Origin of the sequence: Pseudomonas sp. NPDC089534 (assembly GCF_044749305.1) — a bacterium.
Classification (GTDB): domain Bacteria; phylum Pseudomonadota; class Gammaproteobacteria; order Pseudomonadales; family Pseudomonadaceae; genus Aquipseudomonas; species Aquipseudomonas ekonensis.
In genome coordinates, this window is the sequence record NZ_JBIVHR010000008.1 from 1 (window position 1) to 57,671 (window position 57,671).

General features: G+C 65.6%; 43 protein-coding genes and 1 tRNA gene (1 of these 44 running past the window's edge). 26 read left to right on the forward strand and 18 right to left on the reverse strand.

The annotated features are described in order from the left end of the window. From rpoD to ACIP0B_RS03725, 3 genes are all read left to right on the forward strand, one after another. On the forward strand, positions 1-1,753 hold a 1,753-nt coding region (gene rpoD / locus ACIP0B_RS03715), incomplete at its 5' end, for an RNA polymerase sigma factor RpoD (RefSeq protein WP_400829888.1). 124 nt (positions 1,754-1,877) lie between these two features. Continuing rightward, the gene (locus ACIP0B_RS03720) at positions 1,878-5,624 is read left to right on the forward strand and encodes a bifunctional diguanylate cyclase/phosphodiesterase (RefSeq protein WP_400829889.1); all 3,747 of its coding nucleotides are present in this window, start codon (positions 1,878-1,880) and stop codon (positions 5,622-5,624) included. 15 nt (positions 5,625-5,639) lie between these two features. Further along, a tRNA-Ile gene (locus tag ACIP0B_RS03725) sits at positions 5,640-5,716 on the forward strand. A gap of 186 nt (positions 5,717-5,902) precedes the next feature. Here the strand turns inward: ACIP0B_RS03725 and prfH are convergent. The 3 genes from prfH to ACIP0B_RS03740 form a co-directional block, all read right to left on the reverse strand. Continuing rightward, complete coding sequence (gene prfH / locus ACIP0B_RS03730; protein WP_400829891.1) at positions 5,903-6,523, reverse strand: peptide chain release factor H; 621 nt, start codon at positions 6,521-6,523, stop codon at positions 5,903-5,905. Next, positions 6,523-7,659 (reverse strand): RNA ligase RtcB family protein, encoded by a 1,137-nt coding sequence (locus ACIP0B_RS03735; protein ID WP_011531823.1) that lies wholly within the window; start codon positions 7,657-7,659, stop codon positions 6,523-6,525. Before ACIP0B_RS03735 ends, prfH begins: the two co-directional genes overlap by 1 nt. Positions 7,660-8,584: 925 nt before the next feature. After that, entirely contained in the window at positions 8,585-10,942 is a 2,358-nt protein-coding gene (locus ACIP0B_RS03740; RefSeq protein ID WP_400829893.1) for a glucose/quinate/shikimate family membrane-bound PQQ-dependent dehydrogenase, read from the reverse strand. A gap of 183 nt (positions 10,943-11,125) precedes the next feature. Between ACIP0B_RS03740 and ACIP0B_RS03745 the strand changes: the two genes are divergently transcribed. From ACIP0B_RS03745 to ACIP0B_RS03790, 10 genes are all read left to right on the forward strand, one after another. Next, positions 11,126-11,587, forward strand: coding sequence for an Lrp/AsnC family transcriptional regulator (locus tag ACIP0B_RS03745; RefSeq protein WP_400829894.1), 462 nt, complete (start codon positions 11,126-11,128; stop codon positions 11,585-11,587). Positions 11,588-11,808: 221 nt separating this feature from the next. Then, the gene (locus ACIP0B_RS03750) at positions 11,809-13,491 is read left to right on the forward strand and encodes a flavin monoamine oxidase family protein (protein ID WP_400829896.1); all 1,683 of its coding nucleotides are present in this window, start codon (positions 11,809-11,811) and stop codon (positions 13,489-13,491) included. A 12-nt stretch (positions 13,492-13,503) separates the two neighbouring features. Continuing rightward, a complete protein-coding gene (locus ACIP0B_RS03755; RefSeq protein ID WP_400829897.1) occupies positions 13,504-14,298 on the forward strand; it encodes a carbon-nitrogen hydrolase family protein in 795 nt (264 codons plus the stop codon). 48 nt (positions 14,299-14,346) lie between these two features. Continuing rightward, the gene (gene pqqF / locus ACIP0B_RS03760) at positions 14,347-16,773 is read left to right on the forward strand and encodes a pyrroloquinoline quinone biosynthesis protein PqqF (protein ID WP_400829899.1); all 2,427 of its coding nucleotides are present in this window, start codon (positions 14,347-14,349) and stop codon (positions 16,771-16,773) included. Positions 16,774-16,938: 165 nt separating this feature from the next. Beyond that, on the forward strand, positions 16,939-17,013 hold the full coding sequence (pqqA, locus tag ACIP0B_RS03765) for a pyrroloquinoline quinone precursor peptide PqqA (protein ID WP_003422658.1): 75 nt from the start codon (positions 16,939-16,941) through the stop codon (positions 17,011-17,013). 84 nt (positions 17,014-17,097) lie between these two features. Beyond that, entirely contained in the window at positions 17,098-18,009 is a 912-nt protein-coding gene (pqqB, locus tag ACIP0B_RS03770; RefSeq protein WP_400829901.1) for a pyrroloquinoline quinone biosynthesis protein PqqB, read from the forward strand. Between the two features lie 134 nt (positions 18,010-18,143). Beyond that, positions 18,144-18,896 (forward strand): pyrroloquinoline-quinone synthase PqqC, encoded by a 753-nt coding sequence (gene pqqC, locus ACIP0B_RS03775; protein WP_400829902.1) that lies wholly within the window; start codon positions 18,144-18,146, stop codon positions 18,894-18,896. After that, on the forward strand, positions 18,893-19,168 hold the full coding sequence (gene pqqD, locus ACIP0B_RS03780) for a pyrroloquinoline quinone biosynthesis peptide chaperone PqqD (protein ID WP_400829904.1): 276 nt from the start codon (positions 18,893-18,895) through the stop codon (positions 19,166-19,168). Before pqqC ends, pqqD begins: the two co-directional genes overlap by 4 nt. Continuing rightward, entirely contained in the window at positions 19,140-20,312 is a 1,173-nt protein-coding gene (gene pqqE, locus ACIP0B_RS03785) for a pyrroloquinoline quinone biosynthesis protein PqqE (RefSeq protein WP_400829906.1), read from the forward strand. Before pqqD ends, pqqE begins: the two co-directional genes overlap by 29 nt. Continuing rightward, positions 20,278-22,086, forward strand: a complete 1,809-nt coding sequence (locus ACIP0B_RS03790) for a prolyl oligopeptidase family serine peptidase (protein ID WP_400829908.1) — start codon at positions 20,278-20,280, stop codon at positions 22,084-22,086. The genes pqqE and ACIP0B_RS03790 overlap by 35 nt, the downstream gene beginning before the upstream one ends. Positions 22,087-22,134: 48 nt before the next feature. Here ACIP0B_RS03790 and ACIP0B_RS03795 read toward each other — a convergent pair whose 3' ends face one another. Together ACIP0B_RS03795 and ACIP0B_RS03800 are read right to left on the reverse strand one after the other, a co-directional pair. Then, positions 22,135-22,293, reverse strand: coding sequence for a YqaE/Pmp3 family membrane protein (locus ACIP0B_RS03795; protein WP_065259115.1), 159 nt, complete (start codon positions 22,291-22,293; stop codon positions 22,135-22,137). A gap of 183 nt (positions 22,294-22,476) precedes the next feature. Next, the gene (locus ACIP0B_RS03800) at positions 22,477-23,760 is read right to left on the reverse strand and encodes an aspartate aminotransferase family protein (RefSeq protein ID WP_400829910.1); all 1,284 of its coding nucleotides are present in this window, start codon (positions 23,758-23,760) and stop codon (positions 22,477-22,479) included. Positions 23,761-23,929: 169 nt separating this feature from the next. Here ACIP0B_RS03800 and ACIP0B_RS03805 point away from each other — a divergent pair, with 169 nt between their 5' ends. Continuing rightward, a complete protein-coding gene (locus tag ACIP0B_RS03805; protein ID WP_400829912.1) occupies positions 23,930-24,829 on the forward strand; it encodes a LysR family transcriptional regulator in 900 nt (299 codons plus the stop codon). Between the two features lie 256 nt (positions 24,830-25,085). Here ACIP0B_RS03805 and ACIP0B_RS03810 read toward each other — a convergent pair whose 3' ends face one another. The 11 genes from ACIP0B_RS03810 to bioB all read right to left on the reverse strand — a co-directional run bounded on the left by ACIP0B_RS03810 (position 25,086) and on the right by bioB (position 39,909). After that, on the reverse strand, positions 25,086-26,864 hold the full coding sequence (locus ACIP0B_RS03810; RefSeq protein WP_400829913.1) for an acyl-CoA dehydrogenase C-terminal domain-containing protein: 1,779 nt from the start codon (positions 26,862-26,864) through the stop codon (positions 25,086-25,088). Positions 26,865-27,047: 183 nt separating this feature from the next. Beyond that, on the reverse strand, positions 27,048-28,844 hold the full coding sequence (locus tag ACIP0B_RS03815; protein ID WP_400829914.1) for an acyl-CoA dehydrogenase C-terminal domain-containing protein: 1,797 nt from the start codon (positions 28,842-28,844) through the stop codon (positions 27,048-27,050). Positions 28,845-28,935: 91 nt separating this feature from the next. Next, positions 28,936-30,225 (reverse strand): GGDEF domain-containing protein, encoded by a 1,290-nt coding sequence (locus tag ACIP0B_RS03820; protein ID WP_400829915.1) that lies wholly within the window; start codon positions 30,223-30,225, stop codon positions 28,936-28,938. 209 nt (positions 30,226-30,434) lie between these two features. After that, positions 30,435-32,549 (reverse strand): cytochrome-c peroxidase, encoded by a 2,115-nt coding sequence (locus ACIP0B_RS03825; RefSeq protein ID WP_400829917.1) that lies wholly within the window; start codon positions 32,547-32,549, stop codon positions 30,435-30,437. A gap of 263 nt (positions 32,550-32,812) precedes the next feature. Then, the gene (locus tag ACIP0B_RS03830; protein ID WP_085586330.1) at positions 32,813-34,618 is read right to left on the reverse strand and encodes a phenylacyl-CoA dehydrogenase; all 1,806 of its coding nucleotides are present in this window, start codon (positions 34,616-34,618) and stop codon (positions 32,813-32,815) included. Positions 34,619-34,894: 276 nt separating this feature from the next. Next, a complete protein-coding gene (locus tag ACIP0B_RS03835) occupies positions 34,895-35,191 on the reverse strand; it encodes a pyrroloquinoline quinone biosynthesis protein PqqE (protein WP_217894742.1) in 297 nt (98 codons plus the stop codon). A 121-nt stretch (positions 35,192-35,312) separates the two neighbouring features. Then, positions 35,313-35,993, reverse strand: a complete 681-nt coding sequence (gene bioD / locus ACIP0B_RS03840) for a dethiobiotin synthase (protein WP_400829919.1) — start codon at positions 35,991-35,993, stop codon at positions 35,313-35,315. Next, a complete protein-coding gene (gene bioC, locus ACIP0B_RS03845) occupies positions 35,990-36,799 on the reverse strand; it encodes a malonyl-ACP O-methyltransferase BioC (RefSeq protein ID WP_400829921.1) in 810 nt (269 codons plus the stop codon). Before bioC ends, bioD begins: the two co-directional genes overlap by 4 nt. Continuing rightward, the gene (locus tag ACIP0B_RS03850; RefSeq protein WP_400829922.1) at positions 36,792-37,523 is read right to left on the reverse strand and encodes an alpha/beta fold hydrolase; all 732 of its coding nucleotides are present in this window, start codon (positions 37,521-37,523) and stop codon (positions 36,792-36,794) included. Before ACIP0B_RS03850 ends, bioC begins: the two co-directional genes overlap by 8 nt. Next, entirely contained in the window at positions 37,516-38,694 is a 1,179-nt protein-coding gene (bioF, locus tag ACIP0B_RS03855; protein WP_400829924.1) for an 8-amino-7-oxononanoate synthase, read from the reverse strand. Before bioF ends, ACIP0B_RS03850 begins: the two co-directional genes overlap by 8 nt. A gap of 159 nt (positions 38,695-38,853) precedes the next feature. After that, positions 38,854-39,909: a biotin synthase BioB gene (gene bioB / locus ACIP0B_RS03860; protein ID WP_400829925.1), complete on the reverse strand. Its 1,056-nt coding sequence runs from the start codon at positions 39,907-39,909 to the stop codon at positions 38,854-38,856. A 91-nt stretch (positions 39,910-40,000) separates the two neighbouring features. Between bioB and ACIP0B_RS03865 the strand changes: the two genes are divergently transcribed. The 5 genes from ACIP0B_RS03865 (at position 40,001) to rarD (ending at position 45,722) form a co-directional block, all read left to right on the forward strand. Beyond that, entirely contained in the window at positions 40,001-40,756 is a 756-nt protein-coding gene (locus ACIP0B_RS03865) for a ComF family protein (RefSeq protein WP_400829927.1), read from the forward strand. A 58-nt stretch (positions 40,757-40,814) separates the two neighbouring features. Beyond that, the gene (locus tag ACIP0B_RS03870; protein WP_400829929.1) at positions 40,815-41,579 is read left to right on the forward strand and encodes a TOBE domain-containing protein; all 765 of its coding nucleotides are present in this window, start codon (positions 40,815-40,817) and stop codon (positions 41,577-41,579) included. A 70-nt stretch (positions 41,580-41,649) separates the two neighbouring features. After that, positions 41,650-43,551 carry a PhoX family protein gene (locus tag ACIP0B_RS03875; protein WP_400829931.1) on the forward strand — a complete coding sequence of 634 codons (1,902 nt, stop codon included), beginning with the start codon at positions 41,650-41,652 and terminating at the stop codon, positions 43,549-43,551. A 157-nt stretch (positions 43,552-43,708) separates the two neighbouring features. Next, positions 43,709-44,683, forward strand: a complete 975-nt coding sequence (locus ACIP0B_RS03880; protein ID WP_400829933.1) for a serine/threonine protein kinase — start codon at positions 43,709-43,711, stop codon at positions 44,681-44,683. A gap of 151 nt (positions 44,684-44,834) precedes the next feature. Then, positions 44,835-45,722: an EamA family transporter RarD gene (gene rarD, locus ACIP0B_RS03885; protein ID WP_400829934.1), complete on the forward strand. Its 888-nt coding sequence runs from the start codon at positions 44,835-44,837 to the stop codon at positions 45,720-45,722. 222 nt (positions 45,723-45,944) lie between these two features. On the opposite strand, the gene ACIP0B_RS03890 is transcribed toward rarD, so the two are convergent. Continuing rightward, entirely contained in the window at positions 45,945-46,463 is a 519-nt protein-coding gene (locus ACIP0B_RS03890) for a glycine cleavage system protein R (protein ID WP_085693851.1), read from the reverse strand. A 588-nt stretch (positions 46,464-47,051) separates the two neighbouring features. On the opposite strand from ACIP0B_RS03890, the gene ACIP0B_RS03895 reads away from it, so the two are divergent. Continuing rightward, positions 47,052-49,229: a malate synthase G gene (locus ACIP0B_RS03895; RefSeq protein WP_400829936.1), complete on the forward strand. Its 2,178-nt coding sequence runs from the start codon at positions 47,052-47,054 to the stop codon at positions 49,227-49,229. A gap of 306 nt (positions 49,230-49,535) precedes the next feature. Here ACIP0B_RS03895 and ACIP0B_RS03900 read toward each other — a convergent pair whose 3' ends face one another. Next, positions 49,536-49,994 (reverse strand): response regulator, encoded by a 459-nt coding sequence (locus ACIP0B_RS03900; protein ID WP_400829937.1) that lies wholly within the window; start codon positions 49,992-49,994, stop codon positions 49,536-49,538. A gap of 256 nt (positions 49,995-50,250) precedes the next feature. On the opposite strand from ACIP0B_RS03900, the gene ACIP0B_RS03905 reads away from it, so the two are divergent. From ACIP0B_RS03905 to ACIP0B_RS03930, 6 genes are all read left to right on the forward strand, one after another. Then, a complete protein-coding gene (locus tag ACIP0B_RS03905; protein WP_400829939.1) occupies positions 50,251-52,185 on the forward strand; it encodes a putative nucleotidyltransferase substrate binding domain-containing protein in 1,935 nt (644 codons plus the stop codon). Then, positions 52,182-52,889: a PolC-type DNA polymerase III gene (locus ACIP0B_RS03910; RefSeq protein ID WP_400829940.1), complete on the forward strand. Its 708-nt coding sequence runs from the start codon at positions 52,182-52,184 to the stop codon at positions 52,887-52,889. Before ACIP0B_RS03905 ends, ACIP0B_RS03910 begins: the two co-directional genes overlap by 4 nt. Before the next feature lie 119 nt (positions 52,890-53,008). After that, complete coding sequence (locus ACIP0B_RS03915; RefSeq protein ID WP_400829942.1) at positions 53,009-53,527, forward strand: RNA polymerase sigma factor; 519 nt, start codon at positions 53,009-53,011, stop codon at positions 53,525-53,527. Beyond that, positions 53,524-54,495 (forward strand): FecR domain-containing protein, encoded by a 972-nt coding sequence (locus tag ACIP0B_RS03920; protein ID WP_400829943.1) that lies wholly within the window; start codon positions 53,524-53,526, stop codon positions 54,493-54,495. The genes ACIP0B_RS03915 and ACIP0B_RS03920 overlap by 4 nt, the downstream gene beginning before the upstream one ends. A 228-nt stretch (positions 54,496-54,723) precedes the next feature. Then, a complete protein-coding gene (locus ACIP0B_RS03925) occupies positions 54,724-57,150 on the forward strand; it encodes a TonB-dependent siderophore receptor (RefSeq protein ID WP_400829944.1) in 2,427 nt (808 codons plus the stop codon). 74 nt (positions 57,151-57,224) lie between these two features. Continuing rightward, positions 57,225-57,671, forward strand: partial view of a PepSY-associated TM helix domain-containing protein gene (locus ACIP0B_RS03930; protein ID WP_400829946.1) — the start only. The gene runs 684 nt beyond the window's last position; 447 of the gene's 1,131 nt are visible here — the first part of the coding sequence; the start codon lies at positions 57,225-57,227; the stop codon falls past the right edge of the window.

Genomic DNA, 57,671 nt, shown 5'->3' on the forward strand with positions numbered 1-57,671 from the left:
ACCTGCTCCGGATCTGAAATATCCGGAGCAGGTGGAAGACATCATCCGCATGATTAACGACATGGGGATCCCCGTACACGAGAGTGCTCCGGATGCGGACGCCCTTATGCTGGCCGACGCCGATACCGACGAGGCCGCTGCGGAAGAAGCCGCTGCCGCGCTGGCGGCGGTGGAGACCGATATCGGCCGCACCACGGATCCCGTGCGCATGTACATGCGCGAAATGGGTACGGTCGAGCTTCTGACCCGTGAAGGCGAGATCGAAATCGCCAAGCGGATCGAAGAAGGCATCCGCGAAGTGATGAGCGCCATCGCCCACTTCCCGGGTACCGTCGAGCACATTCTCTCCGAATACGACCGCGTCACTTCCGAAGGCGGCCGCCTGTCCGACGTTCTGAGCGGCTACATCGACCCGGACGACGGCACTGCGCCGCCGGCCGCCGAAGTGCCGCCGCCGATCGACGCCAAGGCCGCGAAAGAGGAAGAGTCCGACGACGACGAAGACGCCGAATCTTCCGATGACGAAGAAGAAGCCGAAAGCGGTCCGGACCCGATCATCGCCGCCCAGCGTTTCGGCGCTGTCGCCGAGCAGATGGAAATCACCCGCAAGGCGCTGAAGAAGCACGGTCGCCACAACAAGGCGGCGATTGCCGAGCTGTTGATCCTGGCCGACCTGTTCATGCCGATCAAACTGGTGCCGAAGCAGTTCGAAGGCCTGGTCGAGCGCGTCCGCAGCGCCCTGGACCGTCTGCGCCAGCAAGAGCGCGCGATCATGCAGCTGTGCGTGCGTGACGCCCGCATGCCGCGTGCCGACTTCCTGCGCCAGTTCCCGGGCAACGAAGTCGACGAAAGCTGGTCCGACGCCCTGGCCAAAGGCAAGGGCAAGTACGCCGAAGCCATTGCCCGCCTGCAGCCGGACATCATCCGTTGCCAGCAGAAGCTGACCGCGCTGGAGACCGAAACCGGCCTGACCATCGCCGAGATCAAGGACATCAACCGTCGCATGTCGATCGGCGAGGCCAAGGCCCGCCGCGCGAAGAAAGAGATGGTCGAGGCGAACCTGCGTCTGGTGATCTCCATCGCCAAGAAGTACACCAACCGCGGCCTGCAGTTCCTCGACCTGATCCAGGAAGGCAACATCGGCCTGATGAAGGCGGTGGACAAGTTCGAATACCGTCGCGGCTACAAGTTCTCGACCTACGCGACCTGGTGGATCCGTCAGGCCATCACCCGTTCGATCGCCGACCAGGCGCGCACCATCCGTATCCCGGTGCACATGATCGAGACGATCAACAAGCTCAACCGCATTTCCCGCCAGATGCTGCAGGAAATGGGTCGCGAACCGACGCCGGAAGAGCTGGGCGAGCGCATGGAGATGCCTGAGGACAAGATCCGCAAGGTACTGAAGATCGCCAAAGAGCCGATCTCCATGGAAACCCCGATCGGTGATGACGAAGACTCCCATCTGGGTGACTTCATCGAAGACTCGACCATGCAGTCGCCAATCGATGTCGCCACCGTGGAGAGCCTCAAGGAAGCGACCCGCGAAGTGCTGTCCGGCCTCACCGCCCGTGAAGCCAAGGTACTGCGCATGCGTTTCGGCATCGACATGAACACCGACCACACGCTGGAAGAGGTCGGCAAGCAGTTCGACGTGACCCGTGAGCGGATCCGTCAGATCGAAGCCAAGGCGCTGCGCAAGCTGCGCCACCCGACGCGGAGCGAGCATCTGCGCTCCTTCCTCGACGAGTGACACCAGACCCCCCGGCCCAGGCCGGGGGTTTTGTTTTGCCGCAGATTAAATCCCCCCCGTTCCCCTCCCCCCGGCACAGCCCGTCTACACTCGAAACATTCCCCCGAGCCATAACGAGACCGTTATGCCCAGACTGCCGACCGTGCTGTTTTTGCTGTCGCTGATCACCTGGACCGCAACGGCTGGCGCGCTGACTCTGACCGACGAAGAACGTGCCTGGCTGGCGGCTCACCCGGACTTGCGCCTGGGTGTCGACGCCTCGTGGCCGCCCTTCGAGTTCCGTGACGACCAGAACCGCTACCAGGGCCTGGCGGCGGACTACATCGACGTGATCCGCCAGCGCCTGGCGATCAAGCTGACGCCCATAGAGCCGGTGAGCTGGACGGTGGTGCTGGAACAGGCCAAGAAGGGCAGCCTGGATCTGCTGCCGGGCATCATGTCCACCCCCGAACGCCAGACTTACCTGTCGTTCACCCGCCCCTACCTGGACTTCCCGATCGTCATCCTCGCCCACGTCGGCGGCCCGCAGCCGCGCAAGCTGGATGATCTCTACGGCCTGAAGATCGCCGTGGTGGAAAACTACGCGCCCCATGAATTGCTGCGCACCCACCATCCCGACCTGAACCTGGTGGCCATGCCCAACGTCAGCTCGGCGCTGCAGGCATTGGCGACCGACGAAGTGGACGCCGTGGTCGGCGACCTCGCCTCCAGCGTCTGGAGCCTGCGCCAGCTCAAGCTCGACGGCCTGTACGTCAGCGGCGAAACACCCTACCGCTATCAACTCGCGATGGCCGTACCCCGGGACAACAAGATGCTGGTGAGCATCCTGGACAAGGTGCTGGCCGACATGTCCCTGGAGGAAATCAGCAGCATCCAGGAGCATTGGGTCGGCAACGTCCTCGATCACCGGACTTTCTGGTCCGATCTTCTGGTTTACGGACTTCCTGGCCTGTTGCTGCTGGTCAGCGTGCTGGCGGTGGTGATCCGCATCAACCGCCGCTTGAGTTCGGAGATTGCCCGGCGCATCGACCTCGAACAGGAACTGCGCAGCAGCGAATACCACTACCGGGGCCTGGTGGAAAGCCTGTCGGCCATCGCCTGGGAAGCGCGGATCAGCGACTTCACCTACAGCTACGTTTCGCCGCACGCCGAGGATCTGCTCGGTTACCCGCTGTCCCACTGGCTGATTCCGGGCTTCTGGCGCAACATCATCCACCCGGCGGACCTGACCCGGGCCCAGACGTTCTGCGACCAGGAAGTGCAGGCCCGGCGCGACCACAGCCTCGACTACCGGGTGATCACCGCCGACGGCCGCTGCCTGTGGGTACGGGACATCGTCAGCCTGATCGAACACGGCCATGAGCCGGTGATGCGCGGACTGATGATCGACATCAGCGAAGCCAAGCACACCGAGGAAGCCTTGCGGCAGTCGGAACAGAAGTTCGCCTCGGTGTTCCAGCAGTGCCCGGACATCCTGGTCATCGCCCGGCTTTCCGACGGCTGCCTGCTGGAGGTCAACGAAGCCTTCGAGGAGCAGATCGGGCTGAAGGCCGAAGAGGTGATCGGCCAGACCGCCACCGAACTCAACATCTGGGGGATTCCCGGTGTCGGCCCGGGACTCTTGCAGCGCTTGCAGGCCGGCAGCATCCGCAACCTGGAGATGCCCTTTCGGCGCAGCAACGGCCAGTTGTTCACCGGCCTGATTTCCGCCGAACCGTTCGACCTGGACACCACCCCGGCCCTGGTGGTGGTGGTGCGCGACATCTCCCAGCTCAAGGAAACCCAGCAGCAGCTGCAGACTTCCGAGGAGAAGTTCGCCAAGGCCTTCCACGCCTCTCCGGACGGCCTGCTCCTGTCGCGCCAGAGCGACGGCCTGCTGCTGGAGGTCAACGAAGGCTTCAGCCGCATCACCGGCTACAACAGCGCCATGTCGGTGGACCGCTCGGCGCTGGACCTCGGGATCTGGGTCAACCTCAACGAACGCAAGCAGATGCTCGACCTGCTGCACCGCGACGGCTACGTGCGCGACTTCAGTTGCCACATCCGCCGCAGCGACGGGCAGATCCGCCTCTGCGAAGTCTCCAGCCGCCCCCTGCCGATCGGCGAGGACGACTGCATGCTGACCATCGCCCGGGACATCACCGAACGGCACCTGATGCAGGAGAAGCTGCAACAGGCGGCCACGGTGTTCGAAAGCACTGCCGAAGGGGTGCTGATCACCGACACCCAGCAGCACATCAGCGCCGTCAACCGCGCCTTCACCGAGATCACCGGCTACAGCGAAAGCGAGGCCCTGGGCCATACCCCTCGCCTGCTGGCGTCCGGCCTGCACGACAGCGCCTTCTATGCCGCCATGTGGCACCAGTTGACCGACGAAGGCCACTGGCAGGGCGAGATCTCCAACCGGCGCAAGAACGGCGAACTCTACCCCAGCTGGCTGACCATCAGCGCCGTGCGCAACCGCGACCGCTCCATCACCCACTTCGTCGCGGTGTTCGCCGACATCTCCAGCCTCAAGCACGCCCAGGCCAAGCTCGATTATCAAGCCCACCACGATCCCCTCACCGGCCTGCCGAACCGCACCCTGTTCGAAAACCGGCTGCTCATGGCACTGAACAGCCAACAGGAGGACGGCGGCCAGGGCGCGGTGCTGTTCCTGGACCTTGACCGCTTCAAGCACATCAACGACAGCCTCGGCCACCCGGTCGGCGACCTTTTGCTCAAGGGCATCGCCGTGCGCCTGAAGGAACAGCTGCGCGACATCGACACCGTCGCCCGCCTGGGCGGCGACGAATTCATCATCCTGCTGCCCGGCCTGCAGCAGGCCAGCGACGCCGACCACATCGCCAACAAGCTGCTGCACTGCTTCAGCGCGCCGTTCCAGGCCGGCGAGCACGAGTTCTTCATCAGCGCCAGCATCGGCACCAGCCTCTATCCCCGCGACGGCTGCGACGTGGCCACGCTGGTCAAGAACGCCGACGCGGCGATGTACCGCTCCAAGGCCAAGGGCCGCAACCGCGTCGAAAGCTATACCCGCGACCTCACGGCCCAGGCCAGCGAACGCGTGGCGCTGGAGCACGAACTGCGCCGGGCCATCGAACGCGATGAGCTGTACCTCTACTACCAGCCGAAAATCAGCCTCGACGACCACCGCCTGGTCGGCGCCGAAGCCCTGATCCGCTGGCGCCACCCCAACTTCGGCGAGGTGCCGCCGGAGCATTTCATTCCGCTGGCCGAAGAGAACGGCATGATCCTGCAGATCGGCGACTGGGTGCTGGAGACCGCCTGCCGACAGATGTTCGAATGGAGCCAGATCTACGAAAGCCTCGGCCCGCTGTCGGTCAACCTCGCCGGCGCCCAACTGCGCCAGCCGAACCTGCTGGGCCGCATCGAGCAACTGCTCAAGGACAACCGCCTCAGGCCGGACCTCTTGCAGTTGGAGATCACCGAAAACTTCATCATGAGCCAGGCCGAAGAAGCCCTCGCCGTGCTGCACCAGCTCAAACGCCTGGGCGTGCAGTTGGCCATCGACGATTTCGGCACCGGCTATTCCTCGCTCAGCTACCTCAAGCGCCTGCCGCTGGACATCCTCAAGATCGACCAGTCCTTCGTCCGCGGCCTGCCCGATGACCCGCACGACGCGGCCATCGTCCGCGCCATCATCGCCCTGGGCCGCAGCATGCAGTTCACCGTGATCGCCGAAGGCGTGGAGTCCCAGGCCCAGGAGCAGTTCCTCGCCGCCGAAGGGTGCGAACAGATCCAGGGCTACATCGTCAGCCTGCCCCTGCCGCCCGAAGAATTCGCCGCCACGTTTCTGCGCATCGCCGTATCGGATTTTTCGGATAGCACAGCCGCCAAACCGTCGCTATAATCCGCCGCCTACTGAGGGCCTATAGCTCAGTCGGTTAGAGCAGAGGACTCATAATCCTTTGGTCCACGGTTCGAGTCCGTGTGGGCCCACCAGACATCAAAAAGCCGCGCGAATGCGCGGCTTTTGCGTTTTTGGCGGGATCGCCTCAGATACGGAATGCTCATTTGCAACTCGTAAACCCGAGTGCGAGCCGGGTCCTTTCCTCATCCGTTTTTGTGGGGCCGGCATCGCCTACGCCGCCCGGCCTGACTTTTGCTCGACGACTATTCGCACGCAATCTACTCGTCAGCCGGCTCGAAGCGCTCGCCACGAAACACCCGACGTGGATTGCCACGCTCGATGCGGTGATGGAACAACCGCCGCTCCGCGCGCAGTTCGCTGTCGGCCTGCTCCGCCTGTTGCGCCAGGCGTTGACCGATGAGCAGCAGCGCCAAGCGCTTGTTGGCGTGCTGGCTACGCTCGCTCTGTACCTTGACGCTGACGCCGCTGGCCAGGTGCGTGGCGCGCACTGCCGAGTCGGTGGTGTTGACATGCTGACCACCCGGCCCGGACGAACGCAAGGCCTCGAAGTGGATCTCGCTCGCCAATTCCGGTGCCGGTGGCGCAAACCGTGCGCCCCCGAAGAACCAGTTCTTGCGCGCATGCCCCGGCCGGTACGGACTGCTGCACGTCCATTGCAGCGAGCCCGTCCAGTGATCCGCCAGGCGCTCGGCCTGCTCGCCATCCAGTGCCAACAACACCGAGCGCAAGGTACCGCGCCGCGGCCCCGGCTCTTCTTCGAGTATCCGTACCGCCACGGCCTGGGCATCCGCTTCGGCCTGCAGCCTGAGTAATGCCTTGGCCACTGCCAGGGCACATTCTTCCGGCCCCTGAGCCGCCGAGAGTTGCAGTAGGATCATCAGCAGCACCCTCCGCGCGTCTTGTAGGTGAGCACCGGTTTCAGCCGTGCCAGCACGCGAACCAACCCCGCTTCACGCAAGGCACCCACCACCGAGTCGATAGCCTTGTAGGCCTCCGGCGCTTCCTCGTAGATCAGCGCCCGGTCGGCGCAGATCACGCGGCTGCCCAGTGCCGTACGACTCAGTTGCTCGACGCTGTAGCGCGAGGCGAGGCGGTCCTTGCACTCGCTGCGCATCCATTTGCGTCCGGCGCCATGGGCCAGGGACAACAGGCTGCGCTCGTCGGCGATCGGCTGTACCAAGTAGCTGTAGTCGCCGCGCGAACCAGGGATCACCACCGCCCCCTGATCCGACGGTGTGGCGCCTTTGCGGTGCAGCCAACCATCGAGCCCGTCGACCTGCGCTGGCGACACCAGGTTGTGGTTGATGTCGAGCAGTACATCGCCATCGGCACGCAAGCGGTCGAGCATGCGCCGGGCAATCAGCTGACGGTTGGCTTCGGCAAAACGCAGCGCGCCGTCGTGCCGGCCCAGGTAATGAGTGCTGGCCTCGCTGCCCGCCTCCAGTCCGTGATGACCGAACAGGTCGACCTGCTCACGCAAGATCGCCTCGCCCAAACCACGCGAGCCGCTGTGCACCAGCAACAGCAGGTGTTTGCGCTCGATGCCCAAGGCTGCCAGGGCCGCATCGTCGTAGTTTTCATCGAGTTGCTGCAGCTCGGCGAAGTGGTTACCACCACCAATGGTGCCTAGAGAACGCTCGTGCCCCGTGGCAGGCAAACCGAAGCTGGCGACGGCCTCCTGCCACGTCTCGTCGAGCGGCAGGTCGAGGTTGCCAAGGCGTTTCTCCAGCTTGTCCAGATGCAGCTTGGCGGTCGGGATGTCCGTGCGCCACAGCGCCATGCCACAGCCGATGTCATTGCCGACCAGTGCCGGGTACAAACGCCCCACGGAAAAGAATGCCGCGCCGACCGGATAGCCACGCCCCGGATGCAGGTCCGGCATGCCGGCCACCCGATGCATGCCCCCTAGGCGAGCGGTGGTTTCGAGTTGTTGGATCGCTTTTCCTTCGATCCAGGTGTCGTCCGCGGCGACCAATACGGCGCCGTCGGACAAATTGCGAATGCAAGTGCCCATAGTCCAATCCTGATGGGTTGAAACAAAAAGATGTTCGGATTGGCAGGCCAGAGGCCGGGCGTTGCGGTACCGCTAACGAGTAGCGGCGAATGCGATCAAGCCAGGCGCGACCTGCAAAGGGTGATCAACTGTTGCATGATGTACCTCCTTTGCTGTCGGGTGAGAGAAGGCGGGCATCTTAGGTGTGCAATTGCCACCTTGCAACAACCTTGATCACGTTTTTACCAGGAGAACAACGTCATGGCCGAAAAACCTGACCGCTCCGCGGTACAAAAAACAATACACTGGCGGTACAGTGCCCAGCTCCCACCCATTTCGCCAAGTTACGCTAAACACCAGTAACCACGCTACTTCCAGCTAACTATGCCTGCGCTAAGCTACGCACGGTTTCACTGGGTTTGCAGCGTCTCCAGGCAACTCATAATCCTTTGATCCACGGTTCGAGTCCGTGTGGGCCCACCAGACACCAAAAAGCCGCGCGAATGCGCGGCTTTTTCTTGGGCGGCTGTTTGGCGAACCCGGTCTTCCCGAGTGCAATGCTCGGAAGATTACCGCGAAAGCTGTAGGCAATTTCTGAAGGTGTGATTGGCGATGGTTGGTTGCATTGATCGAGTGTATTCCCGCAGATAGCCTCTGACATTCAGCAACCTGGCTTGAGTGCCTGATCAACTGCCACCCGACGAAACCATCTATGCAAAAACTGGCATTCCCGCCGATCGCTCAGTCAGCAAAAGACTTGCAACGCAAGACGGTTGAACCTGGGCTTGCCCTTAACATACCCGCCATGCCTATGGTTGCGTCAGCAGCTATGCACAAATTGAGCGGGTTTTCTTTGCCCTGCATTTTGGGCACGCTCAATCCGCGAATCGAACCCCATGAAAATGCCGCGCCAATGCGCGGCATTTTCATGTCTGCGTCTCAGCCCTTACCGCGGCAACGCATACGCAATCACATAATCCCCGCGATCCGTCGACTGCCGGGCCCCGCCCGCCGTCAGCAGGATGTACTGCCTTCCGGTCTTGGGCGACACGTAGGTCATCGGCCCCGACTGGCTGCCCACCGGCAGGCGGGATTTCCAGATTTCGTCGCCGGTACCGGTGTCGAAGGCGCGCAGGTAGAAGTCCTGGGTGCCGGCGAAGAACAGCAGGCCGGACTGGGTGGCGAGCGAGGCGCCCAGGGTCGGCATGCCGATCGGGATCGGCAGGTGCATGCGGATGCCCAGCGGCCCGGTGTCCTGCACGGTGCCGACCGGCACCTGCCAGACCAGTTTCCGGGTCTTCAGGTCGATGGCGGACATGGTGCCGAACGGCGGCTTCTGGCACGGAATGCCCGCCGCCGACAGGAAGCGCTCGCGCATCGCGCCGAACGGTGTGCCCTCCTGCGGCACCACGCCCATCTCGATGCCGCTGGCGCCGGCGGCGATTCGGTTGCGCGGGATCATGTAGTTGGCCAGGCCCAGGCGCATGTCGTTGACGAACATGTAATGGGAGTTCGGATCCACCGACACGCTGCCCCAGTTCATGCCCCCGAGGGAGCCGGGGAACTGCAAGGCGCGATCCATGCCCGGCGGGGTGTAGACGCCTTCGTGGCGCATGCCCTTGAACTGGATGCGGCACATCAGTTGATCGAACGGCGTGGCGCCCCACATGTCGGATTCGGTCAGGGTCTGGTTGCCGATGGAGGGCATTTCCACCGAGAACGGCTGGGTCGGCGAATAGCGTTCGCCGGGCACGTTGCCTTGCGGCACCTTGCGTTCTTCGACGCGGGCGATCGGTTTGCCGGTCTCGCGGTTGAGCAGGAAGATCTCACCCTGCTTGGTCACCTGCGCCAGCGCCGGCTGCGTACCGCCCCGGTCGTCCGGCAGGTCGTACAGCAGCGGCTGCGCCGGCAGGTCGAAGTCCCACAGGTCGTGGTGGGTGGTCTGGAAGTGCCAGCGCACCTGGCCGGTCCTCACGTCGAGGGCGACGATGGAGGAACTCCACTTGTCGTCGAATTCGGTGCGCTGGCCGCCGAAGAAGTCCGGGGTGGCGTTGCCGGTCGGCAGGTAGACCAGCCCGAGTTTGGCGTCGTAGGACATGGCCGACCACACGTTCGGCGTGCCCCGGGTGTAGGTCTCACCGGGTGGCGGGCGTTTGGTGATGTTCGGGTTGCCCGGATCCCAGGCCCACACCAGCTCGCCGCTGCGCACGTCGTAGGCGCGGATGACGCCCGGGGGCTCGCCCGTGGAGTAGTTGTCGGCCACTCGGCCGCCGATGATCACCACGTCGCCGGCCACCAGCGGGGTCGAGGTCTGCTGGTAGTAGCCCGGTTTGACTTCGCCCATGTCGGTCTTCAGGTCGACGGTGCCTTTGTCGCCGAAATCGGCGCAGGGCTCGCCGGTTTCGGCGTTGATCGCAATCAGGCGCGCATCGCCGGTCGGCAGGAACAGACGTTTCGCACAGGCTGCCGGGGCAGCGGCCGACGCGCCCGAAGTCGTTTCGAAGTAGCCCAATCCCCGGCAGCGCTGCCAGTTCGGCGCGCTGCCCTGGGGATCGAATTTCCAGCGCTGGGTGCCGGTATCGGCATCGAGGGCGAAGACTTTGCCGTAGGCGGTGCAGGTGTAGACCGTGTCGCCGATCTGCAGCGGAGTGTTCTGGTCTTCTGCGCCGGCGCCGGTGCTCTGCGGGATGTCGCCGGTGTGAAAGGTCCAGGCCACCTGGAGCTTGTCGACGTTGGCCTTGTTGATCTGGTCCAGCGCGGCAAAGCGGTTGCCGGCGGTGGTGTTGCCCCAGTGGGCCCAGTCCTTCTGCTCCGTGCCCGGCACGACCGGGGTGACGGCCGGCACGCTGGAGGCTTCGACCACATGGGTCGGCACGAACATGTAGGCCAGGCTCGCGGCGATGCCGACGCCCAGCACGCCCGCCAGCCCGTAGGTGCCTCGCCCCACCTTGGTGCCGGAGACCCGCGCCAGCGTCGGGTAGACCAGCGCCACAACGAAGCCGATCACGGCGAAGGTCAGCACGCGGGAAACCAGAGGCCAGTACTCCAGGCCAGCGTCCCACACGGCCCAGATCACGGTGAGGATCAACGCGACGCCGTACAGCCATGCCCCTTGCCGTTGGCCACGGGCGATCATTGCCCCGGACACCAGCATCGCCAGGCCCATCAGCAAAAAGTACGCGCTGCCGCCCAAGATGACGAGCCAGCCACCGCCGCCGGCCAGGCCGAGCCCGATCAAGGCAATCAACACACCCAGACCGCGCAGCAGCCATTTGCTGCCGGCGGCAGCCCCAGAATTGTTCATGTCGGACACGTTTTCCCATTTGTGACAAGGGCGGAATAATGTACCGGACGGTTACTTATGGCAATTTGTCGCAATAGAAATGAACCGGATAGTCCAAAAAACCGTTCGATTATCGGACGTAAGCGCTCTCCCGCCTGAATCTGTAACATGCAGCCCATCAGTCCGCGCCCCTGGAGACGCCCTTTGCCTGACATCCGCCCGCCCGTGCTCGACGAAATCGACCGCCAACTGATCGCCGCCCTGCAAATCAACGCCCGCGAGAGCGTGGCGATGCTTGCGCGGCACTTGGGTATCGCCCGCACCACCGTGACGTCACGGCTGGCGCGGCTGGAAAAGGCCAAGGTCATCACCGGTTACGGCGTGCGCCTGGGTCAGCGGGTGGTGGACGGCGGATTGCAGGCGTATGTGGGCATCACCGTGCAGCCGCGCTCCGGTAAAGAGGTGCTGCGCCGGCTCAGCGCCATGGCGCAGGTGCAGCAACTGTGCGCGGTGAGTGGCGAATTTGATTATGTGGCGTGGCTGCGCACCGAATCGCCGGAGCAGCTGGATCAGTTGCTCGACCAGATCGGCAGCGTGGACGGGGTGGAGAAGACGACCACGTCGATCATCCTGAGCAGCAAGATTGACCGGGGGCAGCCGGTTTGACCGCCGGGCTTGGCATTTTGGCTGCGCGGTCGGGCCTCATCGCGAGCAGGCTCCCGTCCGCACTGGTCACTATGCACATTGAGTTCGTCATATCGACTTATAAAACAGCATAACGACGACACTTTGCGTCTTATTAACGTGTTCTGCGCTCCCTAGAATGGCCGGCATCTTTTCCTATACTCAGACGCTCATCCGGCGTCGGGTCGCCAGCAAGGTCAGCCATGAACAAGAACAATCGCCATCCTGCAGACGGTAAAAAACCGGTCACCATCTTCGGCCCGGACTTCCCATTCGCCTTCGACGACTGGATCGAACACCCGGCCGGCCTGGGCAGCATTCCCGAGCAGCACCACGGCGCGGAAGTGGCGATCGTCGGCGCCGGCATCGCCGGGCTGGTGGCCGCGTACGAACTGATGAAGCTGGGCCTCAAGCCGGTGGTCTACGAGGCCTCGAAGCTGGGCGGCCGCCTGCGCTCCCAGGCGTTCAACGGCACCGACGGCATCGTCGCGGAACTGGGCGGGATGCGTTTCCCGGTGTCGTCCACCGCGTTCTACCACTATGTCGACAAGCTCGGCCTGGAAACCAAGCCCTTCCCCAACCCGCTGACGCCGGCTTCCGGCAGCACCGTGATCGACCTGGAAGGCAAGACCCATTACGCACAGAAACTGGCGGATCTTCCTGCACTGTTCCAGGAAGTGGCCGACGCCTGGGCCGACGCCCTGGAAGACGGCGCGCGCTTCGGCGAGATCCAGCAGGCGATCCGCGACCGCGACGTGCCGCGCCTCAAGGAACTGTGGAACACCCTCGTGCCGCTGTGGGACGACCGCACGTTCTATGACTTCGTCGCCTCGTCCAAGGCGTTCGCCAAACTGTCGTTCCACCACCGCGAAGTGTTCGGCCAGGTCGGTTTCGGCACCGGCGGCTGGGACTCGGACTTCCCCAACTCGATGCTGGAAATCTTCCGCGTGGTGATGACCAACTGCGACGATCACCAGCACCTGGTGGTCGGCGGCGTGGAACAGGTGCCGCAAGGCATCTGGCGGCACGTGCCGGAGCGCTGCGTGCACTGGCCGCAAGGCACCAGCCTGAAATCGCTGCACCGCGGCGCGCCGCGCTCGGGCGTGAAGAAGATCGCCCACGCGCCGGGCGGCCGCTTCGCCGTCACCGACAACAACGGCGACACCCGCGAGTACGCCGCCGTGCTGACCACCTGCCAGAGCTGGCTGCTGACCACCCAGATCGAGTGCGAAGAATCCCTGTTCTCGCAAAAGATGTGGATGGCCCTCGACCGCACCCGCTACATGCAGTCGTCGAAGACCTTCGTGATGGTCGACCGGCCGTTCTGGAAGGACAAGGATCCGGAAACCGGCCGCGACCTGATGAGCATGACCCTCACCGACCGCCTCACCCGCGGCACGTACCTGTTCGACAACGGCGACGACAAGCCGGGCGTGATCTGCCTGTCGTACTCGTGGATGAGCGACGCGTTGAAGATGCTCCCGCACCCGGTGGAAAAGCGCGTGAAACTGGCGCTGGATGCGTTGAAGAAGATCTACCCGAAGGTCGACATCGCCTCGCGCATCATCGGCGATCCGATCACCGTGTCGTGGGAAGCCGACCCGCACTTCCTCGGCGCCTTCAAAGGCGCCCTGCCCGGCCACTACCGCTACAACCAGCGCATGTACGCGCATTTCATGCAGGACGAGATGCCGGCCGAGCAGCGCGGGATCTTCATCGCCGGGGACGACGTGTCTTGGACGCCGGCGTGGGTCGAAGGCGCGGTGCAGACTTCGCTCAACGCGGTGTGGGGAATCATGAAACACTTCGGCGGCGCCACCCATAAAGAGAACCCGGGCCCGGGTGACGTGTTCAAAGACATCGGCCCTGTCGCCTTGCCCGAGTAAGAGGAATCCCTGATGCGCGTAGCCCTTTACCAATGTCCGCCGCAGCCGCTGGAGCCGGCCGCCAACCTGCAGCGCCTCCAGCGAGTGGCGATGGAGGCCAAGGGCGCCGACCTGCTGGTGCTGCCGGAAATGTTCATGACCGGCTACAACATCGGCCAGGAAGCGGTCGGTACGCTGGCCGAGGTCTACAACGGCGAATGGGCGCAACAGATCGGACGGATCGCCAAGGCGGCCGGCCTGGCGATCCTGTACGGCTACCCGGAACGCACCGTCGACGGGCAGATCTACAACGCCGTGCAGTTGATCGACGCCCAGGGCGAGCGCCTGTGCAACTACCGCAAGACGCACCTGTTCGGCGATCTCGACCGGTCGATGTTCAGCCCCGGCGAAGATGATTTCCCCATCGTCGAGCTCAACGGCTGGAAGCTCGGTTTCCTGATCTGCTACGACGTGGAGTTCCCGGAGAACGCCCGGCGCCTGGCCCTGCAAGGCGCCGAGCTGATCCTGGTGCCGACGGCGAACATGGTGCCGTACGACTTCATCGCCGACGTCACCGTCCGTTCCCGCGCCTTCGAAAACCAGTGCTACGTGGCCTACGCCAATTACTGCGGCCACGAAGGCGACATCCACTACTGCGGCCAGAGCAGCATCGCCGCGCCCGACGGCAGCCGCATCGCCTTGGCCGGGCTGGACGAAGCCTTGATCGTCGGCGAGTTGGACCGGCGCCTGATGGCCGATTCCCGCGCCGCCAACCGCTACTTCACCGACCGTCGCCCCGAGCTGTACGACGCACTGAACAAACGCTGACCCCGCGTAATCCGCTAGCATGGGCACCTCACCGTTCTGGAAGTGCCCATGCCTGCGCCGACTCATCCCCGCCCCCACACCGAAACCCTGGCCAACGGCTTGCGCGTGACCCTGCGCCATGTGCCCGGCCTGACGCGCAGCGCCGCCGTGCTGCGGGTGGCCGCCGGCAGCCATGACGTGCCGTTAGCATGGCCGGGAATGGCGCATTTCCTGGAGCATCTGCTGTTTCTCGGCACCGAGCGCTTTCCTGCGCACGATGGGCTGATGGCCTACGTGCAGAGCCACGGCGGCCAGGTGAACGCCAGCACCCGCGAACGCACCACGGACTTTTTCGTTGAGCTGCCGACCGCGTCCTTCACCGGCGGGCTTGAGCGTCTGTCGGACATGCTCGCCCATCCCTGCATGAATCCGGACGATCAGTTGCGCGAACGGGAAGTGCTGCACGCGGAATTCGTCGCCTGGTCGCAGGATGCGGCGGCCCAGCAGCAACAGGCGCTGTACGCAGGTTTGGCGGCCGACCATCCGCTGCGCGGGTTCCATGCCGGCAACCGGGACAGCCTGGCGGTGACGCAGACAGAATTTCAGCAGGCGCTGAAGGCCTTCCATCAGCGCTGCTACCGCACCGGCCAGATGACCCTGAGCCTGGTCGGCCCGCAGAGCCTCGAAGCGTTGCAGGCACTGGCCCGGCAGTTCGCCGCGGCGCTGCCGGCTGGGGATAACATTGCCCAGACGGCTCCCGTGCCCTTGATGGCCGGCTCGGCGAAAAGTTATCAACAGGCCGGCGAAGGGCGACTGCACCAGTTGTTCGCTCTTGAGGGCCTGCCGGACGAATCCGCCGAAGCGCTGGCGTTCCTCTGCCATTGGCTGAACAACGCCAAGCCCGGCGGGCTGCTCGCCCACCTGCGCCATCAGGGATTGGCGCAAGGCCTGAAGGCCGAGCCGCTGTACCGCTTCGGCGGGCAAGCCTTGCTGCATGTGCAGTTCAGCGCGCCCGCCGCTGGCGCCGACACCCTCGTCGAAGCGCTGCACGACTGGTTGAGCTTCTTTGCCGCGCAGCGGGACTGGCCGGCGTTGCGCAAGGAATACGCGACGCTGCTGCAACGCCGGCAACAGGTCAGCGGTGCGCTGCAATCGGCTCGGGCGGACAGCGAGCAATTGGAAAGCGGCCTGTCCGATGCCGGCGCCGCAGCGCTGGAGCAAGTTCTCCGTCAGCTCGGCGTTGTGGATAACTTCAGCGACCGCTGGCATCTGCCCGCCGCCAATCCGTTCCTGCGCGAGGCGCCGCCCCTGGCCAACGCCAACCTGATCCGCGGCCAGACCAGCGCCCACCGCGGCCTGCGCACCTTTGCCCAGGACCGTTCGCGCAGCCGCCGGGAGCGCTCAGCGATGCAGTTCAGCCAGGCCTTGCCGGATACCGGCGAAGAAGGCGCGGTGTTTCTGCGCTGGGCGCTCGCATCGGCCCCGGCCGATGGGCTGCCGGCGAAGCTGCAACGGGCGCTGGAAGACGTGAGCGAGGACGCGCGTCAGGCCGGGGTCGAGCTGACCTTCGCGACAACGGGGAATCAATGGCTGCTGAAACTCACCGGCCTGCAGGAGCCGATGCCGGCGGTTCTCGAGTCTGCGCTGCAAACGCTGACGCAAACGGCCGGCGATGTCCTGCCGGCCGAACCGGACGGGCCGTTGATGCCGATCCGCCAGTTGCTCAAGGCGTTGCCGGAGCAAGGCCTGGCATCCGCCGGCAGCGCTGACGACGCCGCGCACCTGTGGACAACGGCGCGCTGGGACGGTCTGGCCCTCGGCCTCAACGCCAGGACGCAGTCGGCCATGGGCCTGGCCCTGAGCCGAATCCCGGGCACCGCGGACAATCAATTGCCGCCGCTGCCGGCGATCAACGGCGAACGGCTCTGGGCTCACCTCGACACCGCATCCAGCGAGCACGCGCTGCTGCTGTTCTGCCCGGCCGCCCGCCACGGACTCGACGACGAAGCGGCCTGGCGCCTGCTGGCCCACATCGGCCAGACGCCGTTCTACCAACGCCTGCGGGTCGAGCTGCAATTGGGTTATGCCGTGTTCAGCGGGATCCGCTCGGTGCACGGCCAGACCGGGCTGCTGTTCGGCGTGCAGTCGCCGAGCGTTGCGCCGGCCGGGTTGCTCGAACACATCCGGCAGTTCATGGACACGCTCGCGGCGCTCGTCGCAAACCTCGACGATCAAGCGTTCCTGCAACAGCGCCAGGCGCTGGCCGATCAGTTCGGCGCCGCAAGCCTCGCCCTGAAGGACGCCGCCGAGCTGCTGTGGCAGGCCAGGCTGGCCGGCCATCCGTCGGATTATCTGACGCAGTTGGCCGCCGCCCTCGAGCGCCTGGAGCGCCCGGCCCTGCTCGCCGCCGCGCAGCGCCTGATCCGGGCCGAAGGCGGCTGGCGCTGCCTGGCCAACAGCCCTTCGCCGGGCGAGCCGTGGCGAACGGCAGAATGATCATTACCTGAGCTGCAATGAGCTTTCTCGCAGATTCACGGGCAAAGCCTCTGAAATTTTGAGTAACATAGCCGCCTAACTATTTTGAACGTCATTGCGCTGCCGTGGACTATACCTATGGATAGCGCTGTCTCAACCACCCGAAACCCATTGAGGAGTCACCTTATGTCCTGGACCAAACCGGCCTACACCGACCTGCGCATCGGCTTCGAAGTCACCATGTACTTCGCCAGCCGCTGAGTCCTGCCCCAGGCAGAACACAGCAGTGCAACGCCTCGGCCCGCCGGGGCGTTTTGTTTTCCGCGTTGAAATGATGGAGCGCTCATGTTTGTCCAGATTCTGGGTTCGGCCGCCGGCGGCGGTTTTCCGCAGTGGAACTGCAACTGCGTCAACTGCGCCGGTTTTCGTGACGGCAGCCTGAATGCCCGGGCCCGCACCCAATCGTCCATCGCGATCTCCGACGACGGCGTGAACTGGGTGCTGTGCAACGCCTCGCCGGACATCCGCGCCCAGCTCCAGGGCTTCGCCCCGATGCAGCCGGGCCGGGCCCTGCGCGACACCGGCATCGGCGCGATCATCCTGATGGACAGCCAGATCGACCACACCACCGGCCTGCTCAGCCTGCGCGAAGGCTGCCCGCACCAGGTCTGGTGCACAGACATGGTCCACGAAGACCTGAGCACCGGTTTCCCGCTGTTCACCATGCTCAAGCACTGGAACGGCGGCCTGGACTGGAACCGCATCGAGCTCGACCAGAGCTTCACCATCGCCGCCTGCCCGAACCTGCGCTTCACCCCGCTGCCCCTGCGCAGCGCCGCGCCGCCGTACTCGCCGCACCGCTTCGACCCGCACCCGGGCGACAACATCGGCCTGATCGTCGAAGACCTGAACACCGGCGGCAAGCTGTTCTACGCCCCGGGGCTGGGCAAGGTCGATGCGCCCCTGCTGGAGATCATGGCCGGCAGCGACTGCGTGCTGGTGGACGGCACGCTGTGGGACGACGACGAGATGCAGCGCCGCGGCGTCGGCACCCGCACCGGCCGCGAGATGGGCCACCTGGCCCAGAACGGCCCCGGCGGCATGCTCGAAGTGCTGGAGCAATTGCCCCGGCAGCGCAAGGTGCTCATCCACATCAACAACACCAACCCGATCCTCGACGAGGATTCGCCGGAGCGGGCGGAGCTGGCGCGGCGCGAGGTCGAAGTGGCCTATGACGGCATGAGCCTGGTGCTGTAGTCGATGGCATCATCGCTGGCCAGCCAGCTCCCGCAAGGTTCCGTGGTGCACACAAAACCTGTGGGAGCAGGCTTGCCGGCGAAGGCGTCCTGACAGGCCCCCAAGAATCCAACGGTTGTTCCCGGAGAACCGACATGACCGACACCCCGATGTCCCCCGCCGAATTCGAGGCGGCGCTGCGCGCCAAGGGCGCCTATTACCACATCCATCACCCGTACCACGTGGCGATGTATGAAGGCCGCGCCACCCGCGAGCAGATACAGGGCTGGGTCGCCAACCGCTTCTACTATCAGGTGAACATTCCCCTGAAGGACGCGGCGATCCTGGCCAACTGCCCGGACCGCGAGATCCGCCGCGAGTGGATCCAGCGCCTGCTCGACCACGACGGCGCGCCCGGCGAGGACGGCGGCATCGAAGCCTGGCTGCGCCTGGGCCAAGCGGTCGGCCTCGACCCGGATCAGTTGCGTTCCCAGGAACTGGTGCTGCCCGGCGTGCGCTTCGCGGTCGACGCCTACGTCAACTTCGCCCGCCGCGCCAGTTGGCAGGAAGCCGCCAGCAGCTCGCTGACCGAGCTGTTCGCGCCGCAGATCCACCAGTCGCGCCTCGACAGCTGGCCCCAGCATTACCCGTGGATCGACCCGGCCGGCTACGAATACTTCCGCACCCGCCTGGGCCAGGCGCGTCGGGACGTGGAACACGGCCTGGCGATCACCCTGGAGCACTACAGGACCCGCGAGGGCCAGGAACGCATGCTGGAAATTCTCCAGTTCAAACTGGACATCCTTTGGAGCATGCTCGACGCCATGAGCATGGCCTACGAACTGAACCGCCCGCCGTATCACAGCGTGACCGGAGAACGGGTCTGGCATAAAGGAATCACCCTATGAGCTTCGACCGCAGCCTGACCCCGCACTGGCGCCCCGGCTACCGCTTCCAGTACGAGCCGGCGCAGAAAGGCCACGTGCTGCTGTACCCCGAAGGCATGATCAAGCTCAACGACAGCGCCGCGCTGATCGGCGGCCTGATCGATGGCGAGCGGAATGTCGCCGCGATCATCGACACCCTCGCGCAGCAGTTCCCCGGCGTGCCGGAGCTCGGTGACGACATCGAGCAATTCATGGAGGTTGCCCGTGCAGAGCACTGGATCACCCTTGCCTGAACCATCGGTGCAGGTGCCGCCCACACCCGAGGTCGGCCTGCCGCTGTGGCTGCTCGCCGAGCTGACCTACCGCTGCCCGCTGCAATGCCCGTACTGCTCCAACCCGCTGGACTTCGCGCAGCAGGGCCAGGAACTGAGCACCGAACAGTGGTTCAAGGTGTTCCGCGAGGCGCGGGAAATGGGCGCGGCGCAACTGGGCTTTTCCGGGGGCGAGCCGCTGGTGCGCCAGGACCTCGCCGAACTGATCGGCGAGGCGCGCAAGCTGGGCTTCTACACCAACCTGATCACCTCCGGCATCGGCCTCACCGAGCAGAAGATCAGCGACTTCAAGAAAGCCGGCCTCGACCACATCCAGATCAGCTTTCAGGCCAGCGACGAGCAGGTGAACAACCTGCTGGCCGGCTCGAAGAAGGCCTTCGCCCAGAAGCTGGAGATGGCCCGGGCGGTCAAGGCCCATGGCTATCCGATGGTGCTGAACTTCGTCACCCACCGGCACAACATCGACAAGATCGACCGCATCATCGAGCTGTGCCTGGCGCTGGAGGCGGACTTCGTCGAGCTCGCCACCTGCCAGTTCTACGGCTGGGCGCAGCTCAACCGCGTCGGCCTGCTGCCGACCCGCGAGCAACTGGTGCGCGCCGAACGCATCACCAACGAGTACCGCGCCAAACTGGAGGCCGAAGGGCACCCGTGCAAGTTGATCTTCGTCACCCCGGACTACTACGAAGAACGCCCCAAGGCCTGCATGAACGGCTGGGGCAGCCTGTTCCTGACGGTCACGCCGGACGGCACCGCCCTGCCCTGCCACGGCGCCCGGCAGTTGCCGGTGCAGTTCCCCAATGTGCGCGACCACAGCATGCAGCACATCTGGTACGACTCGTTCGGCTTCAACCGCTTTCGCGGCTACGACTGGATGCCCGAGCCGTGCCGCTCCTGCGACGAGAAGGAACAGGACTTCGGCGGCTGCCGCTGCCAGGCCTTCATGCTCACCGGCGATGCGAGCAACGCCGACCCGGTGTGCAGCAAGTCCACACACCACGGCGTGATCCTGGCCGCCCGCGAAGAGGCCGAGCACGCCACCCAGACCATCGACCAACTGGCCTTTCGCAATGAACGAAACTCGCGCCTCATCGCCAAGGGCTGAACCTTTCAGCGCCACCGCCGCCGTCACCGCCGGGGTGGATTTCGCCGAGCTGCAGCTGGGCGCCCTCGGCCTGTTCTGGAACGAATACCGCCCCCAGGACGCCGCGTGCCGGATCTGGCACTGGCGGGACGGGCAGGCCCGATGCCTGACCCCGCCCGGGTTCAGCGTGCGCAGCCGCGTGTACGAATACGGCGGCGGGGCGTTTTGCCTGACGGATGACGGAGTGGTGTTCGTCAACGAGGCGGATCAGCAGCTGTACCGCCAGACGCTGGAAGGGGCGCCCGAAGCGCTGACCTCCGGCGAGTGCCGCTATGGCGACCTGGGTTTCCATGACGGCCAGGTGCTGGCGGTCGAAGAGCAGCGCGATCGGCACCGTCTGGTGGCCGTCGGTCTGGCTGACGGCCATCGGCAGGTGCTGGCCAAAGGCGCGGACTTCTACGCCGCGCCGATCCTGAGCCCCGACGGCCGGCGCCTGGCCTGGATCGAGTGGAGCCGGCCGCATCAGCCGTGGACGTCGACCCGGTTGATGGTGGCCGAACGCACGGCGCAGGGCTTTGCCGCAGCACGCTGCATCGCCGGGGACGGGCCTGAAGAGTCGATCCAGCAACCGCGCTTCGATGCGGACGGACGGCTGGGGTGCCTGACCGACCGTGGCGGGCATTGGCAGCCATGGGTCGAGTCCGCGCAGGGCTTGCAGCCATTGGCCAGCGCCGAGGCCGACCACGCCCCGGCGCCCTGGCAGATGGGCGGCTGCACCTGGCTGCCGCAGGGCGAGGCGTTTCTGGCCAGTTGGAGCGAAGGCGGCTTCGGTCGTCTGGCACTCGATGGCGAAGACTTCACCGGCGATTACAGCCGCTTCCGTCATCTCGCGTTGGATGAGCGCCGTATCTACGCCATCGCCGCTTCCCCGGTCAGCCCCTCGGCGGTCATCGCCATCGACCGGGCCTCCCGCGCCGTGACCGTGCTGGCCGGCGGCGCTGCGCCGCTGCCCGCCGAACACATCAGCCAACCGCAGACCCTGCGCTACCCCAGCGCTGGCGGCGAGGCCCACGGCTTCTTCTACCCGGCCATGAACGGCGACGCCCGACCGCCGCTGGTGGTGTTCATCCACGGCGGCCCCACATCGGCCTGCTACCCGATCCTCGATCCGCGCATCCAGTACTGGACGCAACGCGGCTTCGCCGTCGCCGACCTCAACTACCGGGGCAGCAGCGGCTACGGCCGTGAGTATCGGCAGGCTCTGCACCTGAACTGGGGCGAGGTGGATGTCGAGGATGCCTGCGCGGTGGTGGCTTACTTGTCCGGACGCGGCATGATCGACGGCGAACGTGCGTTCATTCGCGGCGGCAGCGCCGGCGGCTACACCACCTTGTGCGCCCTGGCGTTCCACCGGGTGTTCCGCGCCGGGGCCAGCCTGTACGGGGTCAGCGACCCGGTGGCGCTGGGCCGGGCGACCCACAAGTTCGAGGGCGACTACCTCGACTGGCTGATCGGCGATCCGCAGCGGGACGCCGAACGCTACGCCGCCCGCACGCCCCTGCTGCATGCGGGCAACATCGGCGTGCCGGTGATTTTCTTTCAGGGTGAGCTGGATGCGGTCGTGGTGCCGCAGCAGACCCGCGACATGGTCGCGGCGCTGGAGCGCAACGGCATCCCGGTCGAGGCGCACTACTACGCCGATGAGCGCCACGGCTTCCGCCGCGCCGCCAACCAGGCCCATGCGCTGGAGCAGGAATGGGCGTTCTATCGGCGGTTGATGGATTCGACGGACTGACCCCACCGCGAGCAGGCTCGCGATGGGGTCAGTCAGGCGCCGAAGCGCTCAACGCTTGGCGATGATGTACACCGCGTGCACGATCCCCGGAATGTACCCGCACAACGTCAACAGAATGTTCAGCCAGAACGCGCCGCCGAACCCGACCTGAAGGAACACCCCCAGCGGCGGCAGGATGATGGCGATGATGATGCGGATGAAGTCCATGGGCAGCTCCTGATCGGGTTGGGGTCGGCGCAAGCCGTACAAGCCAATCGACCGGCGCCCCAGGTCCGGGGTTCAGTGCAATCGCCGCCCACGACGAAAAAAAACGCCCCACGCGAAAAGAATCAGGCGTGAGGCGTGCGTTATACCGCGAGACGGTTCTTGAATTCGGGTGGGACACTCAGCTCAGACGGCAATCCCTTTGCGGCATTGCACCTGCGCCGTGCGCACCCGGGAGAAGGCCCGGGCCAGGCGCACCAGCATCTCGTCGATGTTGGCCTGACTGACCGTCAGCGCCGGGGTGAAGCGCAGGCAGTCCGGTTGCGGCGCGTTGAGCAGCAGGCCTTCATGCAAAGCGGCTTTGACGACAGCATCCGCCGATTCGTCCGACAGGCTCAGCCCCCAGAACAGACCCTGACCGCGCAGCTCGCCGTGCCCGTAACGGTGCGCAAGCCGAGCCAGGCCTTCGCGCAGGTGCTGGCCGTTGTCGTTCACGTGCTGGAGAAAGGCGCGATCCTGCACGCAGTCGAGCACCACCAGCCCGGCAGCGGTCATCAGCGCATTGCCGTGATGGGTGCCGCCCAGTTCGCCGGCGTCGAAGCAGCACGCGGTGCCCCGCGCCAGCAGGGCCGCCAGCGGCACGCCGCCGCCGAGGCCCTTGCCGAGCACGACGATGTCGGCGCGCACCCCAAAGGCCTGCTCTGCGAGCAAGGTGCCGCAGCGGCCGATGCCGGTCTGCACCTCATCGAGGATCAGCAGGATGCCCAGCTCGCGGCACAGCCGCTCGACACCCTTGAGGTATTGCTCGCTGGCGGGAATCACTCCGGCATCGCTCTGGATCGGCTCAAGCATGATCGCCACGGTCTGCGCGTCCACCGCCGCGTGCAGCGCCGGCAGGTCATTGAACGGCACCAGGTCGAACCCCGGCAGCAGCGGTGCGAAACGGTTGGTCAGGTTGGCGCTGTCCGACGCCGAGATCGTCGCCAGGCTGCGCCCGTGGCAACCCTGGCGGGCCACGATGATCCGCGAGGCGCCGCCGCGGTGCCGTTGCCCCCATTTGCGCGCCAGTTTGATCGCCGCCTCGCAGGCTTCGCTGCCGCTGTTGAGCAGGTAGGCCTGATCGCTGGCGGTGCTGGCGCACAGCCGCTCGGCGAGGCTGAGCATGCCGCGGTTGAGCAGATTGAAGCCGGGGTTGATCAAGGCCTGGGCTTGCCCTGCGATGGCCTTGACCAGGGCCGAAGGGCTGTGGCCGAGGCTGTTGGCGCCGCCGGCCTGGGAAAAGTCCAGGTACGCGCGGTCGTTGCTGTCCCACAGCCACGAGCCTTGGCCGCGCACGAACACCTGCTGCGGACGTTCGACGCCGGACATCAGGCGTTCGGCGCTCAAGCCGTCGCCGGCTTCGGCCTGGCCGGCCTCGAAAGCCAGGTCATCGAGGCTCGGTGCCGGACGCCGCAAACCAAACAGTGTCATTGGAAAAAACCTCGCTCGAGGTTTTTTGAACTGCCTATGCAAACACGGTTGAAACAAACGCTGGTCATTGCCCTTTCCGGCCCTGCAAGCCCTGTGAATGCGGTTAGACTAGGCCGGTTCCCGACGTCGGGCCATTTCGATTTACCAGCATTTTCGATAAGTATTGCTTATGGATTTCAAACAACTGCGTTATTTCGTCGCGGTCTACGAGGAAGGGCACGTCGGGCGGGCAGCCGAGCGTCTGTCGATCTCCCAGCCGGCCCTGTCCCAGCAGATCCGTCAGCTCGAACAGCACCTCGACGTCACCCTGTTCGAGCGCAGCAGCAAACGCCTGCTGCCCACCCTCGCCGCCCACACCTTGTACAACCACGCCTTGCCGTTGCTCGACGGCCTGCAGCGGGCGCGGGAAGCCTTGGGCAACTTCAAGGGCCAGGCCCTGCGCACCCTGGCCATCGGCGTGCTGCAGACCGTGCACACCAGCCTGGTGCCGCAGATGCTCGAACGGGTGCGCAAGGCCCAGCCCCATCTGGTGGTGCAGATCTACGAACTGACGGGGCTGGAGATCGAACGGCGCCTGCTCAACGGCTCGCTGGACATCGGCATCAGCTACCTGCCGCCGCGTCAGCCGGGGCTGCATGGCGTGAAGCTGTACGAAGACGAACTGACGCTGGTCATCCCGGCGGATCATCCGTTGCGTGAATTCAAGAAAGTCTCGATGAGCCAGGCCGCCGAACTGCCGATGTTGCTGCTGGGGGAAGAGTTCCAGATCCGCCAGATCTGGCAGGCGCAGCTGACCCGCCTCGGGCGGCGCCCGCAGGTGCAGGCGGAGCTGAACAACATGGTGGGGATTCTCGACAGCCTGCACCACACGCGGCTGGCGACGGTGCTGCCTGGTCGCTCGCAACAGGAATACGACGATCAGGGCCTGCTGTGGAAACCGCTCAGCGAACCGCGGGTGCCGCTGACGGTGGGGCTGGTGTGCCGCGACGTGCAACGCCAGCAGGCTTCGATGACCTTGCTGCGAACATTGCTGGAAGAGGTGATGCAGCGGGAGGACCGCACGCTGTAGGCCGCAAGAGACCTCGATGCGGCATCAGGAAACTTTTCTGCGGGCATAAGAAAACCCCGCCGAAGCGGGGCTTTGCAGACTGTTTCCCTGACATCCATTTCACTCCGCCACCCTGGCAGAATCCTACGTGTCCGTGTTGTTGCTTTGCGCTTCCTGCGCGACGTCCATGGAAAGTAGATTAGCTCTGGATCCAATCTGCGGATAGGGGAGAAAAGCGGCACGTCATGTAAGCGAAAGCTTACATGACGCGAAAGGCTCAGAACTGCGCCGCGTCCAGCAGGTACAGCGACTCGCTGCCGGCCTTCACCGAGGCGCTCAGCGAGTGGATCCGCGGCAGCAGGCGGGCGAAGTAGAACCGCGCGGTGCCGAGCTTGCTCGCGTAGAAATCGTCCTGCGCCTCTTTGCCCAGCGAGGCCTTGGCCATCAACGCCCACATGTAGGCATAGGCGGTGTAACCGAACGCTTGCAGATATTCGACCGAGGCCGCACCGATTTCGTTCGGGTTGGTTTTCGAACGGTCCAGCAGCCACGACGTCAGTTCGTCGAGGGTATCGACCGCCGCGTTCAGCGGCTGGGTGAATTCGGCCAGGCCGGCGTCGGCGGTCGCGGTGAAGTGGCGGATCTCATCGGCAAACAGCTTGTAGAACGCACCGCCGCTGCCGACGATCTTGCGCCCCACCAGATCCAACGCCTGGATGCCGTTGGTGCCTTCGTAGATCTGGGTGATGCGCACGTCACGCACCAGTTGCTCCTGGCCCCACTCGCGGATGTAGCCGTGGCCGCCGAAGACCTGCTGGCCGTGGACGGTGGTCTCAAGGCCCAGGTCGGTGAGGAACGCCTTGGCCACCGGCGTCAGCAGCGCCACCAGGTCTTCCGCACGCTTGCGGGTCGTGGCGTCTTCGCTGAACTTGGCGGTGTCCAGTTGCATCGCCACATAGGTGGAGAACGCGCGGCCGCCTTCGTTCGAGGCTTTCATGGTCAGCAGCATCCGGCGCACGTCCGGGTGGACGATGATCGGGTCGGCGACCTTGTCCTTGTTCTGCGCGCCGGTCGGCGCACGGCTCTGCAGGCGGTCACGGGCGTATTCGAGGGCGTTCTGGTAGGAACGCTCGCCGGTGGCCAGGCCTTGGATGCCGACGCCCAGACGCTCGTAGTTCATCATGGTGAACATCGCGGCCAGGCCCTTGTTCGGCTCGCCGACCAGATAACCTTCGGCTTCGTCGAAGTTCATCACGCAGGTGGCGGAGGCCTGGATGCCCATCTTGTGCTCGATCGAGCCGCAATTGGCCGGGTTGCGCGCGCCCAGGCTGCCGTCGGCGTTGACCAGGAACTTCGGCACCAGGAACAGCGAAATGCCTTTCGGGCCCGCCGGCGCGTCCGGCAGCTTGGCCAGCACCAGGTGGATGATGTTCTCGGTCAGGTCGTGCTCGCCGCCGGTGATGAAGATCTTGGTGCCGCTGACCTTGTAGGTGCCGTCGGCCTGAGGCTCGGCCTTGGTGCGGATGATGCCCAGGTCCGTGCCGGCGTGCGGCTCGGTCAGGCACATGGAACCGGCCCAGACCCCGGCGTACATGTTCGGCAGGTACGCGGCCTTCAGCTCTTCGCTGGCGTGGGCGTTGATCGACAGGCAGGCGCCGGCGGTCAGCATCGGGTACAGGCCGAACGCGAGGCTGGCGGAGTTGACCATTTCCTCGACCTGGGCCGACACGGCCTTGGGCATGCCCATGCCGCCGTAGGCCGGATCGCCGCCGACGCCGACCCAGCCGCCTTCGGCGTAGGTCTGGTAAGCCTGCGGGAAACCGGCCGGCGTGGTGACGGCACCGTCGGCCCAATGGCAGCCTTCTTCGTCGGCGGCGCGGCTCAGGGGCGCGATGCATTTGCTGGTGACCTTGCCGGCCTCTTCGAGAATCGCTTCGACGGTCTCGGCGTCGACGGTCTCGGCCAGCGCCGGCAGTTCGGCCCAGAGCTTGGCGACCTCGAACACTTCATTGAGGACGAAGCGCATATCGCGCAGCGGCGCTTTGTAGTCAGCCATGGCAAACCTCGCAGGATCTAAACAGGTGATTCGTGGAGTGGTGGTTTCGTTGAGCCGGAGTGTACATCAACAACTTTTGCGACACATAGGGTCAACAGATGACCATTACGTAATTTTTGGTCACTGCATTCCGGATGTGAAGACCTTGCGGCGAGGGCGCTCGGTCCCTCGCCACAGGAGACGTCAGAGCGAGAACAGCTCCGCCGGCAGCTTCATCAGGCAGTCGCTGCCCGCCTCGACCGCGGCCCGATGCGCGGCGGTGCGCGGCAGCAGGCGCTTGAAATAAAACTCGCAGGTCGCCAGCTTGCCCCGGCAGAAATCGCCGTCGCCCTCGCCCGTGTCCAGTTGCGCCTGGGCCACCTGCGCCATGCGCAGCCATAGGTAAGCGAGCACGATGTAGCCGCTGTACATCAGATAGTCCACCGACGCGGCGCCCACCTCGTCCGGGTTCTTCATCGCCGCGCCGCCGACCAGAAGGGTCAGTTCGCCCCACTGCCGGTTGAGCAGATCGAGCTGCTCCACAAACCCGCCCAACTGCTCATGGCCTGCGTTGGCTTGACAGAACTTGTGCACGATCCGGGTGAACCCGCGCAACAGCTTGCCCTGGCTGCCGAGCACCTTGCGCCCGAGCAGGTCCAGGGCCTGGATGCCGTTGGTGCCTTCGTAGATCGGCGCGATCCGGCAGTCCCGCACCAACTGCTCCATGCCCCACTCGCGGATGAAGCCGTGGCCGCCGAACACCTGCATGCCGTGGTTGGTCACCTCCAGGCCGGTCTCGGTCATGAACGCCTTGCAGATCGGGGTGAGGAACGCCAACAGGTCTTCCGCTTCGCGGCGGGCGGCCTCGTCCCGGCTCAGGTGAGCGACGTCGAGCATCTGCGCGGTGAAGTAGGTCAGTGCGCGGTTGCCTTCGTTGAAGGCCTTCATGGTCAGCAGCATCCGCCGCACGTCCGGGTGGACGATGATCGGATCGGCCGGCCTGTCCGGTGCCTTGGCGCCGGTCAGCGAGCGCATCTGCAAGCGGTCGTTGGCGTAGCGGACCGCGCCCTGGAAGCTCGCCTCCCCCAGACACAGGCCTTGCATGCCGGTGCCGAGCCGCGCGTGGTTCATCATGGTGAACATGCAGTTCAGGCCCTTGTTCGGCTCGCCGATCAGAAAGCCTGTGGCCCCGTCGAAGTTCATCACGCAGGTGGCCGACGCCTTGATGCCCATCTTGTGCTCGATGGAGCCGCAAGTGACGCCGTTGCGCTCGCCCGCTTCACCTGCCGCATCCGGCAGGAACTTGGGCACGATGAACAGCGAAATGCCCTTGGTGCCGGCCGGCGCGTCCGGCAGCTTGGCCAGCACCAGGTGGATGATGTTGGCGCTCATGTCGTGCTCGCCGGCGGAGATGAAGATCTTGCTGCCGGTGACCGCGTAACTGCCGTCGGCCCGGGGCACGGCGCGGGTCTTGATCAGGCCCAGATCGGTGCCGCAATGGGCTTCGGTCAGGCACATGGTGCCGGTCCAGCGGCCGGCGGTGAGCGGGGTCAGGTACGTCCGCTTCTGCGCGTCGCTGCCGTGGGCGTGGATCGCCGACATGGCGCCGTGGGTCAAGCCCGGATACATGCCCCAGGAGGTGTTGCTGGAGGCGACCATCTCGCTGACCGCCAGCCCCAGCGAACTCGGCAGGCCCTGGCCGCCGTAGGCCGGATCCGCCGCCAGCCCGTGCCAGCCGCCTTCGACGTACTGTGCGAAGGCTTGCTTGAACCCTGTAGGCGTCGTCACCGTTCCGTTGTCGAAACGGCAGCCTTCTTCGTCGCCGCTGCGGTTGAGCGGCGCCAGAACGTTCTCACAGAATTTCGCGCCCTCTTCGAGGATCGCATGGACCATGTCCGGGCTGGCGTCTTGGGCGCCAAGGGCCGCGTAGTGGGCGTGGAAGTCGAAGACGTGGTCGATCAGAAAGCGCATGTCGCGCAAGGGGGCCTTGTACTCGGGCATGGTGCTTCTCCTTCAGCGGTTTTCCCCCAACCTACTGCCGGCCGCCCTGCCCCCACAATCAACGTACAGGCGCTGAATGCGCCGTCATCAGTCAGCCCGCTGCATTTTCCGTGCGCACCGCGCCGCGGCGGGTCTGCCCGAACGCCATCACGCAGTTGCGCCCTGCGCCCTTGGCGCTGTAGAGCGCCTGGTCGGCGGACTTGAGCACCTCTTCCGGCGTGCGCTGCTCCAGGCGCTCGGCCGCCCCGATGCTGATCGTGACCGACACGCTGGAGGCCCCGGAACCGCCTCGGCGCTGCCGGCCCTGATGGTCGTCCTGGGGACGGCTTTCCTGGTTGCGCAACTGAATGCTGTAGGACGCAATCGCCTCGCGGATGGCCTCCAGGTGCGGCATGCAGTCCTCCAGGCTCTTTCCGGCGAACACCACGGCGAACTCTTCGCCGCCGTAGCGGTAGGCCCTGCCGCCGCCGGTGACTTTCGACAGCTTGCTGGCCACCAGCCGCAGCACCTGGTCGCCCACGTCGTGGCCGTGGGTGTCGTTGAATTTCTTGAAGTGGTCGACGTCGGTCATCGCCAACACATAGTTGCGCCCCAGGCGCTGCATCCGCTCGTTCAGCGCCCGGCGCCCGGGCAGGCCGGTCAGCTCGTCGCGGAAGGCCATCTGGTAGGCCTCGTGGGCGACCGCGGCGGCGATCATCAGCATCACCTGGCTGCACATGATGTTCAGGGTGAACGGCAGGATGAAGGTCTTGGGCAGCATCCAGAACACCCCGAGCAGGCCCACCAGCTGCGCGGCGTGCAGCGGCCGCGGGTTGCGCCAGTATTGCCAGGCCAGCAGCAGGAAGGCCGAGAGGAACACCGGGTACGACAGCTGGATCAGGCTCATCCACGCGCCGTGCAGCGCCGGCCAGCGGATTTCCGACAGCCACATCAACAGCGCCTGGGGATAACTCTGCTCCAGGCCCAGCGCCACGCTGCCGAAGGCAAGCAGCACGGCGAACCGCGCCACCATGTCCTGGAACAGGTGCGTGCGCTCCTGCCAGGCGGCGAACAGGCCGAACAGCAGCGGCAGCAGCAGGCAGACCAGATGGAACACCACCGCCGCGTCCTCGCGCACCCGGCCGTTGTCGCGGTAATAGTCAGTCTGGGTGTCGAGCAGAAAGTAGGCGATGTACACGGTGACCATCAGGAACAGTTCGCGCTGGCGGCGGTAGACCGCGCAATACGAACCGCCCAGCAACAGCACCAAGGTCGGCAGCACGTTGAACAGCGAAGTGAAGAACACGTTGAGGTCTTTGACATACGCAGCCGCCAACCCCGCGAGCAACAACAGCAGTGAAGGTAGGAAATGACTGAAACGTACAGCAGAAGAACGCGGCAAGGGTAAAGCTCCGACCCGTCATAGCAAAGAGATATCATTGTGCCTGCAATGCGGCCTGTTAGGCACACAAATGTGATCCACATCACAGCCAGTCTCTTTAACGGCAGAAACCCTCGATTTCTGAGCGCCGGACTCAGGTTTTTTGCAACGGGCGGACGTGCGGGGCCAGCATGGCCACCATTCCTGGTGGCCATGCTGGCAAATCTCCCTTACAGATCGTTGTAGAACGGCAGCAACGGCCCCTCTTCCGGCCGCCGGCCTTCGGCGCCGTAAGGTTTGAGGCTGATCGTCGCGTCCGCCGCCTGGCGGGTCGTCACCTTCGGACTGGCGGGACGCTGGGTCACCGCGTTCACATCGCCGACGTGCCCCTGCGGGAGGACCAGCGACGGATGGTCGAACGGCGCCCGCTCCCAGGCGACGCGCGGATCGGTCAGGGCCACTTCCATGAATTTCACCAGCGCGTCGACCTCGTCCGGCGTCAGGTTGAGCGCGGTCATGTCCGGATCGAGGTTGGACGTGTTGTGCTGGTTCACCGCCGGGTGCTCGAAGCCGCTGGTGTTGTTGGCGTCTTCGCCGCGCCGGTCGCCGCCGCGGTTGTAGAACTCCATCACTTGCTTGAGCGTCGCGCGGCTGCCGTTGTGGAAGTACGGCCCGGTGAGCGCGATGTTGCGCAGGGTCGGGGTCTTGAACGCGCCGTCGACCGAATCGCGGAATCCGACGTTCGGCTTGAGCGTGGCGTCGCACGGAATCGCGGCGCTGAGCGGCGCCTCGAAGGTGCACACGTCGACATTCAGCGGATCGGGGATCTGGCCGCCCTGCAGCACGGTGTTGTACTGGCGGGTGAACGACCACGGATTGCCCCACGCATCCGAACCGCCCAAGGCCAGGTCTTCCGCCGTCGGCCGCACGCCGGTGTTGTAGAAGCCGTTGTCGTAGAGGGTGGTCAGGTTGTCCGCCATCACCATCCGCTCGATGCGCTCACGCGGGTGCATCAGCAGGCGGCTGGCGGCGTTGGTCAGCTCGGGGCCGCCGTGGCAGTTGACGCATTTGCCCTTGCCGAGGAACAGGTTCATGCCTTCGACCTGCTGAGCGTTCATCGCCGTCGTGTCGCCTTGCAGGTAGGCGTCGATCGGCGCCTGATCGGAGACCAGCGTGGCTTCGTACATCTGGATCGCCAGCCCGAAGAACAGCGGGAAGTTGGCTTCCATCTGCGTATACGGCGCACCGCCCACCAGCACGTTTTGCGTGGCGTTCCACAGGCGCGGCTGGAAGGCGTTCTTGATCAGTTCGCGATAGGTCGGGCGGCGGGCGCCGGACACCGGCGCCAGCACCGAGTCGGTGGACGAGATCCGCTGCTGCTTGAGCATCAGCGTGTCGAGCATCCGCCGGCCGATGTCGGCGAAGGTGCGGCCGCCGCAGGACATCTCCACCGCACTGCCGGGCGGGCCCACGGCCTGGGAGGCGGCGGACGCGTCGTTGAGCGCCAGCTTCACTTTCTGCGCCACGCCGCTGCTGCCGGCGGTGACGTAGATGCCCGCATCCGGGTCGCGGTTGCCGAACGGCGAGAAACCGTTGAACACGTTGTTGGCCCGGCCGTCCCAGAAGTTGCGCACGTTGAAGGCCGCGTTGATCACCGACGGCGCGTTGCGCCCGGTGCTGCGGCGGACGTTGACGCCGCCGACCTGGAAGATGCCGTCCGGCTGCTGGGTGCACTTGTCGAACCGTGCCTGGTTGGGCTTGACGAAGTTGGCGTCGAACACGCCCTGGGAGCCGACCACGTCGTCCGTCGAGTACACGATGGGGGAGTTGCGCTCCAGCGGATTGCTCAGCACATGGGTCGGAAAGTCGGTTTTCTTCAGGGTGTAGTTCGGGCCGCCCTTGCCGCCGGACAGCGTGGCGTAGGACGCCACATCACCCGGAATGTTGGAGGCCACGAACGGCTTGTTGAAGATCGACGCGACGTTGGGGTCGGTGTGCGCCTGGCCGGGGTTGAGCTGGTTGGTGATGCGGTGGTCGACGCCCGCGTGGTAATGGCAGGAGGCGCAGGCGGTGGCGCCGTCGCTGCCGATCTCCATGTCCCAGAACAGCGCCTTGCCCAGCAGGATCGCCGCCTGACGGTTGAGCACGTAGTCGGTCATCAGGTCGACCTTGCGTCCGCCTTCGGTGCCCGAAGGATCCGGCGGCAGCATGCCGCGCAGGGATTGCAGGCTGGGGACTTCCGGGACAGGCGGATCCACTTCCGCCGGATCGGCGGCCATGGCGCCGTGGGCGCACAGCGCGAACGGAATCCAGAAGGTCAAACGAGCGGGTCGACTGATGTTCATAGGCTTCACCCTGACGGTTGTGTTCAAGTGGCCGGGCGTGATGCTTCTATGAGCAGGCAGTTCTCGTCAGCGCCGGTTGACAGGCGCGGTGCAATTAATTTGCCACTCCTTTCTGAAACATTTGGAATCAATAAACACAAAGCTTCGGCACAGGCCTGCGCCACGGCCACTGGGGAATCTCCCCCGATATCGGGGAAAAACGAGCGCAAAAAAAACCGCCGCCCCAAACGGGGCGGCGGTTTTTCGCAGGACAGCGCTTAGGCTCAGTAGCCCAGGGCGAAGTCTTCTTCTTTCATGTCCATCAGGTTGTTCGCGCCCGACAGCATGGCCGCCACGTGAGTGCGGGTACGCGGCAGCAGGCGCTGGAAGTAGAAGCGCGCGGTCTGCAGCTTGGCGGTGTAGAACGCCTCGTCGGTGGTGCCGGCGGCCAGCTTCTCGGCGGCCAGGCGAGCCATGTCGGCCCAGAAGTAGGCCAGGCAGGCGTAACCGGAGTACATCAGGTAGTCCACCGAGGCCGCGCCGACTTCTTCGCGGTCTTTCATGGCGGCCATGCCGACCTTCATGGTCAGTTCGCCCCACTCTTTGTTCAGTGCGGCCAGCGGGCCGACGAACTCTTTGACCGCTTCGTTGCCTTCGTTGGCCTGGCAGAACTTGTGGACGATCTTGGTGAAGCCTTTAAGGGCCTCGCCTTGGGTCATCAGCACTTTACGGCCCAGCAGGTCCAGGGCCTGGATGCCGGTGGTGCCTTCGTACAGCATCGAAATGCGGCTGTCGCGAACGTTCTGCTCCATGCCCCACTCGGCGATGAAGCCGTGGCCGCCGTAGATCTGCACGCCGTGGTTGGCGGACTCGAAACCGACTTCGGTCATGAACGCCTTGGCGATCGGGGTCATGAAGGCCAGCAGTGCGTCGGCCTTCTTCTTCTCTTCTTCGTCCACGCCGTACTTGACGATGTCGACCTGCTTGGCGGTGAAGTACACCATCGCGCGGTTGCCTTCGGCGAACGCCTTCATGGTCAGCAGCATGCGACGCACGTCAGGGTGCACGATGATCGGGTCAGCGGCCTTGTCCGGTGCTTTCGGGCCGGTCAGGGAACGCATCTGCAGACGGTCGCGGGCGTATTTCAGGCCACCCTGGAAACCGATTTCGGCGTGGGCCAGGCCTTGCAGCGCAGTGCCCAGGCGTGCGGTGTTCATGAAGGTGAACATGCAGTTCAGGCCTTTGTTCGCCGGGCCGATCAGGAAACCGGTGGCGCCGTCGAAGTTCATCACGCAGGTGGCGTTGCCGTGGATGCCCATCTTGTGTTCGATCGAACCGCAGGCCACGGCGTTGCGCGCACCGACGGTGCCGTCGGCGTTCGGCAGGAACTTCGGCACGATGAACAGGGAAATGCCTTTGGTGCCGGCCGGAGCGTCCGGCAGGCGGGCCAGCACGATGTGGACGATGTTGTCGGCCATGTCGTGTTCGCCGGCCGAGATGAAGATCTTGGTGCCGGTGACCTTGTAGGAACCGTCGGCCTGAGGTTCGGCCTTGGTGCGCAGCATGCCGAGGTCGGTGCCGCAGTGCGGCTCGGTCAGGCACATGGTGCCGGTCCACTCGCCGGAGACCAGCTTGGTCAGGTAGGCCTCTTGCTGCTCGGGGGTGCCGTGCTCGGAGATGGTGTTCATCGCGCCGTGCGACAGGCCCGGGTACATGCCCCACGACCAGTTGGCTTCGCCGACCATTTCGCTGACCGCCAGGCCCAGCGATTCCGGCAGACCCTGGCCGCCGTGCTCGACGTCATGGGCCAGGCTCGGCCAGCCGCCTTCGACGAATTGCTTGTAGGCCTCTTTGAAGCCGGTCGGGGTTTTCACGCCGGACTCGCTCCAGGTGCAGCCTTCGGTGTCACCCACGCGGTTCAGCGGTGCCAGCACCTGCTCACAGAACTTGGCGCCCTCTTCGAGAATGGCGTCAACCATGTCCGGCGTTGCTTCGGCGCAGGCCGGAAGGCTCTGATAGTGCGCCTCGTAGCCGAGCAGTTCGTCACGTACGAAGCGAATATCACGCAAGGGGGCCTTGTAGTCAGGCATAGCGATAAACCTCTGCTGATGTAACCGGGAATGAACGACCGCGTAGATTTGTTGTGACGGTCAAACAGTTGTTTGAAACATACGTTTACGCCGAAATCTTGTCAAGCGTCGATCTCTGGCCGTTTGTCATCGTCATGGGCGAACGCCAGACGCAGCCGTACGCCGCGCACCAGGTGAATGCACGCAGGATGAAAAAAGATTAGTTGAGGAAGAAGGACTTACAACGAAAACGCCGCGAACGGGTCGCGGCGTTGGGCAAAGCGGGGCAACAAGAAATCAGGCGTAGGTGTCGATCAGCGTACCGAGCACTTCATCGGAAGCCTTGGCCACTTTCACGCCCAGTTCCGCCTGGAATTTGCCCTGGGCCATCTCGACCATGCTGCTGGCCAGATCCGATTGCTGGCTGCGGTCCACGCCACGCAGGCGCTCGACCTGCAGTTCCGACGACTGGCTGGTGGCGGCACGTTCAATGGTGTTGCCGGCGATCTGGCTGGCCGCCTGATCGACGCGGTTCTGACCGGTCTGAATGGTGCTCAGCCCGGCGTAAAAAGCTGTGTTTCCGGAAATTTCCATGGAGCGCTCGTCCCTGGGAAGGATCAATGGCGACCATTGAACCAGACGCGTCAGAAAAACACCCGTCAAAAACACTAATGGCACAGTGCCTTGTCATAGGCAAAAGCCACGTTTCGCACACTCAGTCGAGCAGATCCAGGTGCAGGTGCCCGGCCACCGCCTCGGCACTGGCAGGCTTGAGCTTCGGCACCCGGCCCAGGCACGGCGCCGGAATCCGCTCGGCCAGCGTCGCCAGGTTCTCCTCCAGCCGCGAGGTTTTCGGGTCGATGATGTTCGCCACCCAACCCGCCAGCTGCAGCCCGTCCCGGGCGATCGCCTCGGCGGTCAGCAGCGCGTGGCTGATGCAGCCCAGCCGAACGCCGACCACCAGGATCACCGGCAACTGCAAGGCGATCGCCAGATCCGACAGGTTGTCCTGATCCGCCAGCGGCACCCGCCAGCCGCCCGCGCCTTCGATCAGCGTGAAGTCGGCGTTCAGTGACAGGATCTCGCGCATGGGCGTCAGCAGCGACTGCACGGTCAACGCGACGCCCGCTTCCCGCGCCGCCAGATGCGGTGCGATGGCCGGCTCGAAAGCGACCGGGTTCACCTGCTGATACGACAGCGGCAACGAGCATTCGGCCTGCAACGCCAGCGCATCCGAATTGCGCAGGCCCTTGGGCGTCACCACGCAGCCGGACGCCACCGGCTTGCCCGCCGCCGTGCTCAGCCCCGCCGAGCGGGCGGCATGCAGCAACCCGGCGGCCACGGTGGTCTTGCCGACGTCGGTGTCGGTTCCGGTGATGAAATAGGCTGCGCTCATAAGGGTTTCTCCAACACGGCATAGACCACTTGATAAGTCGCCGGCAGTCCCTGCGCCTGCCGAAACCGTTCGTACGCCTCGACCAGCCCGAGAATCCGCGCCCGCCCGGTCAGCCCGCCCGGCCGGCCGGGGTTGAGGTTGTGCGCGCCCAAGGCCTTGAGTTCATGGGTCAGGCTGCGCACGTCCGGGTAGTGCAGCACGTGGGGCCGGTTTTCCAGGCTGACCGTGCGCAAGCCGCTGGCCGCGCACAATTGCCCGTACCGCTCGAACTCGCGGAACCGGTTGACGTGCACCAGGCCATCGACCTGACGCCAACTGTCGCGCAGTTCGTACAGCGTCCCAGTACAAAGACTAGCAAACGCAAAGATCCCGCCCGGTTTCAGCACCCTCAAGGCTTCGCCGAGCACCGCCCCGAAGTCGGCGCACCACTGCACCGCGAGGCTGGAGAACACCAGATCGCAGGTCGAATCCCGCAAGGGCATGCGCTCGGCATCGCCGGCGATGAAGTGGTCGGCACCGCCCAACGGCCGGGCGTGGCTGAGCATGCCTTCGGCGATGTCCAGCGCCAGCCCTTGGCTGGCGTCGAAACGCTCGGCCAGCAGGCGCGAGAAATGCCCGGTGCCGCAGCCCAGGTCGAGCCAGCGCGACGGCGCAAAGCCCTCGGGCAGGCGCTGCATCAGTTGGTTGCCGACATCGCGCTGCAACTCGGCGACGCTGTCGTAGCTGCCCGCCGCCCGGGAAAAGGAAGCCGCCACCTGGCGCTTGTCTGGCAAGCCACCGGGGGCAGCGAAGAACAATTCAGTCATCACCGCACTCATGTAGAAAAGCCTGGATCGCGCCCGCCACACCCTCGGGGTTCTCCAGCGGGAACGCATGGCTGGCCTGCTCGACCAGGCCGACCTCGACATCCGCGATCAACGCGAACAGTTCGCCCGCCGCCTCGGCCGGCACCAACCCGTCGAGGCCGGCGAACAGGTGCAACTGCGGCCCGTGAAAGGCCTGCAACGCCGCGCGGGTGTCGAGGCGGGAAAGCACATGCAGCCCGGCCGTCAGCACGTCCGGCGATGTAGCTGGCGCACCGGCGAGCAATTGCCGCGACACGCCGCGCGGGTCTTGCGCGCCCTGGGCGCACAACAGCGAGAAGCGCTTGAGGGTCGCCTGCGGATCGGCGCGGCACCCGGCCAGGAACGCCTCGAAGGTGTCCTGCGCCATCGCGCTCGGCCATTGGTCGCGCACGACAAAGGACGGGTTGCTCGCCAGCGTCAGCAGACCGCAGCAATGCTCGCCGCGGCGCGCCGCCAGTTCGCTGGCGAGCATGCCGCCCAGCGACCAGCCGCCGAGCCAGGTGTCCTGGGGAATGCGCCGGTCAAGTTCATCCAGCCAGTCTTGCGGGTCGCCGGAGTCCAGCGCCGGCAACGGTTCGATCTCGACCTTCAGGTGTTCGTCGAGCCCGCGCAGTGCGGCGGCCATCGGCTCCAGCGGCGATGCGCCCAGTCCCCAGCCGGGCAACAGGATCAGGCGGTCACGCATGGTTCGGCTCCAAGGCAAGTCGGGCATGGCAGTCAGCCAGGCCGTCCAGCAGCTGCTGCACCTGGGCTTCACTGTGGGCGGCGGTGAGGGTCACCCGCAGCCTCGCGCTGCCGGCGGGCACGGTCGGCGGGCGGATCGCGGAGACCATCAACCCGCGCTCGCGCAGCATCTGCGACAGGCGCACCGCGCGCCCGGCGTCGCCGATCAGGATCGGCTGGATCGGCGTGAAGCTGTCCATCAGTTCCAGGCCGATCTGCTCAGCGCCCTGGCGGAAGCGGCGGATCAGCGTCTGCAGATGCTCGCGCCGCCAATGCTCGGTCCGCAGCAGCTCCAGGCTTTTCAGGGTCGCGCAGGCCAGCGCCGGCGGCTGGCTGGTGGTGTAGATGTACGGGCGGGCGAACTGGATCAGGCTTTCGATCAGCTCTTCGCTGCCGGCGACGAACGCACCGGCGGTGCCGAACGCCTTGCCCAGGGTGCCGACCAGCACCGGCACGTCGTCCGGGCTCAGGCCGAAATGCTCGACGATCCCGCCGCCGTTGGCGCCCAGCGGGCCAAAGCCATGGGCGTCATCGACCATCAGCCACGCGCCTTTGGCCTTCGCTTCACGGGCCAGCGCGGGCAGGTCGGCGAGGTCGCCGTCCATGCTGAACACGCCGTCGGTGACCACCAGCGTGTTGCCGGTGGCTTTCTCCAGGCGCTTGGCCAGGCTCTCGGCGTCGTTGTGCAGGTAACGGCTGAACCGTGCGCCGGACAGCAGTCCGGCGTCCAGCAGCGAGGCGTGGTTGAGGCGGTCCTCCAGCACCGTGTCGCCCTGGCCGAGCAGCGCCGTCACCGCACCGAGATTGGCCATGTAACCGGTGGTGAACAGCAACGCCCGCGGCCGGCCGGTGAATTCGGCCAAGGCTTCTTCGAGGGCATGGTGCGGGCCGCTGTGGCCGATCACCAGATGCGAGGCGCCGCCGCCCACGCCCCAGCGTTCGGCGCCGGCGCGCCAGGCTTCGATCACCTGCGGGTGATTGGCCAGGCCCAGGTAGTCGTTGTTGCAGAACGCCAGCAACGGCTGGCCGTCGACCACCACCTGCGGCCCTTGCGGGCTTTCGAGCAGGGGGCGCTGGCGATAGAGGTGTTCGGCACGGCGGGCGGCAAGGCGTGCGGCGAGATCGAAAGACATGCAGGCCTCGGCTTTCAATTGACACGGATCCCCTGCGGGCGGGGGCTGCCCGCGAAAGCGTCGGCGCATCCGGCATCGGTGCTGCCTGACGCTCCGCTTTCACGGGCAAGCCCGCTCCCGCAGGTCTTTTGCATTCCGCCAGGGGAATGCGCGCGAACTTCAGACGGCGGCGTTGTAGAACTGCTCGCTGTTCTTCTGCTCCACCAGGGCCTGCTCGATGGCGGCCTGATGCACCTCATCGGAATGCTCTTCGCGGGCCTCAGGCTGGATGCCCAGGCGCGCGAACAGGCGCATGTCCTTGTCGGCCTGCGGGTTGGCGGTGGTCAGCAGTTTCTCGCCGTAGAAAATCGAGTTGGCGCCGGCGAAGAACGCCAGGGCCTGCATCTGCTCGTTCATCGCCTCGCGGCCGGCGGACAGGCGCACATGGGACTTGGGCATCAGGATCCGGGCCACGGCCAGCATGCGGATGAAGTCGAACGGATCGACGTCTTCGGCGTTCTCCAAAGGCGTGCCGGCGACCTTCACCAGCATGTTGATCGGCACCGACTCCGGGTGCTCCGGCAGATTGGCGAGCTGGATCAGCAGGTTGGCGCGGTCATCGAGGGACTCGCCCATGCCGAGGATGCCGCCGGAACAGATCTTCATGCCCGCATCGCGCACGTAGGCCAGGGTCTGCAGGCGCTCGCTGTAGGTGCGGGTGGTGATGATGCTGCCGTAGAACTCGGGCGAGGTGTCGAGGTTGTGGTTGTAGTAGTCGAGGCCGGCCTTGGCCAGCGCCTGGGTCTGCTCCTGGTCGAGGCGGCCCAGGGTCATGCAGGTTTCCAGGCCCAGGGCCTTCACGCCTTCGACCATCTTCAGCACGTAAGGCATGTCCTTGGCCGACGGGTGCTTCCACGCCGCGCCCATGCAGAAACGGGTCGAGCCGATGGCCTTGGCCCGGGCGGCCTCTTCCAGCACCTTCTGCACTTCCATCAGCTTCTCTTTTTCCAGCCCGGTGTTGTAGTGGCCGGACTGCGGGCAGTACTTGCAGTCTTCCGGGCAGGCGCCGGTCTTGATCGACAGCAGGGTCGACACCTGGACGCGGTTGGCGTCGAAGTGCGCGCGGTGCACGGTCTGCGCCTGGAACAGCAGATCGTTGAACGGCTGGACGAACAGCGCTTTGACTTCGGCCAAAGACCAGTCGTGACGCAGGGTGGCAGTGGTGCTCGCGCTCATGGGCGTTTCCTTGGTTATGCTTGGCTGGCGCCGCAGGCAATGGAATACCCACAGGCGCGACACGGATGTTCGGCATATTTAAGGAAGAGCGATGCACTGTCAACCACATGACAAAAATCAGGTTTACATCTGGTTAAAAAACAAACAAACCTGTTTGCTCTGCGATGAGCCGGCCGAGGCCGACATCCCTCTCTGTACCGCCTGTGAAACCGAGCTGCCGTGGCTGGGCGACCAATGCCGCACCTGCGCCCTGCCCTTGCCCGCGGCAGGCCTGACCTGCGGCGGTTGCCTGAAGGATCCGCCGGCGTTCGAACAGGTCGCGGTTCCCTGGGGCTACGGCTTTCCGGTGGACAGCCTGATCACCCGTTTCAAGCACAACGCCAAATGGCCGTTTGGCCACCTGCTCGCCGACGTTCTCGGACAATTCCTCCACTATCGCTTCGACGAAGGCTTGCCGCGCCCGGAGGCCCTGCTGCCTGTGCCCCTGGCGGACAGGCGCTTGCGCCGAAGAGGGTTCAACCAGGCGCAGATGCTGGCCCGCTGGCTCGGCAAACGACTTGAGCTGCCTTGCGAGGAAGGTACGCTGCGGCGAATCCTCGACACCGACGCCCAGCAGGAGCTGAACGCGAAAGCGCGCAGACGCAATCTGCGCAATGCGTTTGCCCTGGCACCGGGAGCGGCGGTCGAGGGCCGGCATCTGGCGCTGGTCGATGATGTGCTGACCACCGGCGCCACCGCCCATGCCCTCGCCCGCCTGCTGCGCGACGCCGGTGCCGCACGCGTGGACGTCTACTGCCTGGCCCGCACGCCGAAGCCCGATCCCCTGCAGGCGCTGCGCGTGGCTTGACTCTCGCCGCGCAAGCCGCCAACTTCACACCCCACCGCCCGAGCCCAAAGCCACCGCCATGTCCCTGCCCACCCTGTTGTCCCAGCACATCGCCCGTCGCCCGCAGCGCATCGCCCTGCTGCAGCACATCGCCGAACAGGGCTCGATCACCCGCGCCGCCAAGAGCGCCGGCCTGAGCTACAAGGCCGCGTGGGACGCCATCGACGAACTGAACAACCTGGCGCAGAAGCCGCTGGTGGAAAGGGCCGTGGGCGGCAAGGGCGGCGGCGGAGCGAAGCTGTCCGAAGAGGGCGAACGGGTGCTTCGCCTGTACCAGAAGCTGCAGGCCTTGCAGGCCCAGGTGCTGGAGGCCGCCGAGGACGCCAGCGACCTGGACCTGCTCGGCCGGCTGATGCTGCGCACCAGCGCCCGCAACCAGTTGCACGGCAAGGTCGTGGCCATCGAAGGCCAGGGCCGCAACGACCTGATCCGCCTGCAACTGGCCGAAGGCCTGAACATCGCGGCCCAGATCACCCACGACAGCACCGTGCACCTGGAGCTTGAGCCGGGCACCGGCGTGGTGGCGCTGATCAAGGCGGGCTGGCTCGAACTGCTGGGCGATGAACAGGCGGCAACACCCGGTCACAATCTTCTGGACGGCACCCTCGAAGCGATCCTCGACGCCGAGGACGGCCCCAGCGAGGTGCGCATCGCCCTGCCCAACGGCCAGACCCTCTGCGCCCTGGCCGAGCCGCTGGAACTGCGCACCCGCGGCCTGGGCCAAGGCCGGCCGGTGCGCGTGCAGTTCTCGCCCTCCAACGTGCTGATCGGCACGCCGCTCTGACAGGCGCCTGCAACGAAAGCGTCATCGACCCGCATTAAGGTGGCTGCCAAAACCATGCAGGGAGCCTGATGTGAGCCTATTAGAAGAAAACCAATCCACCGACCTCGAAAAAATGGTCGGCCTCAGCCGCCGCGGCTTCATCAGCGCCGGCGCGCTGTGCGGCGCGGCGATGTTCCTCGGCGGCAACCTGCTGAGCCGCAGCGTCCTGGCCGCCGGCGTCAGCGCCGGCAACGGCCGTCTGCTGGGCTTCGACAGCATTCCCGCCGCCACCGCCGACACCATCAGCCTGCCCAAGGGCTACAAGTCGTCGGTGCTGATCAGCTGGGGCCAGCCCCTGCACAAGAACGGCCCGGCCTTCGACCCGAGCGGCAACGGCACCGCCGCCGCGCAGGAAGTGCAGTTCGGCGACAACAACGACGGCATGAGCCTGTTCGAGTTCCCCGGCGACAAGAACCGTGCGCTGATGGCGATCAACAACGAATACACCAACTACCGCTACCTCTACCCCCACGGCGGTACGCCGCAGTCGGCCGAAGACGTGCGCAAGGCCCTGGCCTGCGAAGGCGTGTCGGTGATCGAAGTGCAGCGCAGGAACGGCCAGTGGCAGTTCGTCCAGGGCTCGCGCTACAACCGGCGGATCCACGGCAACTCGCCGCTGCGCATCAGCGGCCCGGCCGCCGGCCACGAGCTGATGAAGACCAGCGCCGACAAGCACGGCAAGAAAGTCCTCGGCACCTTCCAGAACTGCGCCAACGGCAAGACCCCGTGGGGCACCTACCTGACCTGCGAAGAGAACTTCACCGACTGCTTCGGCAGCAGCAACGCCCAGCAACAGTTCGATCCGGCGCAGAAGCGCTACGGCGTGTCCGCCGCCAGCCGCGAGATCAACTGGCACCCGCACGACCCGCGCTTCGACATGGCCAAGAACCCCAACGAACTCAACCGTCATGGCTGGGTGGTGGAGATCGACCCGTTCGATCCGCAGTCGACCCCGGTCAAGCGCACCGCCCTGGGCCGCTTCAAGCATGAGAACGCCGCCCTGGCCGAAACCGACGACGGCCGCGCCGTGGTGTACATGGGCGACGACGAACGCGGCGAATTCATCTACAAGTTCGTCAGCCGCGACCGCATCAACCACCGCAACCCGAAAGCCAACCGCGACCTGCTCGACCACGGCACCCTGTACGTGGCGAAGTTCGACGCCGGCGACGGCAACCCCGACCACCCCAAAGGCCAGGGCCAGTGGATCGAACTGACCCACGGCAAGAACGGCATCGACGCCAGCAGCGGCTTCGCCGATCAGGCCGAAGTCCTGATCCATGCGCGGATGGCCGCCACCGTGGTCGGCGCCACGCGCATGGACCGCCCGGAGTGGATCGTAGTCAGCCCCAAGGACGGCCAGGTCTACTGCACCCTGACCAACAACGCCAAGCGCGGCGAAGACGGCCAACCGGTGGGCGGGCCGAACCCGCGGGCGAAGAACGTCTACGGGCAGATCCTGCGCTGGCGCACCGACCGCGACGACCACGCGTCCAAGACCTTTGCCTGGGACCTGTTCGTGGTCGCCGGCAACCCGGGTGTGCACGCCGGCACGCCAAAGGGCGGGTCGTCCAACATCACCCCGCAGAACATGTTCAACAGCCCCGACGGGCTGGGCTTCGACAAGGCCGGACGCCTGTGGATCCTCACCGACGGCGACACGAGCAACGCCGGCGACTTCGCCGGGATGGGCAACAACCAGATGCTTTGCGCCGACCCCGCCACCGGTGAAATCCGCCGGTTCATGGTCGGCCCGATCGGCTGCGAAGTGACCGGGATCAGCTTCTCGCCGGACCAGAAGACCCTGTTCGTGGGGATTCAGCATCCGGGCGAGAACGGCGGCTCGACCTTCCCCGAGCACCTGCCCAACGGCAAGCCGCGCTCGTCGGTGATGGCGATCACCCGGGAAGACGGCGGGATCGTCGGCGCCTGACCGGCCCTCATCGCCAGCAGGCTGGCTCCCACAGGAAATGGGGGCGCCAGCCTGCTCCGGGCGGCGATCCGACGATGGCGCCGGCACAGACACCCACCGCCCTCCTGCGTTACCATGCCGGGCCGGACGCGGCCGCCTGCCGCGCGCAGGAGTCAGCATGGCCCACCCGTTTGAAACCCTCACCCCAGACCTCGTGCTCGATGCCGTCGAAAGCATCGGCTTCCTCAGCGACGCGCGCATCCTGGCGCTCAACAGCTACGAAAACCGCGTGTACCAGGTCGGCATCGAAGGCAGCGAGCCGCTGATCGCCAAGTTCTACCGCCCGCAGCGCTGGAGCGATGCGGCGATCCTGGAAGAGCACCGCTTCACCCTCGAACTGACCGAATGCGAGATCCCGGTGGTGGCGCCGTTGATCCACAACGACGAAACCCTGCATGCGCACCAGGGCTTCCGCTTCACCCTGTTTCCGCGTCGCGGCGGCCGGGCGCCGGAGCCGGGCAACCTCGATCAGCTGTACCGCCTCGGCCAACTGCTCGGACGCCTGCACGCCGTGGGCTCGACCCGGCCGTTCGAGCACCGCGAGGCCTTGGGCGTGAACAACTTCGGCCATGACTCGCTGGACACGCTGCTGCAAGGCGACTTCATCCCCAAGAGCCTGCTGCCGGCGTACGAGTCCGTCGCCCGCGACCTGCTCAAGCGCGTCGAAGACCTCTACGCCGCCACCCCGCACCGCAACATCCGCCTGCACGGCGACTGCCACCCCGGCAACCTGCTGTGCCGCGACGACGTCTTCCACATCGTCGACCTCGACGACTGCCGCATGGGGCCGGCAGTGCAGGACATCTGGATGATGCTGGCCGGCGACCGTCACGATCGCCTGGGGCAACTGGCCGAACTGATGGACGGCTACAACGAATTCCACGACTTCGACCCGCGCGAGCTGGCGCTGATCGAACCGCTGCGGGCCCTGCGCCTGATGCACTACAGCGCCTGGCTGGCCCGGCGCTGGGACGACCCGGCGTTCCCCCGCAGCTTCCCGTGGTTCGGCAGCGAGCGGTACTGGGGCGATCAGGTGCTGGCCTTGCGCGAGCAAACGGCGGCGCTGAACGAAGAGCCGCTGAAACTGTTCTGATCCCGCGCCTTCAGCCTGCAAGTGCCCCCTGTGGGAGCGAGCCTGCTCCCACAGTTCTTTGCCCGCGAATCCCTGAGCGATCGACTGCGACATTCCCGGGCGAAACTCCTTACAATCCCCCCTTTGTTAGCTGCCTAAGCAAGGACTCTGCATGCAAGCCGCCAACCCGCGCCGCGGGTACATCCTGGGACTGAGCGCCTACATCATCTGGGGCCTGTTCCCGCTCTACTTCAAGGCCATCGCCGCCGTGCCGGCCGTCGAGATCATCATCCACCGGGTGCTCTGGTCGGCGCTGTTCGGCGCGCTCCTGCTGCTGGTGTGGAAACACCCGGGCTGGTGGCGCGAGCTGCGCGAGAACCCCAAGCGCCTGGCCATCCTTGCGCTGAGCGGCACCCTGATCGCGGCCAACTGGCTGACCTACGTGTGGTCGGTGAACAACGGCCGCATGCTCGAAGCCAGCCTGGGCTACTACATCAACCCCTTGGTGAACGTGCTGCTGGGCATGCTGATCCTCGGCGAACGCCTGCGGCGCATGCAGTGGCTGGCGGTGGCGCTGGCGGCCATCGGGGTGGCGCAGCAGGTGTGGCAGGTCGGCAGCCTGCCGTGGGTGTCCCTGGCGCTGGCGTTGTCCTTCGGCTTCTACGGACTGATCCGCAAGCAGGCGCCGGTCAAGGCCTTGCCGGGGCTGGTGGTGGAGACCTGGATGCTGGTGCCGATCGCGCTCGCCTGGCTGCTGCTCAACCCGACCGCGACCAGCGCCCAGGCCGAGTTCTGGAGCACGTCCCAGGCCTGGTGGCTGGTGGCGGCCGGCCCCGTGACGCTGGTGCCGCTGGTCTGCTTCAACGCCGCCGCGCGGCACCTGCCCTACACCACCCTGGGCTTTCTCCAGTACCTGGCGCCGACCCTGGTGCTGCTGCAGGCGGTGCTGCTGTTCGGCGAGCACCTGTCGTCGAGCACGCTGGTGGCGTTCATGTTCATCTGGGCGGGTCTGGCGGTTTACAGCGTCGACGCCTGGCTGAGCCTGCGCCGGCGCAGCTGATCAAAAAACGAACACCCCTTCGCAGGCCACGGTTCTCGTGGCCTGCACCGTTCCTTCCCAAGGTTATCCACAGCGTGATCCCCGCCGATTGTGCGCAAGTCGCTGATTGGCGGTGATTTTTTGATCAATCTTCGCCAAGCCACGGAAGACGTGGCCTGGCGGGCGGTCTCTACAGGTTATCCACAGCCAGGTTCAGTTTTTCACGGGATAACCTGTCCGGCGCTATGGATCGGTGCGCAGCACCAGTTCCACCATCAGGTCGTCGGCCAGGGTCTCCAGGCGCGATTGCAGCACATCCAGCGACAGGGTCAGCGGCACGGCCAGGATCGCCTCGGCGTGGAACAGCGGCTCGCTGCTCATCGGCGCCGGACGCACTTCGGTCACCAGCCGCTCCAGGTTCACGCCCTGTTCGCTCAGCAGGCGGGTGATGTCCCGCACGATGCCCGGGCGGTCGTTGCCCACCAGTTCCATGGCGATCGGTTTCCAGGTGCAGGCCTGCTCGATGCCGCTCTCGGCGATCTGCACGCGGATACCTTGAGCCGACAGTGCCTGTAGGGAATCGACTAAAGCTTCGTAAGCCTCCGCCGGCACGCCCACCCGCAGGATCCCGGCGAACTGCCCGGCCATCCGCGACATGCGGCTCTCCAGCCAGTTGCCGCCGTGCTCGGCGATGCATTGGGCGATGCGCTCGACCTGGCCCGGCTTGTCCGGCGCGAAGACGGTGAGTACGAGGTGATCCATGGCGCAGCCCTCAGTCATGATTTTTGTTATGGAAAGGCAAGTATAGGCAAGCGGGCCGACTGTGCGGCGGGGCCGCCGACGCCGACAGACCTGTGGGAGCCAGCCTGCTGGCGATGGCGCCTGCATGGGCGCCGCAGGAGGTGGCCGGTCTATGTGTGCGCAGGAGCGGGCGCGGGCCCGATCACGGGCAAGGGCGCCGACGACCCCCGGCCACAGAACAAATCGTGTACAACTTTTTATATTTAACTGGAACAATCCAGCACTTTTTTGAGAACATCCCGTTCCGCGCCGTGACCGCAATGCGTCATGGGGTCGCAGAACGACGTAATTAGTCTGATTTTCACAACCGCAAGTCATCATGTAGTATGCCGCAGCGCGCACTACATAATGTTGGACCGATGTCTGCCCAAGGCACGTCCGCAGCCCCGAAAGCCCCGTCAGCAAGGCCCCAAGCCGTTGATTGGATGCCAACCCAGCCGCCCGCGAAGGCATGTACTGGTAGAGGGGTTTGTGGTTTAAATGGCCAGAGGCTTCATTGTCAATTTGAAGAGCTGAAAAGCGAAATAGCTGAGCAGAGTGAGGCAAGCAATGACTGAACACGTTCAAGTCGGTGGCCTTCAGGTCGCCAAAGTCCTGTTCGACTTCGTGAACAACGAAGCCATTCCCGGTTCCGGCCTCACCGCCGAAAAGTTCTGGGAAGGCGCCGACAAGGTCATCCACGACCTGGCGCCGAAGAACAAAGCCCTACTCGCCAAACGCGATGATTTCCAGGCCCGTATCGACGGCTGGCACCAATCCCGTGCCGGCCAGCCTCACGACGCCGCGGCCTACAAAGCCTTCCTGCAAGAGATCGGTTACCTGCTGCCCGAAGCGGCCGACTTCCAGGCAACGACGCAAAACGTCGACGACGAGATCGCCCGTACCGCCGGCCCGCAACTGGTCGTGCCGGTGATGAACGCCCGCTTCGCCCTCAACGCTTCGAACGCCCGCTGGGGTTCGCTGTATGACGCCCTGTACGGCACCGACGCCATCAGCGAAGCCGGCGGCGCGGAAAAGGGCAAGGGCTACAACAAGGTGCGCGGCGACAAGGTCATCGCCTTCGCCCGCGCCTTCCTCGACGAAGCGGCGCCGCTGGCGTCCGGCTCCCACGTCGACTCCACCGGCTACAGGATCGTCGACGGCAAGCTGGCTGTCTCGCTCAAGAACGGCAGCGAGACCGGCCTGCGCAACCCGGCGCAGCTGATCGGCTTCCAGGGCGACACCCAGGCCCCGTTCGCCATCCTGCTGAAGAACAACGGCCTGCACTTCGAGATCCAGGTCGACGCCAGCACCCCGGTCGGCCAGACCGACGCCGCCGGCGTCAAAGACATCCTGATGGAAGCGGCGCTGACCACCATCATGGACTGCGAAGACTCCGTGGCCGCCGTCGACGCCGACGACAAAGTGGTGATCTACCGCAACTGGCTCGGCCTGATGAAGGGCGACCTGGCCGAAGAGGTGGCCAAGGGCGGCCAGACCTTCACCCGCACCATGAACCCCGACCGCACCTACACGAAGGCGGACGGCAGCGAACTGACCCTGCACGGCCGCTCGCTGCTGTTCGTGCGCAACGTCGGCCACCTGATGACCATCGACGCGATCCTCGACCAGCACGGCAACGAAGTGCCGGAAGGCATCCTCGACGGTCTGGTGACTTGCCTGGCGGCGATGCACAACCTCAACGGCAACACGTCGCGCAAGAACACCCGCACCGGATCGATCTACATCGTCAAGCCGAAGATGCACGGCCCTGAAGAAGCGGCGTTCACCAACGAACTGTTCGGCCGCATCGAAGACGTGCTGGGCCTTGCGCGCAACACCCTGAAGGTCGGGATCATGGACGAGGAGCGCCGCACCACGGTCAACCTCAAGGCCTGCATCCAGGCGGCCAGCGAGCGCGTGGTGTTCATCAACACCGGCTTCCTCGACCGCACCGGCGACGAGATCCACACCTCCATGGAGGCCGGCCCCGTGGTGCGCAAGGCCGACATGAAGGCCGAGAAATGGATCGGCGCCTACGAGAACTGGAACGTCGACATCGGCCTGCGCGCCGGCCTGCAAGGCCGTGCGCAGATCGGCAAAGGCATGTGGGCAATGCCCGACCTGATGGCGGCGATGCTCGAACAGAAGATCGCCCACCCGCTGGCCGGCGCCAACACCGCCTGGGTGCCGTCGCCGACCGCCGCCGCGCTGCACGCGCTGCACTACCACAAGGTCGACGTGTTCGCCCGCCAGGCCGAGCTGGCCAAGCGCGAGCGCGCGTCGGTGGACGACATCCTGACCATCCCGCTGGCGGTCAACCCGACCTGGACGCCGGAGCAGATCAAGCACGAACTGGACAACAACGCCCAGGGCATCCTCGGTTACGTGGTGCGCTGGATCGACCAGGGCGTGGGCTGCTCGAAGGTGCCGGACATCAATGACGTCGGCCTGATGGAAGACCGCGCGACGCTGCGCATCTCCAGCCAGCACATCGCCAACTGGCTGCGCCACGGCGTCGTCACCGAGGCCCAGGTGATGGAAAGCCTCAAGCGCATGGCGCCGGTGGTGGACCGTCAGAACGCCGGCGACCCGCTGTACCGTCCGCTGGCGCCGGACTTCGACCGCAACATCGCCTTCCAGGCGGCGGTCGAACTGGTGATCGAAGGCACCAAACAGCCTAACGGCTACACCGAGCCGGTGCTGCACCGTCGCCGCCGCGAGTTCAAGAAGGCCAACGGCCTGTAACCCGCGCCGACGCCGGACACGAAAAAGCCCTGGCCTTGCGGTCAGGGCTTTTTTTTGTGTGCCGGTCCGGTGCCTTGCCCCTGCCCGGCGGCGCCTTGACTGACGCCATCGCCAGCAGGCTGGCTCCCACACGGGATCTTGGGTGAATGCAGTACCTGCGAACGCTGCAAGGCCAGGTGGGAGCCAGCCTGCTGGCGATGGCGTCAGCGGGACCACCGCGGATCAAGACTGTTTCTCCCGCAACGGACAGGGAGCCGGGATCAAAAGAGGGGGCAGATACCGGCCTCGCAAACCTTCACGACAAGGTCAGGGCCCCATCCCCAATTCACGCCTCACCAACTGCAGCAGGTTGGCCGTGTCGATGGGCTTGAGCAGGAAGTCCACCACGCTCAGGTGCATGGCGGCGATGGCGTCCTTCACGGAGGCATCCCCGGAGACGATGATGATCGGAAGGGCTGCGCGCTGCGATTCGCGCACCCGGCGAATCAGCTCCAATCCCCCCACATGCTCCATGCGCAGGTCGGTGATCACCAGCCCGATCCGCCGCTTGTTGTCCGTATCGGGCATCAGCATCCTCAGCGCTTCCTCGCCGCTGGAGGCCGTCATGCAACCGATGCCGTCCAGGGCGAGGATCTCGGCCAACAGTTCACGGGCGTCCTTGTCGTCATCGACGATCAATACCCGTTGAGGCGGCAGCTCGGGCTCAAGCATGACGTCCCGCAGCGCCTCCTGTTCGGCGTCGCTCAAAATATCGTGATCGGACATGGCGTTCTCTACGTATACAAGTCGTTCCCCTGGCACAGTGGTCAGACATCGCTGGGCAGAGCTTCAATGTGCACTTCGTCGGATTGTTTTCCAAGGGGCCGGAAAAAGAAAATCCGACTGATAACGTAGGGCATTTCCGAAATTACCCGAACGGCAATGCCTACCTAGACTTACGTCCAATGGGCACCCCGGCCGCAGGGGCCGACCATGGCGACAACGCTCCAACAACAATTCGAAAAAAACTGCGGTCATGGTCATGAGTAAAGCGGACGCCTTCACCCAGGCAGGGAAAACCGCCGTATTGCAGAACATCCAGGGCACCCTGCAATTCCTTCAGCGCTTCCCGCCCTTCAATCAGATGGAACACGCCCACCTGGCCTTTCTGGTGGAGCAATGCCAGCTGCGCTTCTTCGGCCAGGGCGAGAGCATCATCAAACCCGCCGACGGGCCGGTCGAACACTTCTACATCGTCAAACAGGGCCGGGTGGTCGGCGAACGGCCCCACACCGCCAGGGGCGGCACCGAGACCACCTTCGAAATCGCCGCCGGCGAGTGCTTTCCCCTCGCGGCGCTGCTCGGCGAACGGGCGACCCGCACCGAACACCTGGCCGGCGAAGACACCTTCTGCCTGCAACTGAACAAAGCGGCGTTCATCAAGCTGTTCGCCCTCTCCGGCCCGTTCCGCGACTTCGCCCTGCGCGGCGTCAGCAGCCTGCTGGACCAGGTCAACCAGCAGGTGCAGCAGAAAGCCGTGGAAACCCTGGGCACCCAATACTCGCTGAACACCCGCCTCGGCGAATTGGCGATGCGCCACCCGGTGACCTGCGCACCGGACACGCCGCTGCGCGAGGCGGTGAAGCTGATGCACGAGCAGCAGGTCGGCAGCATCGTCGCCGTGGACGGGCACAAGGCGCCGCTGGGGATCTTCACCCTGCGCGACCTGCGCCACGTGGTGGCCGAAGGCGTCGGCGACCTTAGCGAACCCATCGAGCGCCACATGACCCCGTCGCCCTTTTGCCTGTCGCCGGACCACAGCGCGTTCGACGCGGCCATCGCCATGACCGAACGGCACATCGCCCACGTCTGCCTGGTCAAGGAGCAGCGCCTGTGCGGCGTGGTGTCCGAACGCGATCTGTTTTCCCTGCAGCGGGTCGACCTGGTGCACCTGGCGCGCACGATCCGCAGCGCGCAGCGGGTCGAGCAACTGGTGGCCCTGCGCGGCGAGATCGGCCAACTGGTGGAACGGATGCTGGCCCACGGCGCGTCCTCCACCCAGATCACCCACATCGTCACCCTGCTCAACGACCACACCGTGTGCCGGGTGATCGAACTGACCCTGGCCGACAAGGGCGACCCCGGCGTGCCGTTCAGTTGGCTGTGCTTCGGCAGCGAGGGCCGGCGCGAACAGACCCTGCACACCGACCAGGACAACGGCATCCTGTTCGAGGCCCGAGACGCGGCGCACGCCGCCGAGATCCGCGGCAAGCTGCTGCCGATCGCCCAGCAGATCAACCACAGCCTGGCCCAGTGCGGCTTCAGCCTGTGCAAGGGCAACATCATGGCCGGCAATCCGCAGCTGTGCCTGTCCCGCGCCGAATGGGCCCGACGCTTCGCGGCCTTCATCCGCGAGGCGACGCCGGAGAACCTGCTGGGGTCGAGCATCTACTTCGACCTGCGGGTGGTCTGGGGCGACGAGCAAGGCTGCGAGCAATTGCGCCGCGGCATCCTCGACCAGGTCGGCGACAACCGTCTGTTCCAGCGCATGATGGCCGAGAACGCCCTGCGCAACCGCCCGCCCGTGGGGCGCCTGCGCGAGTTCGTGCTGACGCGCAAGGGCGGCGAAAAGGCCACGCTGGACCTGAAGGTCCAGGGCCTGACCCCGTTCGTCGACGGCGCCCGCCTGCTGGCGCTGGCCCATGGCATCGACACCAACAACACCCTCGAACGCTTCCGCCGGCTGGTGGAAAAGGACGTCATCGACCGCCTCGACGGCGCGGCCTACGAGGAGGCCTACCACTTCATCCAGCAGACGCGCCTTCAGCAGCACCAACTCCAGACCCGTGAGAACCTGCCGTACTCCAACCGGGTCGATCCGGACAGCCTCAACCACCTGGACCGGCGCATCCTGCGCGAGTCCCTGCGCCAGGCCCAGCGCCTGCAAAGCAGCCTGACCTTGCGGTATCAGCTATGAGCCTGTTCTCGTGGCTGCGTCCGGCCGGCCCCGCCCTGCCGGAGCCTCTGCAGCGGCGGCTGGCGAAGCTGCCGCCCCCGCGCGAGCTGAATGAATGCAGCCTGCGCGAACAGCGCTGGGTGGTGCTGGACCTGGAGACCACCGGGCTGAACCTGAACAAAGACCGCGTTCTGTCGATCGGCGCGGTGGTGATCGAGGACGGCGCGGTCGACTTCGGCCAGCAGTTCGAGCGCACCCTGCAATGCCGCGAACTGAAGCTCGGCCCCAGCGTGCTGATCCACGGCCTGGGGCCGAGCGCGATCGCCGCCGGCAGCGATCCGGCCGAGGCGCTGCTCGACCTGCTGGAGTTCATCGGCGACAGCCCGGTGCTGGCCTTCCATGCGCCGTTCGACCAGCACATGCTGGGCCGGGCCGTGAAGGAACACCTGGGCCACAAGTTGCAGTCGGTGTTTCTCGACGTGGCGGACCTCGCACCGCTGCTGTGTCCGCAGGCGCATTTGCGCGAAGCCGGGCTGGACGACTGGATCGGCTGGTTCAGGCTGGAAGTGTTCGAGCGCCATCACGCCAGCGCCGATGCCCTCGCCACGGCCGAACTGGCGCTGATCCTGTTCAGCCGTGCCCGACAACAGCAGATCCACAGTCCGCTGAACCTGCAGCAGCGCTTGAGCCAGTGGAAACGCCGGCAACAGTCGCCCGCCTTCTGAACGCACTCCCTTCTTGAACACCCGGCCACCTGACCAGTGGCCAATTGCTAACCATTCCCACCTCTGACACAATCGCGAACAATTCTCGTTGGTTAACACTTCCCAGTCGGTGATGCGTCGTGTCGTCAGCCCAAAGCCCCCACAGTGAGCTCGTCGGTGCGTTGTATCGCGACCATCGCGGCTGGCTGCTGGCCTGGCTGCGGCGCAACGTGGCGTGCCCGCAGCGGGCCGAGGACCTGAGCCAGGACACCTTCGTGCGCCTGCTCGGCCGCGATGAGCTGCCGGTGCCCCGCGAGCCCCGGGCCTTCCTGGTGGCCATCGCCAAGGGTTTGCTGTTCGACTACTTCCGCCGCGCCGCGCTGGAGCAGGCCTACCTGACCGAACTGATGCTGATCCCCGAAGGCGAACAGCCGTCGGTGGAAGAGCAGCAACTGATCCTCGAAGACCTCAAGGCCATCGACCGGATGCTCGGCCAACTGTCGACCAAGGCCCGCGCCGCCTTCCTCTATAACCGCCTCGACGGCCTCGGCCACGCCGAGATCGCCGAGAAGCTCGGCGTGTCGGTGCCCCGCGTGCGCCAGTACCTGGCCCAGGGCATCCGCCAGTGCTACATCGCCCTGTACGGTGAGCCGACATGAACCCCGCCAGCTCCAGGCCGGTGCCGGCCCATGTGCTGGACGCGGCGATCGCCTGGCAACTGACCCTGGACTCCAGCACCCCGCTGGAGCGCGAAGAATTCGCCAAATGGCACGCCGCCAGCGAAGAGCACGCCCGCGCCTGGCGCCAGCTGGGCATGCTCGACCAGCGTTTCAGCGTGGCCAAGGGCCCGGCGCGCACGGCCCTGCTGCAATCGCGCGAAGGCATCCGCCGCCGGGTGCGCAAGCTGGGCAGCGGCCTGGCCGGTGTGGTCGCGGTGATCGGCCTGGCCCTGTTCGCCAGCGAGCGCTACCTGCCGCTGGACTACTGGCTGGCCGACCAGCGCACCGCCACCGGCGAGCAGCGCACCGTGCGCCTGACGGACGGCACCTTGCTCAACCTCAACACCCACAGCGCGGTGGATGTGCGCTTCGATCAGCGGCAACGGCTGATCGTGCTGCAGGAAGGCGAAGTCCTCATCGAGACCGGCCACGGCGATGCCCGGCCGTTCATCGTCGAGACCCGCGAAGGCAGCATGCGGGCGCTGGGCACGCGGTTCCTGGTCAAGCGCGAAGAGCAAGGCACGCGCCTGAGCGTGCTGCAGTCGGCGGTGGCCGCCCATCCGCAGAGCGATCTGCAGGAGCAGATCCTGCGCGAGGGCCAGCAGGTGCTGATCCGCCGCGACGGCCTGGATCCGGTGGCGGCGCTCGCCCCCGGCGCCGATGCCTGGACCCGCGGCATGCTGGTGGTGGACAACGCGCGGCTGGAAGACCTGGTGCGCGAGATCGGCCGCTACCGCCGCGGGCATCTGGGCACCGCGCCGGAAGTCGCCGACCTGCGCATCACCGGCAGCTTCCCGCTGCACGACACCGACAAGGCCCTGAGCGCCCTGCTGCCGACCCTGCCGGTGCAGATCGAGCACCATACGCCGTGGTGGGTCACCGTCGCCAAGGCCGATGCCAAGCCCTGAAGCATCGCGTTGTCCGGACGGTCGCTGTCGCGAGCGGATCCGCACCCGCAACGGATCCTGAGAACACCCGAAAACCTGTGGGAGCGAGCTTGCTCGCGATGGGGCCATCCGCCGCAACGAAGCGGCCTGATCACACAGTGCGAAAAAAATTTCACCCGGCCCTATCACTTTTCGAATCTCGTCCGGCACACAGGCAATTGAGAAATATTTCCATTCAGGAGCCGCCGTATGTCCCGTTCGCTAGACACCTTGTTGCGCCCCAGTTTGCTGGCGGTCGCCATCGCCCTCTGCACCCCGCTGGCCAGCAGCCAACTGATCGCCGCTGAACAGGCGTCTGACGTGCGCGCCTACAACCTGCCGGCGGCGCCGCTGTCCACCACCCTGAACCAGATCGCCAGCCAGGGCGGCCTCGCGCTGTCGCTGAACCCTGCGCTGGCGGCCGGCAAGACCTCGGCCCCGGTCAACGGCCAGTACGACGCCGCCGGCGCCCTGCGCGCGGCCCTGCGCGGCACCGGCCTGCAACTGGAGCAGAGCGGCACCGGCACCTACACCCTGGTGGCCGTGCCGGAAGGCGTGATGGCCCTGCCGGAAACCTCGGTGATCGGCGTGGAAAACACGGAAAGCGCCTGGGGCCCGGTCGAAGGCTACACCGCCACCCGCACCGCCGCCGGCACCAAGACCGACACCGCGCTGGTCGAAGCCCCGCGCTCGATCTCCGTCGCCACCCGCCAGCAGATGGACGACCGCAGCGTGCACAGCCTCGATGACGCCGTGCGCTACATGCCCGGCATCACCGCCAGCAGCTACGGCAGCGACACCCGCGCCGACTGGCTGCGCGTGCGCGGCTTCGAGCCGACCCAGTTCCTCGACGGCCTGCCGCTGCCCAAGGGCGTCTACGCCAACCCGAAACAGGAAACCTGGAACCTGGACCGCCTCGCCCTGCTGCGCGGCCCGGCCTCGTCCGTCTACGGCCAGACCCCGCCGGGCGGTCTGCTGGACATGGTCAGCCGCCGTCCGAGCGACATCGCCAGCAGCGAGATCCAACTGCAGTACGGCAGCGACAACCACCGCCAGATCAACTTCGCCAGCACCGGCAAGATCGACGACGCCGGCCAGTTCCTCTACGGCATCAGCGGCGTGGTGCGCGACAGCGGCACCCAGATCGACCACGTCGACAACAAGCGCTACAACATCGCGCCGAGCCTGACCTGGAACATCGACGACGACACCAAGTTCACCCTGCTGACCCAATTCACCCGCGACGACACCGGCATCACCAGCCAGTTCCTGCCGGTGCAGGGCACCAAGATCGACATGCCGTTCGGCAAGGTCTCGCACCACAAGAACCTGGGCGACCCGGACTGGGAATACTACGACCGCACCTACTACGCGCTGGGCTATGCCTTCGAGCACCGCCTCAACGACGTGTGGCAGTTCAAGCAGAACCTGCGCTACACCAAGTCGGACCTGTCGTTCCAGGGCATCACCGTGGGCTCCTACCCGTTCACCCAGGTGGACAACGAAGGCAACGTCGGCCGCTCGACCACCATCGTCGACGAGGACATCAGCCAGTTCGCCGTGGACAACAACTTCCAGGCCGACTTCGCCACCGGCGACATCCGCCACACCCTGCTGCTGGGCCTGGACCACCAGCGCAGCAACACCAACTACACCTCGATCTTCGGCAGCGCGCCGTCGATCAACGTGAACAACCCGATCCACGGTCTGCCGATCACCCGTCCGGCGCGCTCCACCGCGTTCTACGACTACGACCAGAAGACCCACCAGACCGGCCTGTACGTGCAGGACCAGATGGCCCTCGACCAATGGCGCCTGACCCTCGGCGGCCGCGAGGACTGGGTGCACACCGGCACCAAGTTCTTCAACAAGGGCGACGCCACCGGCACCGACCGCGACAAGGCCTTCAGCGGCAACGCGGCGCTGAGCTACGTATTCGACAACGGCTTCGTGCCGTACATCTCCTACGCCGAGTCCTTCCAGCCCACCAGCGGCGCCGACTCCAGCTCCACCGAGTCGCTCAAGCCGACCGAAGGCAAGCAGTGGGAAATGGGCATCAAGTACCAGCCGCCCGGCAGCAAGACCCTGCTGACCGCAGCCGTGTATGACCTGACCCAGAAAAACGTGTCGGTCACCACCACCGTCAACAACATCCCGCTCACCAGCCAGACCGGCGAAGTGAAGGTCAAGGGCCTGGAGCTGGAAGCGGTCTCCGACGTCACCGACAACCTGAAGGTGATCGCCGCCTACACCCTGGCCAAGTCCGAAGTGCAGAAAGGCGACGACAAGGGCAACCGCCTGCAGCTGATGCCGAACCAGCAGGCGTCCCTGTGGGCCGACTACACCTGGCACTCCGGCGTGCTCGACGGCTTCGGCATCGGCGCCGGCGCCCGCTACACCGGCAACACCTACGGCGACAAGGCCAACACCTGGCTGGGCAAGGCCGACGCCTACACCGTGTTCGACGCCGCCGTGCACTACGACCTCGGCCGCCTGGACAACAGCCTCAAGGGCGCGTCGGTGGCCATCAACGCCACCAACCTGCTGGACAAGGACTACATCTCCACCTGCGACAGCTTCTACTGCTACTACGGCGACCAGCGCAGCGTCGTCGCCAGCGCCACCTACAAGTGGTAAGCGACTGAGCTGAACCGGCCCCGCAGCCAGGCCGTCCCCCCGGGGACGGCTTTGGCGTTTCTGAAGGTCATGAAATGAAAAGCAAAACAATTCGTCGCTGGTCGTTCGTGCACACCTGGACCAGCCTGATCTGCACCGTGTTCCTGCTGCTGTTGGCCCTGACCGGCCTGCCGCTGGTGTTCCACCACGAGATCGAGCACCTGCTCGGCGACGCGCCGGAATTTCGCGAAATGCCCGCCGACACCCCGCGCCTGAACCTGGCGCAACTGGTGGAGGCCGCCGAGCGGCATCGTCCCGACGAAGTCGTGCAGTACTTCGGTTTCGAAGACGACGAACCCAACGGCGTGCTGGCGATCATGGCGAAGACCGCCGGCACCGAGCCCAACTCGTCGCACTCCTTCATGCTCGACGCCCGCACCGGCGAAGCCGTGGAGACGCCGGCGGCCAACGGCGGCCTGATGCTGTTCATCCTGCGCCTGCACGTGGACATGTTCGCCGGCCTGCCGGGCAAGCTGCTGCTG

Excerpts from the sequence above, each read along its gene's own strand:
- ACIP0B_RS03810 (WP_400829913.1), bottom strand. The coding sequence starts at position 26,864 with ATGGCTGACTACAAAGCGCCGCTGCGCGATATGCGCTTCGTCCTCAAT.
- ACIP0B_RS03865 (WP_400829927.1), top strand. The coding sequence starts at position 40,001 with ATGCACTGTCAACCACATGACAAAAATCAGGTTTACATCTGGTTAAAA.
- ACIP0B_RS03880 (WP_400829933.1), top strand. The coding sequence starts at position 43,709 with ATGGCCCACCCGTTTGAAACCCTCACCCCAGACCTCGTGCTCGATGCC.
- ACIP0B_RS03895 (WP_400829936.1), top strand. The coding sequence starts at position 47,052 with ATGACTGAACACGTTCAAGTCGGTGGCCTTCAGGTCGCCAAAGTCCTG.
- ACIP0B_RS03905 (WP_400829939.1), top strand. The coding sequence starts at position 50,251 with ATGAGTAAAGCGGACGCCTTCACCCAGGCAGGGAAAACCGCCGTATTG.
- ACIP0B_RS03805 (WP_400829912.1), top strand. The coding sequence starts at position 23,930 with ATGGATTTCAAACAACTGCGTTATTTCGTCGCGGTCTACGAGGAAGGG.
- ACIP0B_RS03735 (WP_011531823.1), bottom strand. The coding sequence starts at position 7,659 with ATGGGCACTTGCATTCGCAATTTGTCCGACGGCGCCGTATTGGTCGCC.
- ACIP0B_RS03890 (WP_085693851.1), bottom strand. The coding sequence starts at position 46,463 with ATGGATCACCTCGTACTCACCGTCTTCGCGCCGGACAAGCCGGGCCAG.
- bioF (WP_400829924.1), bottom strand. The coding sequence starts at position 38,694 with ATGTCTTTCGATCTCGCCGCACGCCTTGCCGCCCGCCGTGCCGAACAC.
- ACIP0B_RS03870 (WP_400829929.1), top strand. The coding sequence starts at position 40,815 with ATGTCCCTGCCCACCCTGTTGTCCCAGCACATCGCCCGTCGCCCGCAG.
- ACIP0B_RS03790 (WP_400829908.1), top strand. The coding sequence starts at position 20,278 with ATGAACGAAACTCGCGCCTCATCGCCAAGGGCTGAACCTTTCAGCGCC.
- bioB (WP_400829925.1), bottom strand. The coding sequence starts at position 39,909 with ATGAGCGCGAGCACCACTGCCACCCTGCGTCACGACTGGTCTTTGGCC.
- ACIP0B_RS03920 (WP_400829943.1), top strand. The coding sequence starts at position 53,524 with ATGAACCCCGCCAGCTCCAGGCCGGTGCCGGCCCATGTGCTGGACGCG.
- ACIP0B_RS03910 (WP_400829940.1), top strand. The coding sequence starts at position 52,182 with ATGAGCCTGTTCTCGTGGCTGCGTCCGGCCGGCCCCGCCCTGCCGGAG.
- rarD (WP_400829934.1), top strand. The coding sequence starts at position 44,835 with ATGCAAGCCGCCAACCCGCGCCGCGGGTACATCCTGGGACTGAGCGCC.
- ACIP0B_RS03750 (WP_400829896.1), top strand. The coding sequence starts at position 11,809 with ATGAACAAGAACAATCGCCATCCTGCAGACGGTAAAAAACCGGTCACC.
- ACIP0B_RS03755 (WP_400829897.1), top strand. The coding sequence starts at position 13,504 with ATGCGCGTAGCCCTTTACCAATGTCCGCCGCAGCCGCTGGAGCCGGCC.
- ACIP0B_RS03835 (WP_217894742.1), bottom strand. The coding sequence starts at position 35,191 with ATGGAAATTTCCGGAAACACAGCTTTTTACGCCGGGCTGAGCACCATT.
- pqqD (WP_400829904.1), top strand. The coding sequence starts at position 18,893 with ATGAGCTTCGACCGCAGCCTGACCCCGCACTGGCGCCCCGGCTACCGC.
- ACIP0B_RS03815 (WP_400829914.1), bottom strand. The coding sequence starts at position 28,844 with ATGCCCGAGTACAAGGCCCCCTTGCGCGACATGCGCTTTCTGATCGAC.
- ACIP0B_RS03825 (WP_400829917.1), bottom strand. The coding sequence starts at position 32,549 with ATGAACATCAGTCGACCCGCTCGTTTGACCTTCTGGATTCCGTTCGCG.
- pqqF (WP_400829899.1), top strand. The coding sequence starts at position 14,347 with ATGCCTGCGCCGACTCATCCCCGCCCCCACACCGAAACCCTGGCCAAC.
- ACIP0B_RS03800 (WP_400829910.1), bottom strand. The coding sequence starts at position 23,760 with ATGACACTGTTTGGTTTGCGGCGTCCGGCACCGAGCCTCGATGACCTG.
- bioD (WP_400829919.1), bottom strand. The coding sequence starts at position 35,993 with ATGAGCGCAGCCTATTTCATCACCGGAACCGACACCGACGTCGGCAAG.
- ACIP0B_RS03925 (WP_400829944.1), top strand. The coding sequence starts at position 54,724 with ATGTCCCGTTCGCTAGACACCTTGTTGCGCCCCAGTTTGCTGGCGGTC.
- bioC (WP_400829921.1), bottom strand. The coding sequence starts at position 36,799 with ATGACTGAATTGTTCTTCGCTGCCCCCGGTGGCTTGCCAGACAAGCGC.
- ACIP0B_RS03720 (WP_400829889.1), top strand. The coding sequence starts at position 1,878 with ATGCCCAGACTGCCGACCGTGCTGTTTTTGCTGTCGCTGATCACCTGG.
- ACIP0B_RS03795 (WP_065259115.1), bottom strand. The coding sequence starts at position 22,293 with ATGGACTTCATCCGCATCATCATCGCCATCATCCTGCCGCCGCTGGGG.
- pqqC (WP_400829902.1), top strand. The coding sequence starts at position 18,144 with ATGACCGACACCCCGATGTCCCCCGCCGAATTCGAGGCGGCGCTGCGC.
- ACIP0B_RS03830 (WP_085586330.1), bottom strand. The coding sequence starts at position 34,618 with ATGCCTGACTACAAGGCCCCCTTGCGTGATATTCGCTTCGTACGTGAC.
- prfH (WP_400829891.1), bottom strand. The coding sequence starts at position 6,523 with ATGATCCTACTGCAACTCTCGGCGGCTCAGGGGCCGGAAGAATGTGCC.
- pqqB (WP_400829901.1), top strand. The coding sequence starts at position 17,098 with ATGTTTGTCCAGATTCTGGGTTCGGCCGCCGGCGGCGGTTTTCCGCAG.
- ACIP0B_RS03900 (WP_400829937.1), bottom strand. The coding sequence starts at position 49,994 with ATGTCCGATCACGATATTTTGAGCGACGCCGAACAGGAGGCGCTGCGG.
- ACIP0B_RS03740 (WP_400829893.1), bottom strand. The coding sequence starts at position 10,942 with ATGAACAATTCTGGGGCTGCCGCCGGCAGCAAATGGCTGCTGCGCGGT.
- ACIP0B_RS03850 (WP_400829922.1), bottom strand. The coding sequence starts at position 37,523 with ATGCGTGACCGCCTGATCCTGTTGCCCGGCTGGGGACTGGGCGCATCG.